This window comes from Undibacterium sp. GrIS 1.2, from assembly GCF_040544435.1.
Classification (GTDB): domain Bacteria; phylum Pseudomonadota; class Gammaproteobacteria; order Burkholderiales; family Burkholderiaceae_D; genus Undibacterium.
This window is the reverse complement of sequence record NZ_JBEONP010000030.1, coordinates 1-57,671: the sequence shown is the minus strand read 5'-3', so window position 1 is coordinate 57,671 and position 57,671 is coordinate 1. Positions and strand designations below refer to the sequence as shown.

Annotated in this window: 48 protein-coding genes (1 of these 48 running past the window's edge); 29 read left to right on the top strand and 19 right to left on the bottom strand. The window is 47.2% G+C overall.

What is annotated here, in order from left to right; genetic code table 11:
- The 5 genes from trmD to AAKU61_RS13975 form a co-directional block, all read left to right on the top strand.
- A protein-coding gene (trmD, locus tag AAKU61_RS13995) for a tRNA (guanosine(37)-N1)-methyltransferase TrmD (RefSeq protein ID WP_354333153.1) crosses the window boundary here: on the top strand, positions 1–491 show its 3' portion. It extends 268 nt beyond the left edge of the window; the window shows 491 of its 759 coding nt (coding positions 269–759); its start codon lies beyond the left edge, outside the window; the stop codon is at positions 489–491.
- Positions 492–616: 125 nt separating this feature from the next.
- Positions 617–997, top strand: a complete 381-nt coding sequence (gene rplS / locus AAKU61_RS13990) for a 50S ribosomal protein L19 (RefSeq protein ID WP_322119574.1) — start codon at positions 617–619, stop codon at positions 995–997.
- 127 nt (positions 998–1,124) lie between these two features.
- Positions 1,125–1,790: a CoA pyrophosphatase gene (locus tag AAKU61_RS13985; RefSeq protein ID WP_354333151.1), complete on the top strand. Its 666-nt coding sequence runs from the start codon at positions 1,125–1,127 to the stop codon at positions 1,788–1,790.
- Between the two features lie 167 nt (positions 1,791–1,957).
- The gene (locus AAKU61_RS13980; RefSeq protein ID WP_354333149.1) at positions 1,958–2,908 is read left to right on the top strand and encodes a CobD/CbiB family protein; all 951 of its coding nucleotides are present in this window, start codon (positions 1,958–1,960) and stop codon (positions 2,906–2,908) included.
- 251 nt (positions 2,909–3,159) lie between these two features.
- A complete protein-coding gene (locus AAKU61_RS13975) occupies positions 3,160–3,489 on the top strand; it encodes a DUF3579 domain-containing protein (protein ID WP_354333147.1) in 330 nt (109 codons plus the stop codon).
- 19 nt (positions 3,490–3,508) lie between these two features.
- Here the strand turns inward: AAKU61_RS13975 and AAKU61_RS13970 are convergent, their stop codons facing one another.
- Positions 3,509–4,423: a LysR family transcriptional regulator gene (locus tag AAKU61_RS13970; RefSeq protein ID WP_322119570.1), complete on the bottom strand. Its 915-nt coding sequence runs from the start codon at positions 4,421–4,423 to the stop codon at positions 3,509–3,511.
- A gap of 231 nt (positions 4,424–4,654) precedes the next feature.
- Here AAKU61_RS13970 and AAKU61_RS13965 point away from each other — a divergent pair, with 231 nt between their 5' ends.
- The 5 genes from AAKU61_RS13965 (at position 4,655) to AAKU61_RS13945 (ending at position 10,598) form a co-directional block, all read left to right on the top strand.
- On the top strand, positions 4,655–5,389 hold the full coding sequence (locus tag AAKU61_RS13965; RefSeq protein ID WP_354333145.1) for a histidine phosphatase family protein: 735 nt from the start codon (positions 4,655–4,657) through the stop codon (positions 5,387–5,389).
- A gap of 9 nt (positions 5,390–5,398) precedes the next feature.
- Positions 5,399–6,163: an SDR family oxidoreductase gene (locus tag AAKU61_RS13960; RefSeq protein WP_354333143.1), complete on the top strand. Its 765-nt coding sequence runs from the start codon at positions 5,399–5,401 to the stop codon at positions 6,161–6,163.
- A gap of 78 nt (positions 6,164–6,241) precedes the next feature.
- Positions 6,242–7,471, top strand: a complete 1,230-nt coding sequence (locus tag AAKU61_RS13955; RefSeq protein WP_354333141.1) for an acyl-CoA dehydrogenase — start codon at positions 6,242–6,244, stop codon at positions 7,469–7,471.
- A gap of 264 nt (positions 7,472–7,735) precedes the next feature.
- A complete protein-coding gene (locus tag AAKU61_RS13950; protein WP_354333139.1) occupies positions 7,736–8,500 on the top strand; it encodes an SDR family oxidoreductase in 765 nt (254 codons plus the stop codon).
- Positions 8,501–8,900: 400 nt separating this feature from the next.
- The gene (locus AAKU61_RS13945; RefSeq protein ID WP_354333137.1) at positions 8,901–10,598 is read left to right on the top strand and encodes a long-chain-fatty-acid--CoA ligase; all 1,698 of its coding nucleotides are present in this window, start codon (positions 8,901–8,903) and stop codon (positions 10,596–10,598) included.
- Positions 10,599–10,925: 327 nt separating this feature from the next.
- On the opposite strand, the gene msrC is transcribed toward AAKU61_RS13945, so the two are convergent.
- The 4 genes from msrC to AAKU61_RS13925 all read right to left on the bottom strand — a co-directional run bounded on the left by msrC (position 10,926) and on the right by AAKU61_RS13925 (position 15,679).
- On the bottom strand, positions 10,926–11,444 hold the full coding sequence (gene msrC / locus AAKU61_RS13940; protein WP_354333135.1) for a free L-methionine (R)-S-oxide reductase MsrC: 519 nt from the start codon (positions 11,442–11,444) through the stop codon (positions 10,926–10,928).
- Between the two features lie 272 nt (positions 11,445–11,716).
- Complete coding sequence (gene sppA / locus AAKU61_RS13935; RefSeq protein WP_354333134.1) at positions 11,717–13,585, bottom strand: signal peptide peptidase SppA; 1,869 nt, start codon at positions 13,583–13,585, stop codon at positions 11,717–11,719.
- 164 nt (positions 13,586–13,749) lie between these two features.
- Complete coding sequence (locus tag AAKU61_RS13930; protein ID WP_354333132.1) at positions 13,750–14,775, bottom strand: S1/P1 nuclease; 1,026 nt, start codon at positions 14,773–14,775, stop codon at positions 13,750–13,752.
- A 184-nt stretch (positions 14,776–14,959) separates the two neighbouring features.
- Entirely contained in the window at positions 14,960–15,679 is a 720-nt protein-coding gene (locus tag AAKU61_RS13925; RefSeq protein ID WP_354333130.1) for a PEP-CTERM/exosortase system-associated acyltransferase, read from the bottom strand.
- 434 nt (positions 15,680–16,113) lie between these two features.
- Between AAKU61_RS13925 and AAKU61_RS13920 the strand changes: the two genes are divergently transcribed.
- Together AAKU61_RS13920 and AAKU61_RS13915 are read left to right on the top strand one after the other, a co-directional pair.
- Complete coding sequence (locus AAKU61_RS13920) at positions 16,114–16,557, top strand: hypothetical protein (RefSeq protein WP_354333128.1); 444 nt, start codon at positions 16,114–16,116, stop codon at positions 16,555–16,557.
- A 276-nt stretch (positions 16,558–16,833) separates the two neighbouring features.
- On the top strand, positions 16,834–18,456 hold the full coding sequence (locus tag AAKU61_RS13915; protein ID WP_322121615.1) for a peptide chain release factor 3: 1,623 nt from the start codon (positions 16,834–16,836) through the stop codon (positions 18,454–18,456).
- Positions 18,457–18,508: 52 nt separating this feature from the next.
- Here the strand turns inward: AAKU61_RS13915 and AAKU61_RS13910 are convergent, their stop codons facing one another.
- On the bottom strand, positions 18,509–19,243 hold the full coding sequence (locus AAKU61_RS13910) for a YoaK family protein (RefSeq protein ID WP_354333163.1): 735 nt from the start codon (positions 19,241–19,243) through the stop codon (positions 18,509–18,511).
- Between the two features lie 583 nt (positions 19,244–19,826).
- Here AAKU61_RS13910 and AAKU61_RS13905 point away from each other — a divergent pair.
- From AAKU61_RS13905 to AAKU61_RS13895, 3 genes are all read left to right on the top strand, one after another.
- Positions 19,827–20,348 (top strand): hypothetical protein, encoded by a 522-nt coding sequence (locus AAKU61_RS13905; RefSeq protein WP_354333127.1) that lies wholly within the window; start codon positions 19,827–19,829, stop codon positions 20,346–20,348.
- 57 nt (positions 20,349–20,405) lie between these two features.
- Positions 20,406–20,783, top strand: a complete 378-nt coding sequence (locus tag AAKU61_RS13900) for a DUF6404 family protein (RefSeq protein WP_354333125.1) — start codon at positions 20,406–20,408, stop codon at positions 20,781–20,783.
- Between the two features lie 315 nt (positions 20,784–21,098).
- Entirely contained in the window at positions 21,099–21,980 is an 882-nt protein-coding gene (locus AAKU61_RS13895) for a pirin family protein (protein WP_354333123.1), read from the top strand.
- 463 nt (positions 21,981–22,443) lie between these two features.
- Here AAKU61_RS13895 and AAKU61_RS13890 read toward each other — a convergent pair whose 3' ends face one another.
- The 3 genes from AAKU61_RS13890 to AAKU61_RS13880 form a co-directional block, all read right to left on the bottom strand.
- Complete coding sequence (locus tag AAKU61_RS13890) at positions 22,444–23,853, bottom strand: MATE family efflux transporter (RefSeq protein ID WP_503012616.1); 1,410 nt, start codon at positions 23,851–23,853, stop codon at positions 22,444–22,446.
- Positions 23,854–24,037: 184 nt separating this feature from the next.
- Positions 24,038–24,637: a TetR/AcrR family transcriptional regulator gene (locus AAKU61_RS13885; RefSeq protein WP_354333119.1), complete on the bottom strand. Its 600-nt coding sequence runs from the start codon at positions 24,635–24,637 to the stop codon at positions 24,038–24,040.
- A gap of 317 nt (positions 24,638–24,954) precedes the next feature.
- Complete coding sequence (locus AAKU61_RS13880) at positions 24,955–25,557, bottom strand: LysE/ArgO family amino acid transporter (protein ID WP_354333117.1); 603 nt, start codon at positions 25,555–25,557, stop codon at positions 24,955–24,957.
- A gap of 100 nt (positions 25,558–25,657) precedes the next feature.
- On the opposite strand from AAKU61_RS13880, the gene AAKU61_RS13875 reads away from it, so the two are divergent.
- Positions 25,658–26,557, top strand: coding sequence for a LysR family transcriptional regulator ArgP (locus AAKU61_RS13875; RefSeq protein WP_354333116.1), 900 nt, complete (start codon positions 25,658–25,660; stop codon positions 26,555–26,557).
- Positions 26,558–26,620: 63 nt separating this feature from the next.
- Here AAKU61_RS13875 and AAKU61_RS13870 read toward each other — a convergent pair whose 3' ends face one another.
- Entirely contained in the window at positions 26,621–27,589 is a 969-nt protein-coding gene (locus tag AAKU61_RS13870) for a cupin-like domain-containing protein (RefSeq protein WP_354333114.1), read from the bottom strand.
- A 912-nt stretch (positions 27,590–28,501) separates the two neighbouring features.
- Here AAKU61_RS13870 and AAKU61_RS13865 point away from each other — a divergent pair.
- From AAKU61_RS13865 to AAKU61_RS13820, 10 genes are all read left to right on the top strand, one after another.
- Positions 28,502–31,243, top strand: a complete 2,742-nt coding sequence (locus AAKU61_RS13865) for a TonB-dependent receptor (protein WP_354333112.1) — start codon at positions 28,502–28,504, stop codon at positions 31,241–31,243.
- A 327-nt stretch (positions 31,244–31,570) separates the two neighbouring features.
- A complete protein-coding gene (locus AAKU61_RS13860) occupies positions 31,571–32,545 on the top strand; it encodes a glucosamine kinase nucleotide-binding domain-containing protein (protein WP_354333110.1) in 975 nt (324 codons plus the stop codon).
- A gap of 73 nt (positions 32,546–32,618) precedes the next feature.
- Positions 32,619–33,353, top strand: coding sequence for a GntR family transcriptional regulator (locus AAKU61_RS13855; RefSeq protein ID WP_322119549.1), 735 nt, complete (start codon positions 32,619–32,621; stop codon positions 33,351–33,353).
- A complete protein-coding gene (nagA, locus tag AAKU61_RS13850) occupies positions 33,350–34,462 on the top strand; it encodes an N-acetylglucosamine-6-phosphate deacetylase (protein ID WP_354333108.1) in 1,113 nt (370 codons plus the stop codon). Before AAKU61_RS13855 ends, nagA begins: the two co-directional genes overlap by 4 nt.
- Positions 34,455–35,465, top strand: coding sequence for an SIS domain-containing protein (locus tag AAKU61_RS13845; RefSeq protein WP_354333161.1), 1,011 nt, complete (start codon positions 34,455–34,457; stop codon positions 35,463–35,465). Before nagA ends, AAKU61_RS13845 begins: the two co-directional genes overlap by 8 nt.
- 286 nt (positions 35,466–35,751) lie before the next feature.
- On the top strand, positions 35,752–36,996 hold the full coding sequence (locus tag AAKU61_RS13840; RefSeq protein ID WP_354333106.1) for an ABC transporter substrate-binding protein: 1,245 nt from the start codon (positions 35,752–35,754) through the stop codon (positions 36,994–36,996).
- 2 nt (positions 36,997–36,998) lie between these two features.
- Positions 36,999–37,868, top strand: a complete 870-nt coding sequence (locus AAKU61_RS13835; RefSeq protein WP_354333104.1) for a carbohydrate ABC transporter permease — start codon at positions 36,999–37,001, stop codon at positions 37,866–37,868.
- On the top strand, positions 37,868–38,695 hold the full coding sequence (locus AAKU61_RS13830; RefSeq protein ID WP_354333103.1) for a carbohydrate ABC transporter permease: 828 nt from the start codon (positions 37,868–37,870) through the stop codon (positions 38,693–38,695). Before AAKU61_RS13835 ends, AAKU61_RS13830 begins: the two co-directional genes overlap by 1 nt.
- Complete coding sequence (locus AAKU61_RS13825; RefSeq protein WP_354333101.1) at positions 38,692–40,206, top strand: glycoside hydrolase family 3 protein; 1,515 nt, start codon at positions 38,692–38,694, stop codon at positions 40,204–40,206. Before AAKU61_RS13830 ends, AAKU61_RS13825 begins: the two co-directional genes overlap by 4 nt.
- A 183-nt stretch (positions 40,207–40,389) precedes the next feature.
- Complete coding sequence (locus tag AAKU61_RS13820; protein ID WP_354333099.1) at positions 40,390–41,517, top strand: ABC transporter ATP-binding protein; 1,128 nt, start codon at positions 40,390–40,392, stop codon at positions 41,515–41,517.
- 130 nt (positions 41,518–41,647) lie between these two features.
- Here AAKU61_RS13820 and AAKU61_RS13815 read toward each other — a convergent pair whose 3' ends face one another.
- From AAKU61_RS13815 to AAKU61_RS13805, 3 genes are all read right to left on the bottom strand, one after another.
- On the bottom strand, positions 41,648–42,928 hold the full coding sequence (locus AAKU61_RS13815) for an MFS transporter (protein ID WP_354333097.1): 1,281 nt from the start codon (positions 42,926–42,928) through the stop codon (positions 41,648–41,650).
- A gap of 534 nt (positions 42,929–43,462) precedes the next feature.
- Entirely contained in the window at positions 43,463–44,332 is an 870-nt protein-coding gene (locus AAKU61_RS13810) for a DMT family transporter (RefSeq protein ID WP_322119542.1), read from the bottom strand.
- A 259-nt stretch (positions 44,333–44,591) separates the two neighbouring features.
- Positions 44,592–44,789: a hypothetical protein gene (locus AAKU61_RS13805; RefSeq protein ID WP_354333095.1), complete on the bottom strand. Its 198-nt coding sequence runs from the start codon at positions 44,787–44,789 to the stop codon at positions 44,592–44,594.
- Between AAKU61_RS13805 and AAKU61_RS13800 the strand changes: the two genes are divergently transcribed.
- Positions 44,788–46,473 (top strand): sensor domain-containing diguanylate cyclase, encoded by a 1,686-nt coding sequence (locus AAKU61_RS13800; protein WP_354333094.1) that lies wholly within the window; start codon positions 44,788–44,790, stop codon positions 46,471–46,473. The genes AAKU61_RS13805 and AAKU61_RS13800 overlap by 2 nt on opposite strands.
- Before the next feature lie 200 nt (positions 46,474–46,673).
- Here the strand turns inward: AAKU61_RS13800 and AAKU61_RS13795 are convergent, their stop codons facing one another.
- The 4 genes from AAKU61_RS13795 to AAKU61_RS13780 all read right to left on the bottom strand — a co-directional run bounded on the left by AAKU61_RS13795 (position 46,674) and on the right by AAKU61_RS13780 (position 53,088).
- On the bottom strand, positions 46,674–48,461 hold the full coding sequence (locus AAKU61_RS13795; protein WP_354333092.1) for a glycoside hydrolase family 15 protein: 1,788 nt from the start codon (positions 48,459–48,461) through the stop codon (positions 46,674–46,676).
- A 371-nt stretch (positions 48,462–48,832) separates the two neighbouring features.
- Positions 48,833–49,636, bottom strand: coding sequence for a trehalose-phosphatase (gene otsB, locus AAKU61_RS13790; protein ID WP_354333091.1), 804 nt, complete (start codon positions 49,634–49,636; stop codon positions 48,833–48,835).
- 8 nt (positions 49,637–49,644) lie between these two features.
- Positions 49,645–51,912 (bottom strand): alpha,alpha-trehalose-phosphate synthase (UDP-forming), encoded by a 2,268-nt coding sequence (locus AAKU61_RS13785; protein ID WP_354333089.1) that lies wholly within the window; start codon positions 51,910–51,912, stop codon positions 49,645–49,647.
- Between the two features lie 48 nt (positions 51,913–51,960).
- Positions 51,961–53,088, bottom strand: a complete 1,128-nt coding sequence (locus tag AAKU61_RS13780) for a mechanosensitive ion channel family protein (RefSeq protein WP_354333087.1) — start codon at positions 53,086–53,088, stop codon at positions 51,961–51,963.
- Positions 53,089–53,212: 124 nt separating this feature from the next.
- Here AAKU61_RS13780 and AAKU61_RS13775 point away from each other — a divergent pair, with 124 nt between their 5' ends.
- The gene (locus tag AAKU61_RS13775; protein WP_354333085.1) at positions 53,213–53,365 is read left to right on the top strand and encodes a hypothetical protein; all 153 of its coding nucleotides are present in this window, start codon (positions 53,213–53,215) and stop codon (positions 53,363–53,365) included.
- 283 nt (positions 53,366–53,648) lie between these two features.
- Here AAKU61_RS13775 and sodB read toward each other — a convergent pair whose 3' ends face one another.
- Complete coding sequence (gene sodB / locus AAKU61_RS13770) at positions 53,649–54,227, bottom strand: superoxide dismutase [Fe] (protein ID WP_354333083.1); 579 nt, start codon at positions 54,225–54,227, stop codon at positions 53,649–53,651.
- A 348-nt stretch (positions 54,228–54,575) separates the two neighbouring features.
- Here sodB and AAKU61_RS13765 point away from each other — a divergent pair, with 348 nt between their 5' ends.
- Positions 54,576–55,115: a DUF3455 domain-containing protein gene (locus AAKU61_RS13765; RefSeq protein ID WP_354333081.1), complete on the top strand. Its 540-nt coding sequence runs from the start codon at positions 54,576–54,578 to the stop codon at positions 55,113–55,115.
- 170 nt (positions 55,116–55,285) lie between these two features.
- Here AAKU61_RS13765 and xseA read toward each other — a convergent pair whose 3' ends face one another.
- Entirely contained in the window at positions 55,286–56,647 is a 1,362-nt protein-coding gene (gene xseA, locus AAKU61_RS13760; RefSeq protein ID WP_354333079.1) for an exodeoxyribonuclease VII large subunit, read from the bottom strand.
- Positions 56,648–57,671: the final 1,024 nt, after the last annotated feature.

The window sequence follows — 57,671 nt, the reverse complement described above, 5'->3', positions numbered from 1 at the left end:
AGGTGATTTATTTGTCGCCACAGGGACATCCGCTAACGCACCGGAGAGTGATGGATTTGTCGCAATTGTCTGGCGTTGTATTGCTATGTGGTCGCTATGAGGCAGTTGATCAACGTTTGTTGGATAGCTATGTGGATGAAGAAATTAGCCTTGGCGATTTTGTTCTATCCGGTGGTGAAATTCCAGCCATGGCGTTGATGGATTCTGTTATCAGACAATTGCCAGGTGTTTTGCACGATGATGCCTCAGCGATACAGGATAGCTTTGTCAATGGTTTGCTCGATTGTCCGCATTACACTAGGCCAGAAATCTTCGAAAATGCGGTTGTGCCGGCTGTTTTGATGGGGGGTAATCACGCTGAAATTGAAAAATGGCGACGTGAAAGATCTCTTGAAGCTAGCCAGCTTAAGCGACCAGATTTGATACTGCAAGCACGTGAAGCAGGTTTGCTCAGTCGTGCTGATGAAAAGTTTTTAAGTAATTTGTTGTAAAACCGAATCGTAAGATTTGGTACTAAGCGTGAGGCTAGATAATTTTTAGTCTTACATGTTAAACCCCATCCTCTACTGAGCATTGTTGTATTTAGCGTCAGCAAGATGGTATCCGGAGTAAAAAAATGGATCTGATCCAAAAATTAGAGGCAGAAGAAATTGCGCGCCTCGGTAAAAGTATTCCAGACTTCGCACCTGGTGACACAGTCGTTGTCAGCGTTAACGTAGTTGAAGGCACACGCAAGCGTGCTCAGGCTTACGAAGGCGTTGTTATTTCTCGTCGTAACCGTGGTTTGAATTCTAACTTCATCGTTCGTAAGATTTCATCTGGTGAAGGCGTTGAGCGTACATTCCAATTGTATTCTCCGCTGATCGCTTCGATCGAAGTTAAACGTCGTGGTGACGTACGTCGCGCTAAGTTGTACTACCTGCGTGAACGTTCAGGTAAATCTGCTCGTATTAAAGAAAAATTGCCTGCTCGCAAGGTCGTCGCTGCTAAAGCATAGTAATATTTGCTTAGATGCGTTGAAAGAAAGGGATGCCTTCGGCGTCCCTTTTTTGTTTTATAGAGATGAAAGACATGCAGCAAAGCTTGTGATTTGTTGGTGTTTCATGCCATCAGAGGATATTTGTGTGAAGCTTAAGTTTAATCCTGAGGATTTACCCGTCCAATCGCTAGCGACGGAGGCGGCGGTTCCTGCATCCCGCTTATCTGCAGACTGGCTGCGACAACATTTTTTGCAACCTCCAACTTGGACTCCAGAGTTGGCTGATGAGCATTTACTTTCTACGATCACCTCTTTTAAACCCGCATCAGTATTGATCCCCTTAGTCATGCGAGATCAAGGTTTGACATTGCTGCTGACGCATCGGGCCGCTCATTTAAATGATCATGCAGGGCAAATCAGTTTTCCTGGCGGACGATGTGAGGATAGTGATGGCTCGGTTGTAGAAACTGCTCTGCGCGAAGCTGAGGAGGAGGTTGGTTTGCATCGCAAGCACATTGATGTAATTGGTATTTTGCCGGAATATCGTACTGGAACTGGTTATCAGGTAACGCCTGTAGTGGCATTAATACAGCCCCCGTTTGAGTTGAAAATTGATGCATCTGAGGTTGCTTCTTTGTTTGAAGTGCCATTATCATTTTTGATGGATGGTCAAAATTATCAGCGTCGTGCGTTTGATTTGCCAAATGGGCAGGGGCAACGCGTTTTTTATGCGATACCATACCAACAGCATTTTATCTGGGGTGCAACTGCTGGTATGTTGCGCAACTTGTTTCATCTGCTGCGCGCTTGATTTTGTTTTTCAATAAGTTTCTCAATGAAACTGAATATGGCAAAGCATGAACAACAGTCGGCTTATTAGAAAAATAATCAGGAACTTCATAATCTGAGTAAATCAGTTTACACTTGTTGCATTTGCAAATCCGTTTCTAGCTGGAAACGCTATAAACTTACCCAACCATGACATTCATTTCCATACTTTGTGCCTTACTGATCGAGCAATTGAAACCTCTGCGGGTGGATAATCCGATTTATTTGCAAGTACAAAATTTAGCAGTAAAGATAGAAGCTTGGTGTAATGCGGGTAAGGCTAAGCACGGTCGTTTGGGCTGGTGGATTTTAGTCGTTGCGCTTACGCTGCCGACGGCTTTGATCTATTGGCTATGCTTACGTCTCAGCCCTTTTGCTGCTTTGGCATGGAATATTGTTATCGTTTATCTGACGCTCGGCTTTCGTCGCTATAGCCACTACTTTACGTCTATTCAGCTCGCGTTAAGCTCGGGCGATGAAGCTGCCGCGCGTGCCTACCTCGCTGAGTGGACGCACTTAGATACCTCCGATATGGACATCTCCGAAATCTCCAGACTCGCTGTAGAGCGCTCGTTAATCGCTACTCATCGCAATGTTTTTGGCGTGTTCTTTTGGTTTTTAATGCCAGTTGGCCCTGCCTGTGCGGTCATGTATCGTGTTGCTGAATATCTGGCTCGTGCCTGGAACGAGCCAGAACACATGCGTAAAGAAGAGTTTGGTCTATATGCGACTAAAATTTTTTATTGGATTGATTGGGTACCAGCTCATTTAACTGCAGTTGCTTTTGCCGTCGTCGGTAATTTTGAGGACGCTGTGTATTCCTGGCGTAATTATGCTGATCGATGGTCAGATGAGTTGGTCGGCATCATTTTATCTGCCGGCGGTGGCGCATTAGGTGTTCGATTAGGGGATCCGGAAGCAAAAGCGATGGTATTGAGCGCAGACGCTAGTGCGGTCGATATTGATAGCCTGGATATTGAAAGTCAGCCCGGTGCAGAGGCATCGCCAAGATCGCTACAAAGCGCTGTTGGTCTGGTTTGGCGCGCTTTATTATTATGGATGCTGCTCTTGCTGCTGTTATCGTTTGCAGTTTGGTTGTGATCTGGATATTTAAATCAGGTTAAATTGAAAATTAAAAAACCCACATGATGTTGATGTGGGTTTTTTACTCTTTACTCGCGATAAAAATGCACTATAGTAAGGAGAATAATTGAGGTGTAACAGATGTCCCGATTTTTATCTTTAGGCGGTTTTTAAATCAAGTCTTCTATAAGATATAATATTGATGTATTTTAAAAGCTAGGCACATCAAAAGCGTGCCCAAGTTAACCCTCTAGCAACGAGCCGCCCACATGGCCGATTCCGACAAAAACAATTCAACTCCGGTACGCGAGTTTTTTATCCAGGGTCTTACCAGCGACGGCAAGCAGTTTCGGCCAAGCGACTGGGCAGAACGCCTGTGCGGTGCCATGTCCTGTTTTCGTCCTGACGCTGGCAGAAATGCACATTTGCAATACTCACCTTATGTTCGCCCGATTTTGCTTAATGGTGTGCGTTCGGTCGTCGTGAATGAGGCGATTCGTGAGATAGAGCCGCTGGCATATCATTTTGTGGTGAGCTTTGCCAAAGACAATGATTTGCAAATCATTGATGCTTGTTTGTTGCCTGATCCTATCAAATAATCCCCGATTTTTAAAAATCTCACGCCATCATCGACGCTTGAAAAGCTAAGGTGATCTGTTCCCGTAACCAGCGATTTGCAGCATCATTTTCTACATTCTGATGCCAGTATAAATACACGTCCCAAGATGGCATCGGCAGCGGTAAAGGAAAAATCTGATTTCCGAACTGTTCGTTCGCAATCCGGGCATAAGCCTCTGGCATTGTCAGCAATAAATCGGTCTGACTGGTGACCCTGCATGCAGCGAAATAATGCTGGCAGCGCAAGCGAATACGCCGTTGTAAGCCAAGCCGGCTTAATTCAAAATCCTCCAGCCCAGGCCCTTTGCGGCGCGAACTTGCCAGAATATGTTCTGCTTGTAAATAGGTCTCTAAATCGAGTTTGCCTTGTACCAGCGGATGATCTTTGCGCGCCATCACCACTGTCGTGTCTTGCGATATTTTTTGACGACGAATCTCGTTTGGCAGCGGTAATAACACATCAATAGCAGCATCTACTGTGCCTGCCGCTAGTTCGCTGACTAGTTCCCTGCGTTCAACTTGTATTGCCGCCAGATCAATCGTTGGTGCTTGCTGGGTGATGCTGGTGAGTAGTGGTGGTAGCACGGTCGATTCCAGCACATCGCGCAACGCCAGCGTAAATTGTTTGCTCGCAATAGCGGGATCAAATCGACCAGCGTCCGACAAAGTGACCTCCAGTCCGCGCAGAGCCAATCGCACTGGTTCTATGATGCTACGCGCCAATGGCGTTGAAACCATTGCATGTCCTTGCCTTACAAATAGCGGATCATCGAACAGATTGCGCAAGCGATTCAGTGCATGACTAATCGCTGGCTGCGTCAGATATAGTTTTTGACTGGCACGCGTTACGCTGCCTTCTGTGTAGATCGCTTCAAATACAGAAAACAAATTCAAATCAACTTTAGATATATGCATAAAATTAATGTAATTTAATTATAACTATTCATTTGATAGATTGTAGCGCAAGCTTTACCATGATTCACAAAGTTAATTCGGCAGGTTGATCGACTGAGTTGATTGAATAAATACGTTGAATAAGTTCATTCAATAAGTTCATCTACCTAGGCGAACATTTCAGTCAGTCATGAAATCAATCAACTCAGCCAGGCACTTAAATTCAAGTTGGACAATTAAACGGGACAAGCAATGGGACAGATTTATCTGGTACGTCACGGACAAGCTTCTTTCGGTAGTCAAAATTACGATCAATTATCCGAGCTAGGCGTAGCGCAAGCCGTGCAGCTTGGTCAATGGTGGCGCGCTCGCGATCTGGAGGTGTCACGCGTCGTCACTGGCAAGTTGCTACGTCATCAACAGACTGCCAAAGCCTGCATAGCTGCTGTGCAGAACGTGGCTGCTGATGCACTCAATACAGATGCATGGCAAGAGGATGCTGGCTTCAACGAATATAACCATCACGAGGTTTTGGCGCGGCATGTTCCCGCGTTTGATGACCCTTCCGCAGTCAAGCGTTTTTTGATGACGCCAAACGCCAAACAAGCGTTTCAAACTATTTTTCACGAGGCGATTGCGCGTTGGATGACGGGCCTATATGACGCTGAATATACCGAATCATGGGCAGAGTTTCGTCAACGCTGTATCGCAGCGCTGGAGCGTCAATTAACGTATCCCGATCCCGCAAAAAATATTGTGATCTTTACCTCCGGGGGCACTATTTCCACTTTGTGCCAGCACGTGCTGGGTTTCCCCGATCCGCGTTTTGCCGAGCTGAACTGGTCGCTGGTTAACAGCGGCGTGACACGTTTCCATGTCCAGCCGGCCTTAGCGCAAGGCCAATCGCCACGTTTGGCATTGGCTTACTTAAATAATTTTTCTCATCTGGAGTTATCCAATAACCCCGGTCATATCACTTACGTTTAGGAGTTGGAGATGACAGATCTGTTTGATTTAACTGGCAAGGTCGCACTGGTCACAGGTGCCAGCCGTGGCATCGGTGAAGAAGTCGCCAAAATGCTGGCGGCCCATGGCGCAACGGTGATTGTCTCCAGCCGCAAAGCAGAGGCTTGCGAAGCGGTGGTTGCTGCGATCCAGGCTGCAGGTGGCAAAGCCGAGGCACGCGCCTGCCACATTGGTGAAATGGCGCAGATTGATGCGCTGTTTACTGACATCGCAGCCGCACACGGCAGACTCGATATTCTCGTGAATAATGCTGCGACCAATCCACATTTTGGACACATTACTGAGACTGATCTGGGGGCCTTTCAAAAGACCGTTGATGTCAATATTCGCGGCTACTTTTTCATGTCTTCTGCGGGTGTCAAATTGATGGCGAAAAATGGTGGTGGCAGCATCATCAACGTCGCCTCGGTTAATGGTGTCGTCCCTGGCGGCATGCAAGGTATCTATTCGATTACCAAAGCAGCAGTGATTGCGATGACGAAATCCTTCGCGCTGGAGTGCGCCGCAATGGGTGTACGCGTGAATGCCTTACTGCCAGGTGCCACAGATACCAAGTTTGCCTCCGCCTTATTCCATAACCCTGTCATTTTAGAAAAAGCATTGAACCGCATCCCCATGAAAAGGATTGCAGAGCCAAGTGAAATGGCAGGTACCGTTTTATATCTCGCCTCGGCCGCATCTAGCTACACAACGGGCGCTTGCATCAATGTCGATGGCGGTTATTTAGTCAATTAATAGCGATATAAAACTCATCAGATTGAATCGAAAAGTCAATCAAATCGGGTCGATCAAATTTTTCCTTAAAGGTAGAACATGGATTTTCAATACAGCCCCAAAGTTAAAGCATTACAAGCGCGTTTAATCGCGTTTATGGATGCTCATATTTATCCCAACGAAGCTAATTTCTATGGCGAGATTGCGGCCAACCGCAAGGCCGGTGATCCGTGGATTCCGACCAAGATTGTAGAAGAATTAAAAGTCAAAGCACGCGCAGCCGATTTGTGGAATTTGTTCTTGCCCGAATCCAGTCATGGCGCAGGTTTGAGCAACCTGGAATACGCACCGCTGTGCGAAATTATGGGGCGTTCTTTATGGTCAGCGGAAGTGTTTAATTGCGCGGCGCCGGACACCGGCAATATGGAAGTATTTGCCCGCTACGGCACGCCAGAGCACCAAGAAAAATGGCTGAAGCCTTTGTTAAATGGCGAGATCCGTTCTTGCTTTGCGATGACAGAGCCAGCTGTTGCCTCATCAGACGCCACTAACATCGAAGCGTCGATCGTGCGGGATGGTGATGAGTACGTGATTAATGGTCGCAAATGGTGGTCCTCTGGTGCTAATGATCCGCGCTGCAAAGTATTTATTTTTATGGGTAAGAGCGATCCTGATAATGCTGACCGGCATAAACAGCAATCCATGATCATTGTGCCGCGTGACACCAAAGGTGTAACGATCCTGCGTGCCTTGCCTGTATTTGGTTATGACGATGCGCCCCATGGTCATGGCGAAGTGTTATTTGAGAACGTTCGTGTGCCAGCATCGAATATTTTGTTAGGCGAAGGTCGTGGTTTTGAAATTGCCCAAGGTCGTCTTGGCCCTGGTCGTATCCACCACTGTATGCGCCTGATCGGTCTGGCTGAACGTGCGCTGGAAGATATGTGCAAACGCTCGTTGACACGGGTTGCTTTTGGCAAGCCAGTGGCAGAGCAGGGTGTGACATTAGAGCGCATCGCCAATAGCCGTATCCTGATTGATCAAGCTCGTCTGCTGGTATTAAATGCCGCACAAATGATGGACACCGTTGGCAATAAAGCCGCAGCGAAAGAAATCGCCATGATCAAAGTCGCAGCGCCTAACATGGCTTGCACCGTGATTGACTGGGCAATACAAGCGCATGGCGGTGGCGGTGTCTCTAACGATTTTGGCCTCGCTTATTCTTATGCACAAGCGCGTACTTTACGTCTAGCCGATGGTCCGGATGAAGTACATCGCAATCAGATTGGTAAGATGGAATTGAAAAAATATAAGACCAATGCGAACTAATAAGCACTAAAACACATTAAATTGAATCTTAGAATTGAATCCTAGTTTCGGTTTCTAAAATCAACCCTGAAGTCTCTCAAATTCTTGTTGAGGCTATCAGGGATTTTTGCATCATAGAACGTGTTATTTATCTCAATCAAGACTTACGCAAAAATGTCACGACTAGGTGTAGCGACGACAACAGTATTTCGAAGCGGGTAGGCGCTGCAATGCTTTGAGGAGTTTTGCGTAAGTCCATCAAAAAAATTAATGAATGGAGACAATATGCCCGAGATCACATTTAAAGATAAATCAGTACTGGTCACAGGTGCCGCCAGTGGCATAGGACGAGCTGCCGCCTTGGCGTTTGCTAAAGCTGGTGCCAAACTAACGATTGCCGATATTGACGTGGTCGGCGCGGAGGAGACGCAGGCCATGATCTCGTTTGCTGGCGGTACCGTGCGATTTGTAAAAACCGATATTTCTAAAGCGGCCGAAGTCGAGTCTTTGATCGCCGGGATTGTGAGCGTCTATGGCCGCCTGGACTGCGCTTTTAATAATGCAGGTATAGAGATTGAACATCACGCATTGGCTGACTCCGACGAGGCCAGTTTTGACAAGATCATGAACGTCAATGTGAAAGGCGTCTGGCTTTGTATGAAGTATGAAATCAAACAGATGCTGCAACAAGGCGGTGGCACTATCGTCAACACCGCCTCGGTCGCCGGTTTGGTCGGTGCGCCTATGCAGCCGATTTATGCCGCCAGCAAACATGCCGTGGTTGGATTGACCAAAACCGCCGCTGCCGAATATGGCCGCGCAGGCATCCGTGTCAATGCGGTGTGCCCGGGTGTGATCCGTACACCGATGATGGATAACGCGATCGCCCGCGAACCAAGACGCGAAAAAATGATCCAAAAATTGCACCCGATCGGTAGGATTGGCGAGGCATCAGAAATCGCTAATGCGGCGCTATGGTTATGTTCAGATTTGTCTTCGTTTGTAACAGGACATCAACTAGCAGTTGACGGCGGACTGACGGCGATCTAAGTTATAGCTGCATAGAATGGATTTAAAATGAGTTTGACTTAAATCCTTTTTTTACATCAGCTATTCAATAAAATAGGGGAGTATGTCTATAAATTGGCTTATTGATTAAGTTTTATATGGACAATAAAAAATACAGGTAGTGAGTATATTTTATTTAAACTCTTGCTGTTCGCGTAAATATCGATAGTTGTATCGTCTAAGCAAGGGACTAAATAATTGAAACGGTGGTAGAAAAACAGTCGGAAAGCAGCAAAAAAATAGTAGAGCCAGCGACAGCGCAATAAGCCGTAATAAGCAGTAACGAGCCGTAATGAGCCGCAAAGAGTTAAACCGTAAGCAAAAAATAAGTACAAATAATTATAAATAAACAGATTTCATTTCCAACAAAGTGAGAGAGACAATGACAGATTTTCCTTGGATCGCATCCTACCCAGCCGGTGTCCGCTGGGACGCAGAGTTACCAGTTATGCCAGTGCCACAATTGCTTGATCATGCCTTGGAAAAATGGCCTGATCATCCGGCTCTCGACTTTATGGGTAAAAAGACCAGCTACCGTGAGTTGCATGCCTTGGTCGAAAAAGCTGCCGCAGGATTTCAGCAATTGGGTGTCAAGCCTGGTGTGCATGTTGGTTTGTTTTTGCCGAATACGCCGCACTACGTGATCAGTTTTTTTGCCGTATTAAAAGCGGGCGGTACGGTTGTCAATTACTCACCGCTGGATGCGGAAAAAGTCTTGGAGCATAAAATCGCCGACAGTGAGACTGACTTGCTGGTCACGCTCGACATGGTCATGCTATATCCGCAGATGGCAAAAATGCTCGGTCATACGCGCCTGAAAAAACTGATTATCGGCAATATCGCCGAGATGTCGCCTTACCCCGGCGCCGTACATGCCAATCTGGAGAAAGCGCAACAACTGTGTGCAATTCCCGATGATGCGCAGCATGTGCAATTTGCCCAATTGTTAGCAGGCGAAGCAAAGTTCAATGCGATTGTAGCGACCGATCCCAAAGATACGATCGCCGTTTTACAGTACACCGGCGGCACGACAGGTTTGCCTAAAGGTGCCATGCTGACGCATGCAAACTTAACGACAGCATGCAGCCAGATCAAAGAGACGCTGAATGTTAGCCCGCCGATTCTGACCGAAGGTGCAGAGCGGGTTCTGGCGGTGCTGCCGCTGTTCCATATTTATGCTTTAACCGTCGATATGTTGTTTGGCGTCTCTATGGGTGCAGAGATATTTTTGCATACCCGATTTGATGTGGAAGCCGTAGTGAAAGATCTGGCCAGTAAAAAAATCACCATCTTCCCAGGTGTGCCGACAATGTATACCGCCATCATCAATTATCCCGATATCAAACAATACGATCTGAGTTCGTTGAAGTTTTGCAACTCCGGCGGCGCACCTTTGCCAGCGGAAGTGTTGCAGCAATTTCAGAGCATTACCGGTTGTAGTTTGCTTGAAGGCTGGGGTATGACAGAGACCTCACCAACGGGTACGTTTACCTCGCTATTTAGTAAGCGCAAAGCAGGGTCTTGCGGCTTGCCAGCACCGGGGATTAATTTTAAATTTGCCAGCGTGGACGATGCTCGCAAGTATGTGGGCATAGGCGAGCGTGGCGAGATTTGTGTTGCGGGTGCCAATATCATGAAGGGTTATTGGAAGAAGCCAGAAGCGACCGCAGAGTCCTTTACCTCTGATGGATTTTTCCGTACAGGTGATGTCGGCTACATGGATGAAGATGGCTTTATCTATATCGTGGATCGCACTAAAGACATGATCTTATGCGGTGGTTACAACGTCTATCCACGCAATATTGAAGAAGCGATTTACGAGCATCCATCGGTCGCTGAGGTCAGCGTGATAGGCATACCGGACGCCTATCGTGGTCAGTCGCCAAAAGCATTTATCAAACTCAAAACCGGTGCAGCCACATTTACTTTAGACGAGTTGAAACACTTTTTGAAAGACAAACTAGGCAAACACGAGATGCTGCAAACCATGGAAATTCGGGCTGACTTGCCGAAAACGCCAGTAGGTAAGTTATCGAAGAAAGAGTTGTACGAAGAAGAGGCGAGAAAGCTGAAGGCTTGATATGGAAGTTTGACGTTTTGAGATGACAGTTTTAAAGTTGAATTTTAAAGCCGAATTTCAAAACATTCTGCAAGCTTGATCTGGATATCTATAAAGTAAATTGTGGGGAGTATGTGCTAATTTTTATGAATCGTCCAAATAATGATTGGACGATACGGTATCTAATTATGATACATCTACCCAGTATATTGTTTTTCTATTTTAAGATAAATCTGAAATAACGCAGAACGGTTCAGATAGTTCCAGAAAAATAAACCCAGATTTCCATTAGCTCAAATCCTAATGGAAAATCTGGGTTTAGATCTTATACAGACAGCTATCTCAGCCTTAGCTAAAATCCGTCGCATCGACAAACGCCGCGACCATCGCCTCTAATCCTTGCTGATCTTCTGCGCTAAATCGGTTCAGGCTTGGGCTGTCGATATCGAACACGCCAAACAATTCACCATTCTTGATCACGGGAATAACGATCTCCGCATTCGATGCCGAGTCACAGGCGATATGGCCAGGGAATGCATGCACGTCGGGTACCAGTATTGTTTTACGTTCTGCTGCTGATGTACCGCAAACACCTTTGCCAAATGCGATCCGGGCGCAAGCAACTTTGCCTTGGAAAGGGCCGACTAATAATTCTTGCTTGTTTGTGTTGGCACTATGCGCCGATGTTTTAGCCGGTTTTACCAGATAAAAACCTGCCCAATTTAAATCAGCGATGGTGTCATAGACCAGCGCAGAAAATTGTGCCGCGTTGGCGGTGAGATCGGTTTCGCCTTCCAAAATGCTGATCACTTGGCGAACAAGTAATTGGTAATCGGGCTTGGTGCTGGCGCTAGGTGGTGTGAACATAGTGTGGATGCTTGAGTAAGAAGACAGGATAAGAAATGAAGTATCTTAATGAAGACCATGCATTATCCCAGAATTTCTATCCGAGTCACCAAACGTATTCCCACTTAAACTTCGCCGATAAAAATTCGGCACGTAGATTTTGGACGAAAAAAAGGGCAAGCATCTTATTGCTTACCCTTTTTAGTTTTTATCCTTACTCGTTCTGGCAGAGCTACATCAAATCAAGTCATACAGAATCAAATCGAGCCAGAACATCGTGCTACATCCGGTTATTAAGGGACGCTGCACAGACAATGTGTCATCGCCGCATAGCCTTTATTACCTTTATTGATGTCAGATAACCAGCTCAATTCTTTTGCCATCTGCATGGCGGATTCTGGTGGTAAACCAGTCGGGACAATCGCTACTTTGAATTGGTCGTTTAATACAGTCGCAAATGCTTTGGCGACAGATGTACCAAACATGCTGAAGACGCGATCAAATTTGGAAGGCTCGCGCTCAATATACACAGTACGGTAATCCGCACCGAGTTTAGCGCGCTTGGCTGCCGATACCAGAGCATCGCCGTAGGTGCCAACCGTGTCGACCAAACCGCGATCTTTGGCTTGTTGACCTGTCCAGACACGGCCTTGTGCTACTGCATCAATTTTCTCTGGCGTAGTTTTGCGCGCCTTGGCTGCTTTGGTAGTGAAATCATCATAGATGTGGTTAATGCTGGCTTGTATTACTTCGCCAAATTTAGGGTCCAGCGGACGTAGCGGATTGAAGCCGTCCGCCAGCCAGGTTGTGGTTGTGCCGCCAGTGTGTACGCCGATTTTATCCAAGGCTTTGTCAGCAGTTGGCAAGATAGCGAATACACCGATTGATCCAGTGACTGTGGTCGCGTCGGCGATCACTTCGTCAGATGCCATCGATATCCAATAGCCGCCAGATGCTGCTACGTTACCCATAGAGACGACTACCGGTTTGCCTGCACTACGGGTCAACTCCAGTTCGCGACGGATTAGTTCCGAACCAAAGGCGCTGCCGCCAGGGGAATCAACACGCAGAACGATTGCTTTGATCTGGTCATCCTCACGCGCTTTGCGGATCAGGTTGGCAGTAGAGAGACCGCCAATCGCTCCGGGTGGCGCCATCCCTTCGCTGATCTCGCCAGAAGCGATGACAACACCGATGGCATCGCCCAGAATTTTTGGTCTTAGTGAGGCCAGATAATCGTCAAACGCTACTTGCTTAAAACTCTTGTTCTGATCATCACGCGCACCTTTAGAAATCATTAACTGGCGAATTTCATCACGGGTTTTCAGTCCATCCAACAGCTTGGCATTGACCGCCATTTTTGCTGCGTCACCGTTAGTCGCTTTTAGCAAATCGGGTAATTGATTGATGCCTTGCATGATGCTACCAGCGGGTAATTTACGGGCTTTTTCTACATCGCCGGTATAGCTTGCCCACATCGCGTTATACAAATAACTTTCAGCTTCAGTTGCTGCGGCCGACGGTTCGTTGGCGATGTAAGGCTCGGCAAAACTTTTATAAGTACCGACCTTAATCAGGTTGACTGTGATGCCGAGTTTGTCGAGTGCATCGCGGTAGTAATTGCGATAGCGACCAAAGCCAGTCAGCATCACATTACCCATCGGGTGCATATACACTTCAGTCGCATGCGAGGCTAGAAAATATTGGCGCTGATCATAACTGGAGCCCCAGGCTACTACGGTTTTGCCACTAGCTTTAAAGCGATCAATCGCGGCAGCTACCTCACGCAACATTGGCAAGCCTGCGCCTTGCATCTCATCTGTCATGAGGACCAGGCTAGTAATCTTTGGGTCTTTGGATGCGCTGTCTAGCACCGCCAAAATATCGCGTAGCTGCATCGTTTTTTGTGCCGTACCTTGGGCTTCTGCCAGCAAAGTATCGCGTGCGCTACCAGCATTTTGTTCAACCAGGCTGCCTTTTAACGTCAGCATCAGCGCAGTTTTATCATCCAATTTTTTGCCTGGACCAGAGAAAATGCCAACGGCAATTACGATAATCAGAGTCAGCAAGATTAAATTAAGAATAAGGCGGCGGCCAAAATCCAGAGCATTCCAGACAAAAACAATGCTGTTTTTTATCCAGCGGATTGGGGTGAAAGACATGCGTGCTCCTGAAAGTAGGAAAGTATAGAAAAAATCAAAGTAAATGCCGGACGAGAACTATTTGTGACTACTGATGACAATTGACGATAACTGGTAACAGTTGTTGAAACTAAAAGCGCTATAGCATAGAGCTAAAAAGCGCCTTATTGTGATTCAGGCGAAAATTATTCTGGCCAGATGGCTTGTAAAACTTGCGCCAGATGAGCGCCAGCTTTCGTCAACGCATCTTCTTTGACGTTATACATGGTTTTTTCATAAGCTAACGGTAAGGCGATAGACCAGTTATTGCCTTTGACATTGGGTGTACGCTGACTAAATTGCGCGCCGCCAAAAACCAGACGGGCGTTGCGGATCGATTCGTCTGCCCACAGCACTGGCCATTCTTGGATCGGGGCAGCATCCGCAGCGACAGTTTTAGCTTTTTTCGCCAATGATTCGTTCATCCTGCCGCGCTTAAAATTCAGCGGCACATCGTCCCACAGCGAATGTAAATTACCACAAGGGCAATTTAACGCATTGCCACCAATGGTATTAGATGTTTTGTCATATTGCGTGTCGTCGGGATTAATGATTTTGCCGTCTGCACCAAGATAAATTGAGCCTACATGCAAAGGTTGGTGGATATCGCCAACATAATGTGTCAGCAACTCCAAGGCTTCGCGCTGATCTTTAATGCTAAATGGTGCTGGTGCCGGTTTGCCGCTCAGCACATCGATACTTGCCTGAATCGCGTGCACCACATCATGATCGCTCGTCCCTGTATAGCCCGTTTTGTAGTGGTCGTGCTGCAAGCTCACATCGGAGTAGTGATATTGTTTGTGACAGCTTTCTTCATCCGCGCCCGGGTTACAGTTGCTTTGATTGCGACGGACAAAATCAGCCAGGGCCTTGATGTCTTCCGGGTTTTCAAACGGCTGGCACTCTGGATAGCGCCCTGGCACGGTGTAAGCGTAGTCTTTTTCAGGGCTGATACCTTTTGCACAATCAGCCCAGACGGAGACTAGCTCCAGACTGCGATTGCCCAAAATAGATTTAACTTTTTCACCCGCCTTAGTCCCGACCAGCATCGTATCGGCAATCGCGCCTACTGTTTGGTGCCCGTCAGCGCCCCAGGCAAAAGCCAGTTGAGGCAAATAAACCAGGCTAGCTAGCAGGCCAGCGACTAATTTTTTGTTGATATGTTTATTCATACAATTTCAAAGAGTCCAAGTGATTGGTAATGGCAATATGAGTAAATTCAATGTCCGGTGCTTTGTAGAATGCTGCGGATGGCCGTTATGTTGGTAATAGCCGCAATAGCGGTATTTCTGATTTCTTTTCTGCGCGAAAGATTAAACCATTTTTTTGCTAAGGCTGCCATCACCACTTGGTTTTTCAATAGGGCGAAAAATCTTTTGGAGGCCACATAGTCTCCTCGATAAACGTACTACTCGGATCCGTCAGGTGTTTTGCGAATTGCAGATAAAAATCCCGATTTTTCTCTGCTACTTGTCGTTCAATTTCTGCAATCGATGCGATACATGGAATGACTTGTCCATAATAATCAGTTGCCGGGCCAATTTGCCGAAAATTAAAATGATAACGTTGTAGCAGCCGCATCAGACTCGGCTCCATCGCGGCCAGCAAATATTTAATGTCACGCTGTTTCGCATAAGAAAACATCACCCGGAACAATTCCATCAGCAAGTCAGAAATACCGAAATCGGTGAAGTCATTGCGTTGCTCGCCGATGCCTGTAGGCACGGTTAATCTGTCGGGGCGCATGGTAGAGCGTTTTTTTTTGCTGATTAAAAGGCGTGAGATTTCCGCAAACTCTAGCGGCGATGCATCTTTTGGCAAATCTTTGACCGCACAATGATCAAAAATAGGGAAATGCATATTTGTCGATCGTACTAAACGCAGGCTACCAACAATGTTTTCGCCGTGTGCAAAGGCGCCCAGATGAATTGCAGAGTCATCATATTCGTCTTGTTCTGTTTCAGAAGGATAATCTTTCGGATCAAGAAACAATTTTTCGATGCAATACACCTGGTAGCGCAAGGCAAATATTTTTTGCAGTTCGTCTCGTTTTTGTACTCGTTTTACATAAAACATCAAAAGCCTTTATCTACTGGTTTATGCGATCGTCTGTATTTAAATATTGTTATGTGGAAAATCGCTTTTTTTAAACGTTTTTTGCACCAAGATATGTGCAAGAAGTTTAACTATCATTGACAGTTTTTTAGAATGAACCAACGTAAGATACATTCTAGATATTAGTAATTATTTGATTATCTGAGTCAACATTGTCTTGTACTAGGAATTGCTTCCATTTTTTCGCTGATTCTTTTATTGAATCTCCCACTCTAGCAAGCTTCTTATTTATGTTTGATGCTTGATAGTTATTCCTTATAATTATTGCTTAATAACATCAATAAACCATTAAGCGGATAACGAGCTTCATTTCAGATGTGCCTGCCACACGTAATACTACGAATAGTAGTATGCATTGCTGAAATTTTATTCTTCTATCCGCAAAAAAAGACTGTATGCGACCACACGGAAACTTTACCACTTATATTGATGACCAAGTATTGGTGTCAGAGGTGCGTGGCCAATGGAATATTGAACTACTGGACGCGTGGTTTAACGCGATGATGCCCCATATTGAAGAAATTTCTGCAAAAGGGCTCTGGGGCACGGTAGGGATTATGCATGATTCTTTGCTGTGTTCTCGCGAAGCCTTAGAAACACTAGCATACAGAGCACAAATTGCAGTAGATAAGCGTCATTTGGTTTGCAGTGCGTTTGTGGCAAAACAAGATGTTGAAGGACGTAACTTTATCGAACCAGTGTATGAAAAATTCTACAAAGGCGTTTGCCCTATTCAATTTTTTGATAATTATGGGGATGCCAAGGCCTGGGTAGTTCAGCAATGTGCGGATGCTGCAAAGAAAGGTTTGCCCAGCTTGAAGATTGATGAAAAGATGTAATTTACTTAAGTAAGTCTGCTGCTTGCTGATGCATTGCAAGTTAGTAATAAAGACATGATTGATCAGGCACTACCAGTATTCGTTAGCACGCCGGAATAGCTCATTGAAAAATATGTCACCGCGTATTCATAAAATATTAGAATAAAAACATTCTGCAATTTATTCTAACTATCCTCCTTATTCGACACAAACCCTAAACCCCGTTAAACTTGTCAGCTTTTGTTTAATTTGGCCAATACCGTGTCCGACCTCAATTCTCCCGCCGATTCTGAAGCAATTCAGCCCTCTGTCACCGTTTCCAGTGATTTGATTAACCGCGAGGTTGAGCGTCGCCGTACTTTTGGCATTATTTCTCACCCAGACGCGGGTAAAACCACGCTGACCGAAAAACTTTTAATGTTTTCCGGCGCGATTCAGTTAGCGGGCACGGTCAAAGCACGTAAGAGTGGTCGCCATGCCACCTCGGACTGGATGGAGATTGAAAAACAGCGCGGAATTTCTGTTGCCTCCTCTGTGATGCAGTTTGAATATCGTGATCATGTCGTCAACTTGCTCGATACACCAGGTCACCAGGATTTTTCTGAAGATACTTATCGTGTATTAACGGCAGTTGATTCTGCCTTGATGGTGATTGACGCTGCTAAGGGTGTGGAGGAGCAAACGCTCAAGTTGCTGAATGTGTGTCGCATGCGGAACACGCCGATCATCACCTTCGTCAACAAGATGGATCGTGAGACCCGAGATCCTCTGGAATTGCTCGATGAGTTGGAATCGGTATTAAAAATCAAGTGTGCGCCGGTCACATGGCCAATCGGCATGGGTAAAACTTTCCGCGGTGTGTATCATATTTTGCGTGATGAAATTTTGCTCTTCACACCAGGTAGCGAGCGTGCCGATCAAGAATTTGAAGTCGTCAGCGGAATCAACAATCCTCGTCTGGCAGAAATGTTCCCACTAGAAATTGAACAGTTAAAAATGGAAGTGGAACTGGTGCACGGCGCCTCCCATCCGTTTAGTCTGGATGATTTTTTGGCAGGTGTTCAGACGCCGGTCTTCTTTGGTTCTGCAATCAACAACTTTGGTGTGCGCGAGATTCTCAATGCCTTGCTGGACTGGGCGCCAGCACCGCGTGAGCGTGATGCCAGCGTGCGTTCGGTAGCACCAAAAGAGGTGCCGTTCACTGGATTTATTTTTAAAATTCAAGCGAATATGGACCCCGCTCACCGTGACCGTATCGCCTTCTTGCGGGTCTGTTCTGGCCGCTTTGAGCGCGGCATGAAACTCAAGCATTTACGCTTGAACCGCGAGATCAAAGTGTCTTCGGTAGTAACCTTTATGGCGTCTTCCCGCGAGCAGGTGGAAGAAGCTTATGCAGGCGATATTATCGGTTTGCCGAATCACGGCAATATGCAAATTGGCGATAGTTTCTCTGAGGGCGAGTTGTTGCAATTCACGGGAATACCTTACTTTGCACCTGATTTTTTCCGCACAGCACGGATTCTGAATCCACTGAAAATCAAGCAATTGCAAAAGGGTTTGCAGCAGTTGGGTGAAGAGGGAGCAGTACAAGTATTTAAGCCCGTGGTCAGCAGCGATTTGGTATTGGGCGCGGTTGGAGTATTGCAGTTTGAAGTTGTAGCAAGCAGGCTTAAAAATGAATACGGTGTCGATGCCGTATTTGAAGGCACCAGCATCAGCAGTGCCCGGTGGATTACTTGCGATGATAAAAAAATGCTGGCTGATTTTGAACGCTCCAGCGCTGGCGGCAATATCGCTTTTGATGCAGCTGGCAATATGGCTTATCTGGCTACCTCCGGTGTGAATTTAAAGTTGACACAAGAACGTTGGCCTGGTGTGGTGTTCCATGCGACCCGTGAGCATGCCGCTAAGCTGGATTAAAATCCGAGGAAAATCAAACAAAACCGCTATTGAGAAATCACCGGCGGTTTTTTTATGAGGATTTAAATCGTGGCGCCAAAGATAAAGTCACCAGCGCAATCGCCAGCGGCAAAGTAGAAATAAATCCCAGATATTTGAATCCTGCTGCGCCGACTAATCCACCAATAAAAAATGCCGAGATCAGCATCGATTGTATTTTTAATTTTACGCGATTGGCGACGACTTCCGATTGACTGGGAATGGTTTTATTGCGGTTCCAGTAAATTAATTTACCCAATTCAATCCCTATATCTGTGACTAAACCTGTGACATGCGTGGTACGGATTTCTGCGTTAGAAATTTTAGTGATCAGCGCATTTTGTAATCCCATCACATAGCACAACAATACCGCGGTGAACGATACCGTGATCACTTCATGCTGGCGCAATGTCGTACCGACTAGACCAAATAGTAAAAGCAAACTGGCTTCTAAAAGTAATACCGGTGTGTAGATATAGTCCGGCGTATTGCGTTTGGCATAGTTGACGATGATTGCAGTGCTGGCCGATCCTGAGATAAACGCAGCAAGCATCAGCAATGCCGCAAATGCGGGTATCAGCCGGCCTAAAATAATGTCATCTGCAGCTGAGGAGACGATCCCCGTCATGTGCGAGGTATATTGCCCCACCGCCAAAAATCCACCGGCATTAAGCGCGCCAGCATTACATGCTAAAGCAACACCCAGATGCAAATTGGCTTGCGCCGTGCGTTGGGGTGAGGTTAGTTGAGCGAGATAACTAAGTGGCATAGCGGCAATCGATGCAGATGTGAGCAAGTCCCTGAGATATTTAGGAAGATGATTCAGTGTAGCGGACGAAACGGAATACCAGCAAGCTGATACGCTGATACCGTCGCAAATCAAAGTAATTTCAGGACTTATGCAAAACCGCATCCGCTGTGTTGTAGCGCTGATCCGTACAAGTTGTCACTCGATCTGACAGGATGTATCAGATCGTGAATGTCACGGTTGTGCCCTTAGGCGCTGGTCAAATGATTTTCTTGAGCGTTTGCATAGGTACGAACGCTGACATACGAACAGATCCAGTAGACATAAGCTTACTCAATGCGTAAGCTATTGCACTTATCACGAATGCAATTTTTAACGTGGATAAGCTACTTTGGTTGTTTGAAACTGAGTTCGGAAGTGGGACGTTAGGTGTCCATGGAAGCTGCCTGCCTTTCCTGGTTATTTAGTGCTGTATATATGTACCGCATATAGCGGAAAGCGTTACAGAGCAGGAGTTACGGACGGGTTGGCTTGCAAGGATGCCCGGACAAGCCGCCAGGTTAGGCGGAATTTTTTTCACTCTATTTGAAGTTAGGCGTCAAAAATGCGCTTTCACACTTTCCTCGTCACTGGGGTAGAAGTCTTGCAGCTCGGCGGTCAGCATTGGGAAAGCAATGCATGGCCTCTAGAGCATTGGCACCAACACAAGGGTCGATTTCGTCTCTTTACCATTGCAATCGATGAGCAAGTCTCCAAAGCGCTAGAGTCCAAGAATTACGGAGGCTCGGTCGAGGGCATTGTTGTCGCTCTTGAGGTCGCCGCCTTCGGTCAGTGGCCAGAGATGACGTTTACAAAAAACGACACGCCCCCTTCGTTCAAGCCTAAACATCGCGACCTCTGGTGTTATGCCAAGCTCGACTGGACGACAATTCAGAACCTAACGCTCAAGCAGCAGTTCAAGGCATATACCAATGCTGTGCTTGAAGCAATCGATCGAATGAGCGATGCCAAGCGCAAGCCTAAAGGCTTCCTCGTGCACGAGTGCACAAGCGATCTGCGCGGTATTCTGGGTAGCATGAAGGCATCAACACTCACAAGGGCGGCGCATGCAGCCAGCAACGCCTAACCCTGCATCAAGCGGACTGGCCTTCGGCCAGCCAGTTAATTCAAACGTTAGGTGCTTATGAACCATCGAGAACGTGTAAAGCAGTACGAGGAATACATGGTGGCGCAAGGAGTGGCAAGAAACAATGCCGTGCCTAAGCTGTGGCGTTGGATGTGGTCCATTGGGATTGAGTGTCCGCCACCACCATTTATTAGTTTCATTGTCTTGGGGCTTATCAGCGGTACATGTCTCGCCATAATCCCGCCGATGTTGTGGCTCTATTCCACACTTCGTCATCCGGCTAGGCATCACTTGTCAGCGGTAGAGGTTTTTTGGTTCATGGCGGGTTGCTTTGCGGTCGGCTCGTTGGTCGGTCCGTTTTACTATCGACACATCGCACGCAAATATGGTCTCGTTTGCTGGTCAAGCTTTCGCGGCAAGCGTCAAGATTCGTAGGGACATCTATGAGGCTTCAAGTACTTAACGATTCAATCGAGAGGACAGCGCCCTGCAAGCGGGGCGCCGCCTCTCATCTCAAACCTTAAAACATTATCGCCAGTGTCTCCTTTCAGTGGCGGATTCAACCAGACGTACGTTCGATGATCGCTAGCGACCGTAATGTAGCGATTTCAGACGCTCATTATCTGACACGCTATGTTCGGTTGGATTGCAACTACGACAGCTTATCCGTATAAAGTAATCTCATCGTCACGATGCCTTGCAGAGATAATTTTAATAAATCCTAAATTTAATCGTTTTCAGGAGATTGTTATGACCATCAAATTAATTCGCGGCCAGACCCGCGATATTGGCTTCCCAGTGAAGCGTTTGCTGCCGGATGCAACGATAAGACGCATCGGACCGTTTGTATTTTTTGATCATATGGGGCCGGCGTTCTTCACTCCAGGTGGGCACGCTGGTGACGTCAGACCCCATCCGCACATTGGTCTGGCAACGGTGACCTACCTGTTTAGCGGCGCAATGATGCACAGAGATAGTCTGGGTAGTGTGCAGCGGATTGTGCCTGGAGATATTAACTGGATGACTGCGGGACGTGGGATAGTGCATTCAGAACGTATGCCTGAGGATATCCGTGAACAAGGCATCGCAGTACAGGGTTTGCAGATGTGGGTGGCTTTGCCGGAAAAAGATGAAGAGATTGCGCCAGCCTTCCATCATTATCCGGCGGATGAATTGCCAAGGATTGAATTGACTGGGGTGCGGCTGCATGTCTTGGCAGGTCGGGTGTTTGACCAGACTTCGCCAGTGGTTTGTCATAGCCCCACTTTATATGTGGCCGCATGGCTGGAGCTGGGCGCTATGCTGGATATTCCGGCGACAGCAGCGGCTTACGCGGAGCGTGGCCTATACGTGATCAGTGGCGGCGTGGTTGTGAATGGGCAGCCTATAGAGGCGGGCACACTGCTTGTGCTAGAAGCTAGCGAGGACATTGTGATCAAGGCCGGTGCCGATAGTATTTTGATGCTGTTGGGCGGTGACGCCTTGGAGAAAGCGCCCAGCTTGTGGTGGAATTTTGTGTCCACTTCTAAGGAGCGTTTAGAGGCCGCGAAACTAGCATGGGCTAATCAGGACGCAAGCCTGTTCCCGCCGGTGCCGGGTGAGTCGGAATGGATACCCTTGCCTGATCATTAGCGCTATAACAGCGTGCCTGACATTGCGATAACGGCTATGCGATGGCGATATGAATGTGGTTAAAAGGGTAGTGAGGCGATGATTAAACACATCTATTTAGCGTGAGAATGGATCTTTTTGTTATCGTCAATTTAATATACTCCCATTAGGTATATATGGAGTGTCCATTTATTAATTGGACGATACGGCATATTTAGTAAAATAAATGGGGAGTATATTAAATTTGCCAAATTTTTACGTAGATAACTGCTTATTCACAATCTCTCGCCATGTTGTTTATTCAGGCCGATGATAAAGGGAGCACCTGATTGTTTTTTCAATTGTCAGCTAACTGAATTACTCAACAAAGCTCACCGGTACGCATGTCGTTTCTGCGTGCCTTTAGCAGTAATCTTGCTGTTGCTCTAACAACCGCAGCCCTCAGAGCAACAGCTTTAAGAACCATCGCTTGCAGGCGAGCCGCCTAAGCTGACGCGGCTCTTTCATGGTTCAATCGTCGCAGCAAACCATTGGTGGTACGCGGCCATCCGATTGGGCCAAACCAAGCGCCGCCAGCAATCGCAGTCGCATTGACTACCCCATAAATCACCAGCGCAACAGCTTGCGCCAAAAATACACCAGCCAAGCCGCCGCTATGATGCATTGCCATCCAGCCACCGATACCAGCAACTGACAGGCGGACAATATTACCTAGCAACGGCCACATCAAACGCCCAGCTCCTTGCGAGCAAAAATACAGCGTCAGACCCAGTCCGAAGAAGCCATACATTGGACCGACAATATGCAGATATTGAGAGCCAGCCTCCAGCATCGCCGGGTCGCTGTTAAAAATACTCAGCCACGCGTGCGGGAAAAATGCGGCCCATAAACCAATCAGTTCTGTGACCACAAACGCCATGCCAGCGCCAATCCAGCTTGCCCGCAAAGCTCGCTCATGCTGACCTGCGCCTATGCAGGTGCCGACCATGGTGACTAGCGGGCCGCCCAAGCCAAATACCAGCGGTACCAATAAATATTCTAGCCTTGATGCAGTGCCATAACCGGCAATCGCTGCAGTACCAAAGCTGCCCACAAATGCCGTCGCAATACCAATGGTGACATTGGTCGCAACCGTAGATACCGCGCCGATCAATCCCACTTTTAAAATGTCGCCAAACAATTTTTTCTGGAATGTGAAGTTGACCAGAGTTGGGCGTAATAAGCTTTTGCTGGATCGCAAGTAAATAAAAAATACGATACAACCGATAAAATAATATGCCACCAAGGCCATCGCACCGCCGGCAATACCCATAGGCGGGATAGGTCCCCAGCCAAAAATCAGCAAGGGTGACAAAGGAATCAATACCACTGTTCCCACGCAAGTCACCATCGCCGGAAAAGCCATATTGCCGGTACCCCGGATAATCGCCGCGAAGCAGTTAAATAACCAGATCAGCACCGCACCTGAGAACACCCAGCTGGAATAAGTGAGTGCAGCATCTAGCGAGCCGCCATTGCCGCCCATCTGGCTATACAGCCAATGTCCGCCAGTCAGCACAATCAGCGTAAACGTCAATCCAAATCCAAGCGCAATCAGCATTGCATGCAACACCAATGCATCGGCATCAGCACGCCGCCGAGCGCCCAGTGCCCGCGCAATCGCAGATGCAATCCCGCCTCCTACTGCGCCGCCCGACATCATTTGCATCAACATCACAACAGGGAAGGTCAGCGCCATACCTGCCAGCGCATCGGTGCCTAATTTGCCGACGAAATAAGTTTCGATCAAGCCCACTGCGGCTTGTGCTGCCATCACCAAAACATTCGGTGCGCCTAGCCCCAATAAGGTCGATAAAATCGGTGCTTCCAGCAACAGCTTGGTGCGTGCATCCATTGATGTATCAGGTATGGCGGTTGTCGCTACTAGCTTTATCGTATCTGGAGTAGCGCTCATTTGAGCGCTTATGTTAGTGCTGGGAGCGGTTTGCATACGATCTTTCAATATGGGTTTGCAGCATGGTTTTACTAATTAACTCGGATTAACTTCTTGATCAATTCAGTAATCAGTTTCAAGATTATTAATCTGCATTTTGATGTGCAAAAAATCCGCGTACTGCCGCCAGCAATTCATCTGACAAAGGATCGCCCTTGGTCGCTCTTGCCAGCGTCATTGCGCCGACCACGGCTGCCATTGCCACCAGTGCTTGCTCACGCTGAGTCTGCGCGCCTGCACCCGCCATGGTTTCAAGCGCTTTTGCCATATTTTTAATGCCGCTCAGATAGGCGTCGCGCACTGGTTTATCCGGCGTTTCGCGCATCACATCCGTCGCAAATGCCAATGCCGGGCAACCTTGGCCGGCATTATCTCTATGGCGCGAGGTCAGATAATGGTCGGCATAGTTTTTTAAACTGGCGGCACCGTCCACGCCTGAGCCTGCTTGTTTTGTGCGTTTTTCCCGGCTCTGTGCTGCTTTTGTAAAGGCGTGTTCACAGGCGACAGCGGCGAGTTCGTCCTTTGAGGCGAAGTGGCCATAAAACCCGCCATGCGTCAGCCCTGCTGCCGACATCAAATCCGCCACGCTGACACCAGCAATACCTTGCTCGCGGAATAAACGAGCCGAAACATCTTCAATCGTCGCACGATTGGATTCCATTTGTTCGCGTGATACCCGTGGCATTACCTACTCCCGATTTGGTCAATAAATACATCATAGATGATAATCGTCATAAATAAAATAGATTATTATTATCATCTATAAAAATTTAAAAATAACTTATTTCTAGGCGTGTTAGACGGTTGGCGGTGTTTATCTTGCTCAGGAACAGCAAGGGTATTTCAATACTGAGAGAGAATTGGGTACAGTTGTTGCAGGACTGTTTTATTAGCTGTAAATCACTCACTAGTTTTTAATGAGCAAACATGGTCGAAACTAGAGTGAATAAATAACTGCTAGCGAACGACCTGTATGGATGAGGTTTCCCGGCGTCAGTATTCTCAACCTATGAATAGCATCACGCTGAGTCCGATCATAGAAATTGCGATCGCCGTATCCAGTAAGCGCCATGCAATTGCTTTGCTGAAGAGTGGAGCTAGTTTGCGTGCGCCGAACCCCAGCGCAAAGAACCAGGCGAAACTGGCCATTGAGCCGCCAAGTCCAAAAATCCATCGACCCGTGCCTTGGCGCTGATTGGCTAGCGAGCCTAGAAGAATCACTGTATCCAGATAAACATGTGGATTGAGAAAAGTGAAGCTTAGACAAGTCGCTATGGCGGTGCCCAGGGATGCGCCAATCTCGGCGTTAACCACTAGGTGATTTGACTGGAGTGCTCGCTTTCCCGCAGCGATACCATATGCTGCTAAAAATATCGCTCCGCCATATCGTGCGAAAGTTAGTACAGCAGGATTCGATTGAATCAGTAGTCCCAGACCTGCAACCCCAGCTATGATCAGCAATGCGTCGGCGCAGGAGCACACCAGAACGACCGGAACAATATGCTCATTCCGTATACCTTGTCGTAAGACAAAAGAATTCTGAGCCCCGATGGCGAGGATGAGGGTTGCTCCCGATAGAAATCCAGAGAGAAAATCAGAGATCATATAAACCTAGCGCAATCAATAGAGTAATAAAGGGATAGCGCAGATTATTCAGCTAGAATCATTAAGTAAAGCTAAATATTTTTAATCTACATTAGAAAAAATGAATATCAAAGTCGATAATGCCCAGCTGTCTGCATTTGCTGCCGTACTGAATGAGGGAACCTTTGAGCTTGCTGCCCGGAAGTTAAACCTGACACCTTCAGCAATTAGTCAGCGAATCAAGTTGCTTGAGGATCGTTTGGGGCAAATCCTGATCCAGCGCACAACGCCCTGCCAGCCTACGGCAGCAGGGCGTATATTTTTGCGATATGCAGAGCAGGTGGCTTTGCTGGAATCAGAAATGTTTTCTGGTTTATCTGTGCAAACAGAAGATGCTTCTGTTGCCGTAAGAATTCCGATTGTCTTAAATGCCGATTCGTTGGATAGCTGGTTTAGTTCAGTATTTCAGGCGGTCGCACTTGATGGTTCGATGATGTTGGATGTCAGAACCGAGGACCAAGACTACTCAATGGCTCTTTTGCGCGAAGGTAGCGTAATGGCTGGAGTGAGTGCCAGCGCAGATGCAATCCAAGGATGTAAAGTTGAACCGTTGGGCATCATGCGTTATCTGGCAGTTGCTACACCGGAGTTCAAGACACGCTATTTCCCAAAGGGCGTTAATGCAAAAGCGCTTGAGCTTGCCCCTATGTTGAAGTTCAATCAAAAGGATGCCTTGCAAGATGTTTTTATATCACGGTTCACGACAAATTTAATCCGACCTCGCATACACATGATTCCATCTACCCGCTCATTTTTTCAGGCGGCGTGCGCAGGTCTTGGCTGGGGCATGATGCCAGAGCACATTGTTGAGTCAGCTTTGCAGCGAGGGGAGCTGATCCATATCGCGAAGAGGTATCCGCTAGATATTTCTTTGTATTGGCATCGCTGGAGAATTAGTTCAACTTATCTGGATTGTATTTCCTCGATGGTTCACGAGGCAGCGCAAAAGACCTTGCGCTAATCATTCAAAAGTAATTTCTTTTTAGTCGCGCGTGAAAAATACGTGTTCGCCAGCTAAGAAAAATCATTCAGTTCTGCCATCCATAACGCCGCGTCTATGTGACGGAATATGCGCCGCAGGATCGTCTTTGGAAAATACATAATGTTGAAACAAGGCACCCCAGGCGGCTCTTTGATCTGGCGGTAGTTGTTTTAAATTCGTCAGACAATGCACCAGACATTCAAAGGGCGTACTTGGCGTTTGTTCAGTGCGGATCGGGCCACCCCACCAATAGTTGATCAAGACATTGAGCTTGCTCAGCGACTCCACATGATGCCACCACAAAGTTGGGATATAGATTGCATCACCAGGCTCCAGTTCTGCAACGAAAGCATGTTCCAGTGCTTGTTTGAACCGGGGGAATTGCTGAAAATCCGGCTGTTTGAACGACACCAGACTAATCGGTGAGTTGGTTGGTGCAAAGTCTAAAGGGCCAATATACAAGTTGGCCACCTGATCTGGTGGGAAGATCGTAAAGCGTCGCTTACCACTGACAACACAGGCAATATTGTAGGAAGTGTCAATATGAGCAGGTGTCGTCACCTTGTTACCAAGCCAGATTCGGGGAGCGATTTGCTCACTCATGAATGGCAAAACATTGTCCACCAAAAAGCCGGGCAGACATTCAGCGATCAATGCACTTTGTATCGCTACGGAAGGTGCCTGATCAAACTGGCTGTAGCGCATTATTTGATCTAACACCGCCGAGATTGATAATTTATTCCGTAAAAAATTAAAACCATCCAACGCCTCATTATAAAAAATACGGCCGTCCTCTTGGGGCGGTGTCAGTATTACATCGACGGCCGTACCGTTATCCAGATTTTTTAAATAACGATAAGTAGCCTCTACCGACGCTTGCTGTGCTGAGGGCCAATGTTTAACAAATCCGCGTAAGACGCAGGGCTGGCGCGTACCAATCACATCGCGCAAAAAAGTCGTTTCATCCAGTTGATGAAATTCTCTCAGTGGCTTCAATTCAAGGTTTGACATGAGTTGTATTCTTTAAAAGTAGCGATGTACTTTGATTTGGCTTCTCAAATTCATACTGGCGAAGCGGGTGGTGGTGGTGGTCGGGTTGCTACCTTGTTTTGATTCAAAAAATCACGAATGAGACTGAGTGTACTTCATCGTTAGATAAGACATTAATACCAATTATATATCCAGTCCTGAATATTATTTTATGCCTCATTCGCTAATTTGATTGCGATGGGTTTGATTTCCTTTATTGATTGCTCAAAAAAATAGATGGTTCCTGTCTATGACAATGGACAAATTTTGTATCGATTTTTAAGCCTGGTGTTCAAGCGAAAACGCCCAAGAAAAGCCCCCGTCAGAAAAAATTTCTCTGCAATATCGTTTATCTGATAAATGATTAAGCTTATTTGTTTGTTGTAAAAACTAATCAGTCCACTTTTATAAAAAACATATTTGAATTAAATAATTATTGATTTAAATCAATGGCTTGTAATGTTTGTTTAATTCTTCTTATTAGTACCAATATGAGTATCGGTAATACCACGTAGATACCGCTTGACAGCCACTTTTACGCTAACTACAGTGAGCCCACTGCTTCCTATTTCAGGCGAAAATCAAAGTATCAGTCGCCCCAAAGATAAAAAGCATGAGAGTGATCTTGCTAGAGATTTTTTATCTTACTCAATCAGATTCAGTTTTTATTTAACCACGGTCTGCGCATTTGAAACGCCATGGCCTGATTGAGTAAGTAAAGACCTTGTGTCGTTTTATAGAGTTAGTTTTAAATTGTGGCATTTAAGTGGTTTTGTATGTTTGACTTGGTAAGTTGCAGTATCGCGGGTGGTATCGAAACGCTCTTCTGTATAGAAAAAAATATCTCGCAGCAGGGCATCAAATTGTTTTGATTGATAAATCTTGGGGGAGTAAATGAAAAGTAATCTGACACTTAAGTTAGCACCTAAATCAACGCCTAAACTGACGCCAATCGCGTCCGGTGTTGCAGTGCTAATCATGACAGTCGCAATGTCAGCACAAGCGCAGCAAGCCGATCCGGCAGCACAAGAAGTGGTGGTTACGGGTATTCGCGCTGCTGCACAACAGTCTTTAAATCAAAAACGTAATGCGGATTCACATCTGGATGTGATCACTGCCGAAGATATCGGCAAAATGCCAGATAAAAACGTCGCTGACTCATTGCAGCGTTTGCCTGGTGTTACAACAAGTTCTGCTAGTGGTAACGAAGGTGGCTTTGATGAAAACGATCGCGTCAGTATGCGCGGCACCAACCCAAGTTTGACTCAGACCTTAATCAACGGCCACAACATGGCGGCAGGTGACTGGTTTGTCCTGAACCAAAGTGGTCCTGGTGTCGGACGTAGTGTCAGCTATACCTTGTTGCCATCTGAGTTGGTTAGCCGTGTTGAAGTCCATAAGTCATCTGAGGCCAGTTTAGTTGAGGGGGGTGTTGCTGGCTCCGTCGATATCATTACCCGTAAGCCGCTGGATTTTAAAAAGCAATTTACTGCTGAAGCGACTATCGGTGCGGTGTATGCCGATCTGCCTAAGAAGACCGATCCACAAATCAGCGCGTTGCTGAACTGGAAGAATGATGCCAATACGTTTGGTGTCATGATCCAAGCCTTCTCTGAAAAGCGTAGCCTGCGCCGTGATGGCCAAGAGATTTTGGGTTACGAAAAAATTGCACCTAACAGCAAAGTTGCCCTGTCTAATCCTGATTTGGCTGGAGTGTATTACCCAGGATTAATGGGTTCTGCATTATTTGAACAAGTACGTAAGCGTCAGGGTGGTTTGATTGATTTGCAATTCAAACCAAGCAATGATTTTACGATCGATGTTAATGCCTTCAGTTCGACGATGGATGCTGCTAACTATAATCGTAACTATATGATGTGGGGCACCCACTTCATCAATGGCGGTGCAGGACAAGCGCCTGATCCTGGTTATGTTGTGAGCACGACCAACGGCGTAAAAACTCTGACCAATGCTAACTTCACTGGTGTCGCTGGTACGCAATACGGCATCTACGATCAGATTTCCCGTCCTGATGCTGGTTCTGATACTAATTTTGTCAGCGTTGAAGCAAGCTGGCGTGTCAATTCGTCCTTCAAGTTAAATGGTCAGTTGGGAACTTCCAGCGGTACAGGAAAAACCTTGACACAAGACGTGGCTGAGTGGGATACCGGCAAAGGTAGTGGTGCTTCCTGGGGCTTGAACGGCATTGGCAGCGCCGCCAACTGGAATCTGGGTACGACTAATAATTCCAGCAATGCCAATACTGGTTTGGATTGGATTTTCGGCGATCAGCAAGTCAGCGTTAAAGATAAAGAAACTTGGGCTAAGCTAGACGGTGAGTATGCGATTAATCAAGGTGTATTTACCAACCTGAAATTCGGTGTACGTGCTACTGAACATAAGCGCAACAATGATTTTGTGAATAATCAACGTCCGGTTTTGGATGGCTCTGCATTCAACAATTTACCTGCTGGCGGAACAGTTTCATATCCAGGTAATTTTGGTAGTGGTCTTGGTGGTAGTTTTCCAACAAACGTCTGGTCCTATACCGCTGGTCAGTTAGCGGCTTATGACGCGCAATACGCCTTGCGTCCGACCGATGGCTCTCGTGAAAATTGGGCATCTGAGTTCGCGCTTAAAGAAAACACCAGTGCCGCGTATATCCAAAGCAATCTGGAAGGTCAAGGCTGGAGCGGTAACTTTGGTATCCGTTTTGTACAAACTAAAGAAAGCGTGACCTTACCATTTGCTGCCACTGCTACGACGCCTGGTGCGATCACAACATCCCTGTTTGGTCCATTCATCCGTCAGCAATTCGATAATACCTATAACGATATTTTACCAAGTGGGAATTTACGTCTTGATGTCACCAAAGATCTGGTTGCCCGTTTTGCTGTATCGAAGACGATGACTCGCCCAGACTACGGCGCACTGGCAAGTGCGATCAGCCTGAGTCCGCCAGCAGTTGCCGGTGGTGTAGGTAGCGGTAGTGGCGCTAATCCTGATCTGAAACCGATTCGCTCGAATAACTTTGACGCGTCCTTAGAATGGTATTTTGCACCGCGTTCTTTGTTATCCGCAGGGTTGTTCTATATGGATTTGACTAGCTATGTCGGGATAGGACAAGTCTCTAAGAGCTATATGACGTACAGCGCTCAGACACCACAAGGTGCGATGGTGCCGTATATTTTATCAGTTCCAACCAATACCAGCGCCAAGGTGAAAGGTATCGAGTTAGCGTATGAGCAGCCAGTCGGTAAGAACTTTGGTTTCTCCACTAACTACACTTATGCTGATGCCAAAGATGCTGATTCAAAAGACGTCGTGGGTGCCTCCAAAAATACTTACAATCTGAGTGGTTACTACGAAGATGATAAGTTTAATGCGCGTCTGTCCTATAGTTATCGGTCTAGTTTCTACAGTGGCTTAGATCGTCAGACTGCATTCTCGCAGGCGGCAACTGGAGCAGTGTCAGCATCCTTTGGTTATAAGATTAATGAGAATTTTGGTATCACTTTAGATGCACAAAATCTGAATAATCCAACGCTAAAATATTATGCCTTAAATGAAGATCAGCCACGTTCTGTGTACCAAAGTGGTCGTCAGTTCTACCTGACTTTGCACGCAAAAATGTAATATGAGTGACTGAGATGTTTGATATCGATGCTAATGTTGGTGCTGATTTCAAACCCCTCAAATTATCGGTGACGGGGCATATGCTCCGTCACCTTTTTCTTAGCGAAAGTAATCTGGTCGAAGCTGTCATCCGATCACTTGATTGAGATAGATATGATCAATATCGGTGCCATTAGTGACCCCATCGTTCTGCACAATAAAAGAAATAATGATTCGCTAGTACAAAAGATTTTTAAATACCACTTAAATACCTATTGACAACCACTATATAAAAGCTCTAGGATGTCTTATTGCACTGCAAAAAGCAGAATTAACAGTAAGAACTTAGTGAAAACCAATAAAAATTCTATGGGCGAGAAAGTGATTGATCAATACCAATACCTGATAGGCGTCGATGGCGGCGGCACCGGAACCCGAGTGCGTCTGGTGCAGGTTGGCGGTACTGAAGTCGGTCAGGGCAGTGCGGGACCATCTGGTTTGATGCATGGTATTGAGTCAGCCTGGCAATCGATTCTTGCTGCTACCAGAAAAGCGTTTTTTGATGCAGGGTTGGCGATGCCACCCTTACGAGAAATTGCCGCAGGTTGTGGCTTGGCGGGTATTCATAACAAGCAATGGGCAACAGAATTCTATGTAAAAAATCCGGGCTTTGGTTCCTTGGCGATCGGAACTGATGCCGAGACAACTTTGTTAGGCGCACATCAAGGCGCGGCTGGTGCGATTATTGCATTAGGCACAGGCAGTGCAGGCGAGGTGATGTTAGTGGATGGCATCCGTCGTGAAGTTGGAGGGTGGGGGTTTCCATCCAGCGATGAAGCCAGCGGCGCTTGGTTGGGTTTAAGAGCCATCAATCATATTCAGCATGTACTGGATGGACGCAGTCCAGAGGATGCGTTTTCTGCAGCATTGTTGCAAGCGTGTGCGGGCCCTGATGCTCTTACTGAAGCTGAAAATGAGACTGAACATAAAGCGAACAGAAGTAACACTGAGAGTCGTGATCTCATATTCAACTGGTTAGCCAAGGCAAATCAAACAAACTATGCCCAACTGGCACCGGTCGTGATTGCGCATGCACCCACGACGACCAGTGCTGGTAGCATTATGCTGGCTGCGGGTAGCGAAGTCGCTAAAATGGCGTCCGCATTAGATCCGTCGGGATTGTTGCCGATTGCTTTGTGCGGTGGCTTGGCAGAACCGATGCTGCCTTACTTGCCTTTAGATTTATTGCCTCGCATCGTAAAGCCAAAATCGGACTCAGCAGCGGGTGCATTGATTTTGATTCAACGTCAGATCAATTTTTAATACAGAACATGCAGTAAAAATTTAATCGCAAATTCATGAGTAATTTGTAAAAACGCTTCACTAGGAAAAAACTATGCAAGCGCAATTAAGTGATTTCAAACCAGATAGCGAAAGCTCTACGCCCTTGTATCTGCAACTGGCGAACAAATTAGCAACAGGCATCCATAGCGGCATCTGGCAGCCAGACGAGGCATTGCCATCAGAGCGCTTATTGTCCGAGGTATTAGAGATTTCTCGCGTCACTGCGCGCAAAGCCATTGATATGTTGTGCGAGCGTGGGCTGCTCACCCGCAAGCATGGCTCTGGCACGTATATCACCCCAAAATTAGAGCAACCTTTATCCCGTCTGACTAACTTTAGTGAAGAGCTGCGCCAACGTGGTTTTGCACCAGGTTCGCAATGGATTTCACGCGAAACCGGTATCGCCGCACCGGAAGAGATTTTGTCATTAGGTTTGTCGCCCAACACTGTGGTATCGCGGCTAAAGCGCTTGCGCACTGCTGATAATGTAGTGATGGCGATAGAGAGCACGACCATACCGGCGATCTATTTACCCAATCCTAAATTAGTCACCGACAGTTTGTATGGTTATCTGGAGTCGCATAACGTCACGCCGACCCGCGCCTTGCAACATATCCGTGCTGTCAACGCGACGGCCGAGCAAGCCAAGCTGGCAGGCATTAAACAAGGTGCGGCAATGCTCTACATTACCCGCGTTGGTTACTTGCCGACCGGTGCTGCGGTAGAACTGACGCACTCGTTTTGTCGCAGTGATTATTATGATTTTGTTGCGGAGCTGTTCAGATGAGTGGAACTTTGCAAGGCAATGTCCTGACTTCTTCCGGTTGGGTTAGCGGCTCTATCGATTTTGCAGAACGCGTGACGGCAATCCTTGGTGCGACCATTGATCCAGCACAAAATCAGCAAGTATATATTTTGCCCGGCTTTGTCGATCTGCATGTGCATGGCGCTGGCGGTAAAGACACGATGGAAGCAGGTGATGCTGCCGAGGTCATTGCACGCATGCACGCACAGCACGGCACGACCAGTTTGCTGGCAACTACCATGACCGCGCCCATGGCTGATCTGGAGGCAGCTCTGCACGCTTTAAAGCCAGTATGCGAAACCAGAACCAAAGGCGCAGCACGCGTACTTGGCGTCCATCTGGAAGGCCCGTATATCAATCCGGGCAAGCTCGGTGCTCAACCAGATTTTGCAAGGATTGCCTCGCTGGAACAGGTTAAGCATTTACACGATATTGCACCGATCAAACTGATCACAGTTGCACCAGAAATGGAAGGTCATTTACAACTGGTACGTGAGCTGACCGATATGGGTATGGTGGTGCAGCTCGGTCATACACTGGGCACGTATGAAGAGGGTGTCGCCGCTTTAGAAAATGGTGCCAAGGGTTTTACGCACTTGTATAACGCGATGTCGCGCCTTGATCATCGCGCGCCTGGCATGGTCGGCGCAGCACTCGCGCATGCACAATTTTCTGAAATTATTCCCGATCTGATGCATGTTCATCCCGGTGCGATCAAGGCGGCAATGCGGGCGATTCCGCATCTGTATTGTGTGACCGATTCTACCGCTGCGTCTGGTATGCCAGATGGTCAGTACATGCTCGGCCGTCAGGTGGTACATAAATGTCTGGGCGGTGTGCGGCTAGAAGACGGCACGCTAGCAGGTAGCACCTTGACGATGGATCAAGCCTTGCGCAATCTGGTCAGCATCGGTCTCGATATTGCGGACGCGTCTAAGCGTGTTTCCACTTATGCCGCCGATTATCTCGGCTTATCTGATCGTGGTCGTTTGCAAGTGGATAGTTATGCCGACATCGTCGTGCTTGACCGCAAGCTCAACCTGATTGCTGTGTATGTAGAAGGAGAAAAGATTGACCTCGCAAATGCTTAAGGAAGCCTGCTCGTCCGCCGAGTTTGTGGCGCATCAACTGACGCAGGACAAAGGCCGTTATATCGCGCTGGGAAAACATCTCAGAGATCATCCGCCGTCATCGGTATTGACGGTGGCACGTGGTAGTTCTGACCATGCCGCTAATTACGCAGCCTACCTGATCATGTCGCGCCTGGGTCGCATCGTTGCCTCTTTGCCGATGTCATTAGTGACATTGAATAAGTCACCGTTGCATGCCCGCGATGCGCTGGCGATTGCAATCTCGCAGTCGGGACAAAGCCCGGATGTAATTGAGCCGATTCGTTATTTTCGTGAGGGCGGCGCCTCCACGGTGGCATTAGTCAACGATGCGACATCGCCATTAGCGCAGAGCGCCGAATGGACTTTGCCTTTGCATGCAGGGCCAGAATTGAGTGTCGCAGCAACCAAGAGTTTTATTACCTCACTGGTTGCCGGTGCGCGTGTTGCAGGCAATTGGCAAAACGATGCGGAATTTTTGAGCGCGATTGAGTCTCTGCCAGAAGCCTTAGAGGCGGCTACCCGTTGCGACTGGTCTAATGCTTTAGACGTGTTAACCCCAGCGTCGCGCATCATGACCGTCGGGCGCGGTATCAGCTTCCCAGTCGCATTAGAATCGGCGCTTAAGTTTAAAGAAACCTCAGTCATACAGGCAGAAGCATTTAGTGGTGCAGAGATCAAACATGGCCCGATGGCCTTGATTGATGATGGCTATCCTCTGCTGATTTTTGCAACCCGCGGTCCTACCCAAGCAGGCTTAATTGCGCTGGCAGAAGAGATGCGTGGCCGTGGCGCTAATGTGTTGCTGGCAGCACCAATCGACGTAAAAGAACGTAACCTGACATTGCCTACCGCAGCCACACCAGACCTTGATCCCATCGTGGCGATTCAGGCGTTTTATGTCATGGCAGCGCACTTGTCGATCGCCCGCGGATTAGATCCTGACAAGCCACGGCATTTAAGTAAAGTGACCAAGACGAATTGAAATCGCACGAGGAAAAACACTAGTGCGCATTTGGTAACGAAAGAGCATAGCGCTTTTTTTAAAACTGTTTATAAATATACTCCTAGTTAGTATATTTACATTGTCCATAGAAAACCTGGACAATCAGCGATATTTTACAAAAAAATAGGGGAGTATTTCTTTGTCAGGCAGAATGTGGCGTTTAGTGATGGGGCAGCGAGCTAGCAAAATCCTTGCAAGGCTAGCGGTATCCATGCGGCGCGCCATATTCCTATTCTCGTTCGCGGTAACGGTCTCTGTGCTTGCTATGACTAGCGTAAACGCTACAGAAAAAATCGAATTCTGGACCATGAGCTTAAAGCCGAAGTTCATTCCGTATTTTCAAACGCTGGTTAAAACGTATGAAGCGCAACATCCCGGTGTCAAGGTCGAGTGGGTAGATTTCCCCTGGGATATTTTGCAACTGAAACTCATCACCTCGATTGCAGCAGGCACACCGCCTTCACTAGTCAATCTCAGCGTGCCGTGGGCAGAAGAATTTGCGCGTGATGGTTTTATCGAACCGGTTGACGGTCTGATGAAGAACAAAACGGTCTACACCAAAGGCGCGCTCGATGATCTGACCTTTCGCGGCAAGCTCTACGGTTTTCCACATTACAGCAACGTCAATGTGATTGCCTACAACCGTAAAATTCTGAGTGCTGCTGGGATCACGCAAGCACCGAAAAATATGGACGAGCTGCTCGCCTATGCACGCCAGATTGCAGCCAAAACTGGTAAGGCTGGCTATGCGCCTGCGCTAGGCAAGATCGATGGTTTTTTAATGCAGCAAGGTCTGCCGCTGATCAAAGATGGCAAGGCTGTTTTTAATTCGCCCGCCCATATCGCCTTGATCAAAAAGCTCGCTGACACCTATAAGGTGAACGGTTTTTTGAAGGATAAATTGTTTGCCGAAGACAATTTCCCCGCCGTGGTGGATGCTTATCTGGGCGGTCGCTTAGGCATGATGGTCAGCGCGCCAACTGCCTTAAAACGTATTCAGGCCGACTCTGCCGAAATCTATGCGAATACCGCGATTTTCCCTGCGCCTGTTGGTCCTACGGGTATTGCCGACGGTGGTTGGATGTTTAACTTTGCTGTACCAAAAGGCGTCAATCCCCGATCGCTTCCCGCGATTGCTGAGTTTGCCCAATTTCTGACGAACGACGAGAATCAATTAGCCTTTGCTAAGATTGCCAAAGTCATGCCGACCACAGTCAAAGCACTTGCTAATCCTTACTTTGCACAGATGCCGGATCATGCGGGCGCAGCAGAAGTTGCGCAGACCGTTGCTGCTGGTTCTATGCAGTATTCACGCAGTTTGTATGTGGATGGCATTACTGATTACGATGAGTTGCGGCGGTTTCTGGTGCAGGCAGTAGAGGCGGGAATGACGGGCAAAAAAGAGATCAAGCTGGCACTTGATGAGGCAGTGGCGATCTGGAATAAAAAGCTGGCTGCTGACGTTAATGCACAAATCCATGCCGGGATGATGGCGAAGGAGGATCACTGATTATGTCCGCCTTTCGACGACATAATGTGATTGCCTATGTATTCCTCGCACCGGCTTTATTGTTGCTCGCGTTGTTCTCGTTCTGGCCAGTGTTATATGGCTCCTATCTGAGCTTTACCGATTTCAGTTTAGTCCGCGCTACGCATTGGGTGGGTTGGGATAATTATCGCTATATTTTTGGAAATGCGATGTTTGTCAACGGTCTTAAAAATTCCCTGCTATTTTTATTGATCGTCCCGTTTATTCAGGTCGGTGCGATCTTACTGGCGTCGCTGGTCAATACCCAATTGCCAGCGATACGCTGGTTCCGTGCGGCTTATTATGTGCCGGTGGTGACCACGGTTGCGGTAGTCGGGATTATGTGGGGATTTATGTTCCATGATCAGGGCGCCTTGAATTATGCACTCCTGAAACTGCATGCCATTAATCAACCACTGGGCTGGTTATCGGATGATAGTCTGGCGATTTTCTCGATTATGTTTGTCTCGCTCTGGCGCGGACTGGGCTGGTATATGGTGATGTATCTGGCGGCGCTGCAATCCATCCCGGCCGAGATGCAAGAAGCCGCCATGTTAGACGGTGCAAATCTATGGCAACGGTTTTGGAAGATCACCGTACCTATGCTATTTCCAACCATCATGGTCTGTACCATCATGTCCGTTTTAGCTGCGCTGAAGGCATATCAGGAGGTCGATGTTCTGACTCAGGGCGGCCCGATGAATTCAACTTTCACCGCGCTCTACTATGCCTACGATCAGGGTTTAAAACATCTGAAATTGCCACGCGGTCTTGCCGCCAGTTTTGTGATGTCATTATCTTGTATTGCCATTGCACTGGCTTGTCTGCGCTATCTGAAGCCGAGGCACAGGTGATGTCCTATTCCGTTGAGCGTCTGTTTAAAATTGTTGTGCAATATACGGTGCTAATCGCATTGGCGGTGTTATGCGTATTCCCGTTCTGGTGGACGCTGGTAGTGGCGGTATCGACTGAGGGCAATATTTTTGAATTCCCGCCCAGCTTTATGCCACAAGCGGTATCAATCGACAATTTTATTGAAGTATTCCGCGTCATCCCGATGAACGCGTTTTATAAAAATTCCTTGCTGATTACCGTAGCAACCGTATGCTGGAAACTACTACTGTGCTCGCTGGCAGCCTATCCTTTGTCACGCATGCGCTTCAGCGGTAGCAAGCTGGTGTTTGGGCTGATATTGGCAACCATGATTTTGCCGTCAGAAGTGAATTTTTTGGTGAACTTTATCACTCTGACCAAGATAGGCTTGGTCAATACTTATACCGGTGTGATCTTGCCGAATGTGGTGACCGCGGTATCGATACTGCTGTTGAAACAAGCCTTCGATGAAGTACCACAAGACCTGATTGATGCCGCACGGGTTGATGGTGCACCGGAGTGGATTATTTTCTGGAAAATCGTGTTGCCATTGATCTCGCCATGGTTAGCAACGGTCGGTATTTTGACTGCGGTGGAAGCCTGGAATGACTATATCTGGCCTTCTATCGTAATTAGTAAGCCCGATGATTTTCCTTTGTCGGCAGGTGTGCTGTATCTGCGTGGTACTTACGGCAGCAGTACACGGGTGATTGCTGCGGGCACTATTTTGACGATCGCGCCGATACTCGTCGCCTTTTTATTTACCCAGCGCTTTTTTATGCGCGGCATGGATGGAGCAGTGAAATGACAAACATAATGACAAACGCAGCGGCAAAAAAAATCGCAGGTCAATTGATCATGATACGCATGCCCGGTACCTCGCTTGATGCAGAGATGGCGCAATTTTTACGTGACAATCATATCCGCGCAGTTTGCCTGTTTCGCCAAAATATGGTGGATGCGCAGCAGCTGTCTAAGTTCACGTCGGATTTACGAGACGTCATGGGGCCGGATGCCTTGATCGGCATTGATCAAGAGGGCGGAGCGGTCGTGCGAGCGACCTGGGTGCCGCAGCCGCCCGCTGCGATGTCTTTGGGAGCTAGCGATGACCCAGCGCTATGTCGCGCGGTAGGTGCGGCGGTTGCGCGTGGCGTGAAGTCTCTCGGTTTTAACTGGAATTTCGCTCCGGTGCTCGACCTCAATAATAACGTTGATAATCCCGTCATCTCTGAACGCTCATTTGGCTCTGATCCGCAGAAGGCTAGTCGTTTAGCAATGGCATGGATGGAAGGCAGTTTGTCCGAGGGCGTCGCGTGCTGCGTTAAACATTTCCCCGGGCATGGTGACACCAATGTCGATTCGCACCGTGATTTGCCGACGGTCGATAAGTCTCGTGCAGAACTGGATGCACTGGAGTTTGCACCTTTTCGTGTGGCTAAAGACGCCGCGCCAGCCATGATGACGGCACACATTGTTTACCCTGCATTAGATGCCGATTATCCCGCCACGATGTCGAAAAAAATCCTGACTGGCATTTTGCGAGATGAATGGAATTATCAGGGCGTCGTTATCACCGATGGCATGGACATGCACGCAATTGCCGGTCGCTATGGCGCGGGCAAAGCCGCCGTCCTTGCTTTGGATGCGGGGGCTGATCTGGTGATGGCATTAGGCACCAGAGAAACTCAGATCGAGACACTGGCAGCCTTGACCGACGCCATACAAAGCGAGCAGATCGACGCAGCTGGGTTGCAGCAACGGCTGGCGCGCATCACCAAACTGACGCAACAGTATCCATGTCAGCAAACGGGGTTTCAAATCGCCTATCAAACCGAAGCACACGATTTGCAATTAATGGCAGAGGGATGGAAGCGTGGATTGACGCCTTACCACAGCCCCAAAGCTCCTTCACCCGGCAATAAAGTCCGTTTAGTGATCAGCGCTAATGTGGTCAGCGACGGCGTCTCGGAAGCGGGTATCCGCTCCGAAAAAGTCAGCGCGATGCTGAGTGAAATTTATGATGTTGAAACCGTAGAATTTGATCGGGCGAACGAATTTGACTGGAGCGCATTGCCCGATGATGGTCGCTTTACGATACTCGCCTCCACAATCCGTTTGCGTTACAGCGAAAAAATTCGCCGGGAATGGAAGCCGGATTTACATCTGGTGTTATGGAACCCGTTTCAATCGTTGGACATCCAATCGCCTGCGCTGATTACCTATGGTTTTGCTACGCCAGCGATAGCCGCTGTTGCGGCTTGGTTACGTGGAGATATTGTTGCTGAAGGTAAGTTGCCTGTAGCTGGTTTTGATGTTTGAGAAATTTGGTGGCGGGAGTGGTGCGCATGGCGCACTCTACTTATCTCATCAGAGCTTCTAGAGACTCTTTAGGCTTTTGATGTATTTGTTGGTTGGAGGTATTTCGGACGCCGCGGGGTCGTCACTCCCGGCCTGTCGCTACGAAGTATAAAAATATTAGTTCGAGAGAATACCAGAACAAAAATGGCTCAAGTTCAACTACGCAATATCACCAAACACTACGGCGACACCAAAGTCATCCAAGGTATCAATCTCGATATCAACGACGGTGAATTCATTGTTTTTGTCGGGCCCTCAGGCTGTGGTAAATCAACTTTGCTACGTATGATCGCTGGATTAGAAGACATCACCGATGGCGAGCTATTCATCGATGGAGAAATGGCCAACGATATCCCGCCAGCCAAGCGCGGTCTTGCGATGGTGTTCCAGTCCTATGCTCTGTATCCGCATATGACTGTCTATGAAAATATGGCATTCAGCTTGAAAATGGCGGGGCAAAAAAAGCAGCAAGTTGACGATGCCGTGCAGCAGGCCGCTCAGATATTGCAAATTACACATCTGCTACAACGTAAGCCAAAAGATCTGTCTGGCGGTCAACGCCAGCGGGTCGCGATTGGTCGCGCGATTGTGCGTCAGCCCAAGCTATTTTTATTTGATGAGCCACTTTCCAACCTCGATGCCAGTCTGCGCGTGCAGATGCGGATTGAGTTGAGTCGGCTGCATCAGGATTTAAAAACGACAATGATTTATGTGACCCATGATCAGGTGGAGGCAATGACCTTGGGTCAACGTATTGTTGTATTCAATGCTGGAAAAATAGAGCAGCTTGGTACGCCTTTGGAGTTATACGAACGTCCTGCCAATCTGTTCGTTGCAGGATTTTTAGGCGCGCCGAAAATGAATTTTCTGAATGCAGAAGTGACCGCACTCAATGGCACGGATGCACAGTTAAGGTTAAAAGATGGAACTAGCTTGACCTTGCCTGTGATTGCATCACAAGTCGCTATCGGTGATGTTGTTACGTTGGGCGTGCGTGCAGAGCAACTAGCTTTACCGCATACAATAAGTGGCTCAACGGAAGCGCCCGTATTACAGATTTCCATCGATTTCATTGAACATCTTGGTGACGCCTCTGTAATTTACGGACACCTTGCAAATGCTAAAAACGATCAGCAAAGCCTCTCTATTAAATTGAGTGCGGATCTGTGCGCGACCTCGCCCGCGTTAAAGGCAGGTAGCCAGATCGATGTGGTGATGCCTTTATCCCGTTGCCATTTGTTTGATGCCACAGGGCAGGCTTGTCGTACTTAAACATGGTCAAGCTGAGGTGATTTGTGTAGCAGGCTCGGCAGAAGTAAAAAAAGCGCATTCTGTTTTTTCAGAGTGAGCTTTAGTTTAGTTGATGCTTGCTAGTTTTTAGTTATGCTTTGCGATGGCATAATCAGACTATTACAGGTACTTTCTGTTCGGCCTCGAATTTTAAAAATCGCGATAAGATCAAGACCGGTACCGCAGAAATCAGCGCCCAGACAAAGAAATTTTTGTACCCTAAGGCGAGCTGGATATCGCCACTGATCATTTTAAAAATGATGAAGCCCAATTGCATGACACCTGATCCCAATGCGTAATGTGCGGTCTGATATTTACCAACCGCCACCACCTGCATGATGAATAAAATAATGCCGACAAAACCAAAGCCATAACCAAACATTTCTATGCACAGTGCAGCAGTAATGATGCCTAGATTGCCAGGCAAATTGCTGCTCAGGAAAACAAATACCAAAATAGGCAGGTTCATCGCAATAATGAGATAAGGTAATGCGCGCTTTAGTCCCAGCCATGAGGTGAAGTAACCACCGAGCACGCTACCTGTTAAAAATGCGATGGTTCCCGCTGTGCCATATACGATACCGACTTCATCGGTAGTCAAACCTAAGCCGCCAAGCTCCTTTGCTTCACGCAAAAATAGCGGTCCTATGGTTTGTACCTGGCCTTCTCCGGCACGGAACAAAATGATGAAAATGATGGCGATCCAGATGCCTGGCTTTTGAAAAAAATCAATGATGACGTCTTTCAAAATCCAGAATGCACCTTTGAGTGAGGTTTCCATCGGCGCATTTTTTGTCCCTGGTAAGGCCCACAAATTGTAGAGCGCAAGCACGATCAGCATCACGCTGAGAATCCCAAAGATGATCATCCATGCATGGGCTGGGTCCATATGTTTTTCGAGATAGCCGGCCAAATAAACTAAGCCGCCTAAAGAAAAAAATCGGGCAGCGTTAAAAAATGCGCCTTGCCATCCTGCATAGGCGGCCTGCTGTTTATTGCTTAGACTCGCCATATACAAACCGTCACAGGCAATATCGTGAGTCGCAGAGGCAAACGCCACTACCGCGAGCAAGGCAATACTGATTGCGAAATACATGGGTAGTTGCAGCGACAGTGCGACCAGACCTAAGCTTGCGCCACCGATGATCTGAAAAATAACCACGACGGATTTTTTACTACTGGCCAATTCCAGAAATGGACTCCATAAGGATTTGAAGACCCAGGCAGCGCCGATCAGTCCAGTCCATCGCGCGATCTGGTCGTTTGGCATCCCCATACTTTTGTACATCAGACCCGCGACCAATGCGACGGCATAAAATGGCAAGCCTTGCGCAAAATACAGCGTAGGAATCCAGCGCATAGGATGTCGGTGAGTGGTCTGTTCAGTGCTCATCTTGATGATCTCTCAGGGTTTTCGGCTAGATTATTGTTCTGCTCGCTGCGGTTCGGTTCGGCATGTAGGCAGTGGAAGAATGCTATCCATCTGTCTCAGCGGACAACATACAAGGCGAGAAATCTCAGGTCAACTGGTTTTGTTTAAATAATGCCACTTTAACTCCACTGAGATGCTTGATTTAAAAAAATCAGATAAATTCTTTTAATCAATCATAAAAAGTTCTCAATGACGATTAACTCCCCATTTGCGGATAAGGTGATTTGTGGTGTTAATGACGCAAAATCGCCAGATTGGCGAACTGGTATGGTGGTTATTTGATGGGTGCGCTTGATCTGGCTTAATCTGAATTTGATGCTGAAGTTGCTTGCGCAGAGTTTTGTTCTGACCTCGGTGTAATTTCTTAAGTTGAATATACTCCCCATTTTTTATTTTAAAAATGGCGTATTGTCCAGTATTCTTATGGACACTTAAAATATACGTAGTGGGAGTATATTAATTCTATGTGTCTTATGTGGTGTTCTTTGTCTTTAGTCAACGCCCGGGTTTAACCACCAAAGCCACGCCCAGCAACGCGATTGCCATGCCCACAGCGGCGGTGACGGTAAAACGCTCACCAAACATCAGCCACGCCATGACCGCAGTGACTGCAGGAACCAGATACATATAACTGGTGACTTTAGTCGCCTCTCCATTGCGTATCAGGATAAACAGTACCGAGATACCGACGCCGGACAAGACAAAAATAGACCATGCCATTGCGCCAAAGAATTCTGGTGTCCAGAGTATCGTCTGGGTTTCCAGCATCAATGCAAACGGCAGCGTTAAGATCAGCGATGCCAAAAACTGGATTACCTGACCGGTGCGTACATCAAAGGAGGGGCAGGTTTTCTTTTGATACAAGGTGCCGATGGTCATCGATAACAGTGCCATGACTGCCAGCGCAATGCTGGCTGCGGATAAATGCACGACAGAGATTTTGTTCGCTACGACCAGACCGACACCGATGATCCCGAAGCCCAGACCTATCCATTGTCTGCCTTGCGTTTTTTCTCCAATTGCTGGCCCCAATACGGCGGTCAAGATGGGCTGAGTGTTGACGATCAAGGCTGCCAGACCGGCGGGCATGCCAAGTTTGACTGCGCACCAGACTCCGCCAAGATAACCCGCTTGCATCAATACGCCTGCTACCGCGATATGCGGCCAGGCTGATCTGGCAGGCCAGGGCGCCCGCATGGTCACTGCCAACACTCCCATAAACAGGATGACACCTAAATACCGTAAGCATAAGAAAGTTAGCGGTTCGGCGTAAGGCAGACCGTATTTAGCGACTACGTAGCCAGAGGCCCAGATAAAAATAAAAATGGCGGGGAGGAAGCGGAGTCGTGAAGATGAATTGATCATACGTGGGGTGGGCTAACAAAGCGCTCTGTAGCAAATTGCCTTAAATAAAGTGACCGCCATAATCTCACAGGAGTGCGCTGATTTTATTTTTTCTATGCATGAAATGAATAGGTTTAATTCTGCACGACACGATGTTTAGACGAAATTATTTCATCGCATTTGATGTGATGCGGCTAAGGCAAAAACGGGCTTAACATTTATTTGCATTATTGTCTTGCCTATTTAACCAAAGTGGGGGAGAAGGCGTACAATAATTACATCAATTTTTCGGCATGCCGTGATTTTCATCAGGCTTGATTCTATGTCTCGCACCTGTATTTGCACCTGCATTCAAGCTTATATTCAAGCTTATATTCAAGCTTACATCAGCACTGATTTTTTGCAGTGTCGACAGCGGTGCTTTGGTCTGACTGATGATGCACGCGGAACCCTTGAAAAACTTGATGGCAGCTCTCATGAATCTCTTACCCAATAGTTTTAAAAGTCGCCTGGTCGGTTTGTTTGGCGGTCTAGCATTGCTAATCGGCGTCCCTGTTTATTACCATGTCAACCACGTGTTTTCTGAGCGATTGATTATCGAACGTGGGAATGCAGTCAGGGATCTGGCAGTTGCGGTATCTGCAGTGCTGACTGCCAATCTGCAAGAGCGGCAAAGAGAGATTGAGTTAATGGCAGGCAGTCCGGTCTTCCGTCGATTGCCATTGTCTAGCAGCGATACAAAAGATGCCGTCAATCGTTTGCGGCGTTCTTACCCTTACTACAGCTGGCTTGGTGTCGCAGACACTGTTGGCATAGTCCAATCTGCCGCTGCTGGTTTGCTAGAAGGTAACAGCGTCGCAGAGCGCCCTTGGTTTAAGCGTGGCAAAGAAGGGGCTTACGTCGGCGATCTGCATGAGGCAAAATTATTGGCCAAGCTTTTACCGCAGAGCGAGGGTCAAGGGCCAGTGCGGTTTATCGATTTTGCAGCGCCCGTATTCGATGATAACGGTGTACTGCGCGGGGTACTAGCTGCGCATGCCCATTGGCGTTGGGCGGGTGATGTAATTCGTGTCTTGGAACCCAAAAATGCCCGCATGAATAAACAAGAAATCTTTATCGTGAACGCAGATCAGGAAATCATTTATCCAGACCGGCCTGAATTGCATGCGCAAAAAATCCCACCATCGGTACTATCTGGAAAAGAATTTGTGCTGGATAACTGGGGTGGTAACACAGCGTATCTGAGTAGCTCCATCCTCGTCGCAGAAGTGATTGCGACACGCCCACTCAACTGGCGCATCGTAGTCAGGCAACCAGCAGCGACAGCGCTAGCGCCAGTGACTGAATTGCGGCGCACTTTATTATTATTTGGGATCGTCGCAGCGATTCTTTTTATCAGCAGTATTTATTGGGTCGCTTCCAAAGTTAGCAGTCCGCTGGAGCGGCTGGCAATCACTGCCAGACTAATTGAGCACGGTGATGAAAACGCCGTATTGGAATCGAACGCGGGTTCCAACGAACTTCGCGATCTGGTTGACGCATTAAGTGGTATGACGGATCAGCTTTTGTATCGCAAGAGAGCCTTACTAGAGGCAAATTTGTCGCTTGAACGCAAAGTCACCGAGCGCACTGCAGAGTTGGCTGCCGCCAATCAGGCTTTGCATCATATGGCACGACGTGACTTGCTGACCGGACTCGCAAATCGTTTGTCTATCAATGAAACCTTATTCTCTGAGTTTGCCCGTATGCAGCGCACAGGTGTGCCTTATGCCGTATTGATGATGGACATTGATCATTTAAAAAATATCAATGAGCGTTTTGGAGGCGGGGTTGGAGATAAAGTATTAATTGAGGTCTCGGCTATCATCAGGCATACCGTGCGCTCCACCGATGTGGTTGGCCGTTTGGGCGGCGAGCGATTTTTCGCTTTATTGCCTGCGGTCGATTTGCCTGCCGCAGTCGCCATGGCACAAAAAATTGTCAATGCTGTCAATCAAACTACATTGCCGATCGTTGAGCAAGTCACCGTCAGTATTGGTGTCGCAATCGCCTTGACTGAGCATGATAATGACAGCGTCGCCTTATCGGAAGCAGATCAGCATTTGAATGCCGCTAAGCGACGGGGATACAATCAAGTTGCCTACGAATTGCACGATACATGATTAGGCATGATTCCCATGCTCATGATTTGAGCACTCGTGTATGTTCACGGATATTCACGTACATTCACGCATCTTCTCGTATAGATTAGATTTTTTGCTGTCCGGCCAAAGCTGATAATGCAATTACTCGCGCGTACAAAATGGCGACATAGGAATATGTTTGTCGCCTTCGTCATGATGACATGATGAGCGCTATTTTTTTAATAGGCTTCATCCCAAGGCATACTTAAGCGCGAGGCGCACTGGATCAGGCCAACCATACTGTAAGTTTGTGGGAAGTTACCCCAAAGCTCGCCCGTTTCTGGCGCAACATCTTCTGCCAGCAGACCAAGCGGATTACGATGTGTCAGTACTTTCTCAAATAATTCTCTGGCTTGCACTTTTTCACCAATTTGCGCCAGCGCCAAAATCCACCACAGAGTACAAACCAGGAAGGCTGTTTCTGGTTTACCGAAGTCGTCTTCTTCATCATATCGCAGCAAAAAATCACCCCGACGTAATACGGTGCCGATCTTATTTACTGTGCTGATAAAGCGTGGGTCAGTCGCCGGTAAGAATTGAAACTCCGCCATCAGCAATAAGCTGGCATCTAAGTGTTCGCCGCCGAAGGTTGAGACAAAGCTTTGCATTGCCGGATTCCACGCAGCTTCGCAAATATTGTGATGCATTTTGCTCGCATTACTTGACCAGTAATGCGCACGATCGGCTAGCTTGAGTTGGCCTGCAATACTCGCCAAACGATCGCATGCAGCCCAGCACATGATGCTGGAAAATGTGTGTACACGTTTAGAACCACGTAGCTCCCAGATGCCAGCGTCGGGTGTGTTGTAACTGAGGATCGCCTGATCGCCCAGACGTTCCAGATCATCAAATATTTTCCGGTCGGCAGGACGTGCCAGACGCATGTCAAAAAACGCGTGGGTACTCGCCATAATCGCAGCACCAAAGACATCGTTTTGAATTTGGTTATACGCAAGATTACCGACCCGGACTGGCCCCATTCCTCGATAGCCAGCCAATGCCGGTGCGATATTTTCTGTCAGCGTTGCTTCTCTGCGAATGCCATACACTGGTTGCATCGGCGTGTCGCGGGTATCGGCAATGATGTTGAGTATGTAGCCTAAATAGCGCTCCATCGTCGCGGTCGCACCCAACCGGTTTAGGGCGTTGATCACAAAGTAGGCATCTCGTAGCCAGCAGTAACGGTAATCCCAATTACGTCCACTATTTGCTGCTTCCGGTATTGAGGTAGTTACGGCAGCAATGATCGCACCGGTATCGTCAAAGGCATTTAGTTTTAAGGTAATGGCAGCGCGGATGACGACATCTTGCCATTCAAATGGGATGGCAAGATTGCGTACCCAGTTCTGCCAATAATCCAATGTCTGTTCATAAAACGAGCGCCCGACATCATGCGGTGATCCGTTCACCGTTTCGTCGGGTCCCATCATGAGTGTGAGGCTATCTTGCAGGAAGAAGGGGCGCTCGGTCAGGATCGCAGAAATTGATGCATCCGTTGTCAGACGCATCGGTGCTTCGCCACCTAGATAGGAAATATGATGGGTGCCGCTGCGGACTTCGGCACGTTCCTGACCATAATTGATGGTGGGTCTGATACGTAATGCAATCCGTGGACGACCAGATACAACCCGAATAATTCTGACCAGCATAGAAGGTGAGAACAGGCGGCCATGCATGCGAAAGCGTGGCGCAAAATCAATTACTTCAAAACTATTTCCGGCTGGATCGGCAAAAAGGCTGCTTAAGATGGCGGAGTTTCTTTCATATTCTTGTTTGACTAATATCGCATCGCCTAATTGGATATCGATCAGGCCTGAGGCATTTTCAGGATCTTGTTTTTGCAGCAGGGTGCAGCAGATAGGGTCACTATCAAATACCGGAAAACACCACCAGACGATGGACGCTTTTTGGTCAATCAATGCGCTGGTGCGTGAGTTGCCTATTAATCCAAGATTGAGTGTTGACATGCTGAAATTCCTTTACAAAAATCGTTGATCGGGAAAGCTTATTTACTGCTTAAACATTCTGCCGTCTTCCTGAAAATTCGATGGAGAATTAATAAATAAGCTGATCCAATTAGCTAGCAGTTTACCTACTTAAATGCCCATCCTTATTCGTACATAAAAAAGGTTTTATTTAATATACTCCCCATTAATTTAGTGAAATATGCTCTATCGTCCAATAATTATATGGACAATTAAATATACTAATTGGGAGTATATTCAATTAGTGAATCAATCGATCAAGTATTTTGATCGGATTGGTGTCTGCGTTTATGTTTGCCTTTATGTTTGTTTTTATGTTTTTCTTTGCGTCCCAATTTATTCCACTAACTGACTCAGCCGCTCATGGCGCGGGTCACATTTTTCCACTTCGGCATCGCTGCTAAACGGGCGATTAATTCGTCCAGCAATCTGACAATATCCAGACGGTGATTCAGATAAAATTCTGCGGCAGTGTCGTCCGAACGTTCTATCCGCAAGCTTAGCCAGTCTTTTCTGTGCATGTTAAAAACATCTTCATCAGTGATATCGTCACCGACATAAATTGCGGTAGGTGCTTGGCAGGATTCACACAAGCGCTGCAAGGCGATACCTTTGTTCGGCGCGCCTGGCGGCAAGAGATTAAAGACACATTTTCCGGTGCCGATATCTGCTTCGGGAGTGACGCGTGCAAATAAAGCGAGCAAGTGTTTTTCGGCCAGCGTGCGATTCGTGGCAAGTCGATAATGTACTGAGAGCGAGTAAGTTTTATTTTCTATCCAGATCCCCGGGTCTATGCTGGGATGCGCTTGCAATGCCAGGTTTAATCGGGCCTCCCACTCATTGCAAAGTGCTTTGTAATGTTCAGCATCTATCGTCTCACCGGGCAGTCCTTCTATCCCATGATTGCCGATCACATAGTCCGGCACAAATGAGAGCCGGGTACAAATATCCGCAATCGAGCGGCCCGTGATGATCGCAATCGGTGCGTACTCCGATAGGATGGTTAGTCGCCGCAATACAGGAGCCGGCAAACTGGCCTTGTCTGGTTGCGTCACGATAGGCGCTAAGGTGCCATCAAAATCAAACGCGCATAGCATGCCTGGTCTGACGATGTCGTTGAGCCTGTGCATACCTTGATCAAAGAATGAAGTTAACATTATTCCCTTTACTGAACGCGGCGCAATGATGCGCGGCTATGTGAGTGGATTTTAGACATTACCCGTTCGCGCTGACGCAGGCGGGCGGCGTCCAGCAGCATGTGGCCCGCCCAGCGATACACATTAAAATCTTTAACCAGAGCACGCATGCTGCGCATCCGCTCTCTCTGCTCAATTTTTGGCATGCGTAACGCCCGGTAGAGTGCATCTGCGCCTTGCTCAATATGATACGGATTGATGATCAGAGCTTCATGTAGTTCTCTGGCAGCACCGGTAAATTGGCTGAGTATTAAGACGCCTTGTTCATCCGTTCTGGCAGCGACAAACTCCTTGGCGACGAGGTTCATCCCATCATGCAAACTCGTGACCATGCAGACATCGGCAGCCCGGTAATATGTGGTTAGTTCGTCCTGCTCGTGATGCTCCGCTTTAAGGATAATCGGTGTGTAATCAGCACTAGAAAACCGTTGATTAATCTTATCCATCAAGGCTCTTACCCTCGTTTCAAAATTTTGGTATTCCTCCAATGAAGACCGGCTTGGTGCCGCGATTTGTACGAAGGTAAATTTGCCCACGAGGTCCGGATGCATTTCCAGCATTTTTTCTACCGCTGCAAAGCGTTCAACAATACCCTTGGTATAGTCGAGCCGGTCAACGCCGATGCCGAGCAACTGATCGGGTGCTAACGATAGTCGTTTTCTGATTTCAGCACGAGATTCTTCGACCGTCAGAATATCGGCGGTATCGTCTTCTGGCCATGCAATCGAAATCGGATAGTTCTCAACTTGTGTGAGTTCGCCCCGGCATGTGATGGTAGAGGCTTCGGTTTCTATTCGTGTTTCTAAATATCGATCGACGGTTTCCAGAAAATTTTTGCGATGGAAGGGGGTATGAAATCCCAGAATCGTACTGCCCAATAATCCATCAAGGATCTCTTCACGCCAAGGGCAAATGCCGAACGATTCTGAGTTGGGCCAAGGTATATGCCAGAAGGTAATAATGGTCGCCTTAGGAAGAACATCTCGCACCATACGTGGCAATAAGGCGAGGTGATAATCTTGTACCAGCACAACAGGGTCGTCCCTGCTGGCCTCCTGAATGACTGCATCGGCAAAGCGCTGATTGACTGCAACATACTGATCCCAATCAGATGAGCGAAACACCGGTCGCACGTGTGCGATGTGGCATAGCGGCCATAAACCTTCGTTTGAAAAGCCGTAGTAATACCCTTTTTCTTCCTGCTCTGTTAACCAGACTCGCCGCAAGGTGTAGCTAGGGTTTTTGGGCGGCACTTTGACATGATCTTTACTATCAACTGTTTGCCTGTCACCAGATCCGCTACCATGCGCAATCCAGGTACCCGAGCAGGCTCGCATTACCGCCTCTACCGCAGTTACCAGACCACTGGCCGGACGTTTAACGACGATGCCGTTGGGCGTCTCCGTATGGATATATGGTTCTCGGTTAGACACCACTAGCACTTGATCGCCCGCCAAATCAACTTGTAGTAGCGACTTCAGTTTGTCCGGTGTCCATAATTGAGAAGGCGATTCTTGCCCGCGACGTTCCTGGCGATATTCATGTAGTAAGGATTGCAGGTCGCCCATCAAGGGTTGCATTTCTGACGGTGTTTTTTCTTTTTTGCTTGACTCTGTTTTTGGTAGTAATTCACCGCGCAAAATACTTTTTACACTGTTCATCCAACCTAAAAAGCTGATGTGAGCAACCAGTACGGTGATGAATGAAATCACAATCGCTAACAAGACAAAAATAATGATGGCATATTTTTTTGTATCTGCGCTACGCCGCTCAATAAAGCTCATATCGTGTACTAAGATGAGCTTGCCAAGGAGGGTACCGTCTTGCATTAATTCGCGCTCAGAGATGTGTACCGTCCCTTGAGGTAAGCGCAAGAGTGAGCGATTCGGACCTTGCGGCTTTAGTCCATCTCTGCATCCGATAGAGTCTGGATAAGTTCTGGTCTTGTATAGCAATTTGCCATTGTCATCGCAGAAGCCCAGTGCATATAAACGCTCATCGTCAATGGCACGATCAAACAATTGATCGATCCGTTTTTTAGCGCCTGCCGGTACGTATTCGAGTAAAGGATCTTGTAAGGCATTGGCTAATGATTGCGAGCGAATTTCCAGATCACGGACAAACCAACGTACGGTCAAATCATCCATCAATGGAACGACAATATAGGCAAACATCGCCAACACCAACGCCAGCGGAACGACGAAGCGAAAAGATAGTTTTAGTGAACGTAATTTCATCAAATGACCTTTATGTCGATCTTTATGTGGAATTTTCTATGAGGTTTTCTATACCGTAGAAGGAATTGGATTTAAAACGCCGTGGTCTATGTCACGAATCGGGTCACGATTCACGTCGCGATTCGGGTCGTGATTCATGCCGGGTGATACGACATGCAATGTCCTGGTTGGGTAGGCAAAACTGATACCGAGAGAGCGGAGCTGTTTCAACAGCGCCAGATTGATGGCTTGCTGAATATCCATATAGGCGTTGTAGTCTGGATCGAGCACGTAATACACCACCTCAAATTGTAGTGCTCCGTCTGCATAAGATTTGAAGTGCGCGCGGTCAAACCGGATATTGAACTGATGACCCGTGACGATTTTTTTTGCGATTTCTGGAATTCGTTCTATTTGCTCAATTGGGGTTTCGTAAACAATCCCAAATTCAAATACGACGCGTCGTTCTTGCATGCGCTTGTAATTACGAATTCTGTTTTTTAGCAACTCGGTGTTCGAGAATATAATTTGTTCGCCGCTCAGGCTGCGCAAGCGTGTCGTTTTCATGCCTACATATTCGACCGTTCCCATGTAGCTATCGACCACAATAAAGTCGCCGATCACAAACGGTTTGTCGAGCGCAATAGAAACAGAAGAAAAGATGTCGCCCAGAATATTCTGGACTGCCAGAGCCACGGCAATACCGCCTATACCGAGACTGGCGACTAAAGTGGACACGTTGAATCCAAGATTGTCCAAGATAATTAAGGTGGCGATCATCCACAAGATGATCCGACCGACCATTCCTGCCAAGACTAAATGGGTGGCACCATCGGGATTGTTTTCTCTTTGTCGTAAAAATGCGTTATCGGCAATCAGACTAATGATGCGTGTTCCCCATAAGGCAATTTGGGTGACAAGAATGATGATCCAGGCGAAATGCAAACCGCGATCAATGCGGGTCGGAAAATCGAGCTGACTAATACCTGCAAGTAAGGAGATTCCGATTAAAAACGGTAAGCGGGTCGCTTTTACTATGTGTTCGACATAGCCTAAAAAATGTAATCGCTCTTTCAGTTTTAAGCGTTTAAGCTGGTGTGTTGCAAACGCTTTAAGTAGCAGCAGGGCGACCAACGTGAGCAAAAATACAGTAACAGCGAGCGTCAAATCATAAGATGTATATTCAAATGAAAACATAGCGATCCTTTGTGTAAAGGCAGGATGTCGTTGATTTGCAAACGATATGCATAAGCAATACCTGCAATGCCAGCGATTGGTGCTTAGTTATTCGTGACGCGTCATCAATAGAAGAGACGCAGCGGTGTTGGTCGTTAGCGGCGTAGAGCAAGCTCAAGATCAACGTCATTTGCCGTGTGTGTTTGCCAGGTTGCGCAGATCAATATTGGGTGCTGATGCAGTCCTGCAGTGGCGGCGTAAAGTATTGTTATTCCAAGAAGAGTTGTATTTCATTTAAGAAAGTAGATAGGTCTTTTTGACCTTTTGCTACGTTAATTGAAAACGATTATAGCAAAATATATTTGGACAAATGTAATTTGCCGAGGCGCAACAGTTGAGACGGAGTAGGATTGATATAAAAAGCACATGGGTACACTCATCATTACGCCGAGTAGAGACGAAAAAAATGGCTACCCGCCGAAGCGAGTAGCCATTTTGTTTTGGAGCCGAGAGTTAAACTGAATTTGCTACATTGCTGGATTAATCAGCAATGCATTTCTCAGAAAACTGACGCTAGCTTTTTAAGCCAGATTAGCCGCCGCAAAATCCCAGTTCACCAAAGCCCAGAATGCTTCCAGATATTTAGGACGTGCATTGCGGTAGTCGATGTAATAAGCGTGTTCCCACAGATCACAAGTGACTAATGGTGTGTCTGTCGTAGTCAATGGCGTAGCCGCGTTAGATGTGTTGACGATATCTAATGTGCCATCAGCTTTTTTGACCAGCCAAGTCCAGCTAGAACCAAAATTACCGATACAGGATTTAGTGAAGGCTTCTTTGAAGGCATCAAAGGAGCCCCATTTTGCATTGATTGCATCAGCTAATGCACCGGTTGGAGCGCCGCCGCCGTTTGGCTTCAGGCCGTTCCAGTAGAAAGTGTGGTTCCAGATTTGGGCGGAATTATTGAAGATACCAGCAGAAGATTTTTTGACGATTTCTTCCAGGCTAGCATTTTCAAATTCAGTACCTTTGATCAAATTATTTAAATTCGTGACATACGTCTGATGATGCTTACCGTAGTGGTATTCCAGAGTCTCTTTAGAGATATGCGGTGCGAGTGCATCCAGTGCATAGGGCAGTGCCGGTAGGGTATGTTCCATTTTGCATCCTTTGTTGTTCGTGGTTCGGGGGAAAACCCCCATTGTAATAGCTTCGCGTCAAGCTTGCATCTTCCTATTTTATTGTTAACAAATCAGATGGTGAGAGGGCAAATTGTGCCCAATATGGTGTTCAATAAGGTAGCCAATAGTGCATCAAAGAATGCGCATAAAAAATTGCCAAGGAGAACATTAAAACTTGATTTGTAAGTATATGTAAAGAATTTGTAAGAATTTGAAACCGATTGGTATCTGGCTGCGTATCTCTATCTGACTGCCAAAATCACGAGCAGATCAACAGAAAACGTATCCTTATTTACTATTTTGCATACAAACCATTAGGAAAATGTTATGAAAACTTCTTTACGCTTATTATCCGGCGCGGCACTCATCTCCTCTTTGACGGCTTGCAGTTCTATGAGCTCTATGATGAAAGCACCGGATGCGCCTGCAGCAGTTGCTGTGCCAGCAGGCAATAAACTAGTCATGATGGCAGTAGGTGCTGGCGACCTGACATACGAATGCCGCGTAAAAGCAGCGATGCCAGGTGCTTATGAGTGGGTGTTTGCTGGACCGACTGCCGTGTTGTCAGATCAAAGCGGTAAAGCGGTGGGCAAATATTATGCTGGCCCGACTTGGGAAGCCAATGACGGTAGCAAAGTCACTGGTAAGCAATTGGCGGTGACTCCGGGCGCAGCCAATGCGATTCCTTTGCAATTGGTTAAAGCTAATCCATCTATGGGTAATGGCGCGATGACTGATATCAGCTATATCCAACGTCTAAATACGATGGGTGGCATTGCGCCATCAGATAGCTGTGCTGCTGCTAATGTTGGCGCTAAAAAGTTGGTCAAGTATCAAGCAGATTATTACTTTTACAAAGCGATGTAATCGAGAGATATTGCGACCAATCATGGTCGCAATAAAAGTGCGATTTGATGATCATGTAGTGGCGGCATTTGAAAAGTGCATTTGCCGCTGTACTTTGGGGATGCCGCTGGCATCCCTTTTTTTGTCGATATGGTTTGCTGGAGATGTATAAATAAATCAGCTCAATAAAATTAATCCAGACTAGGTTGCACACCATTCACGCTGATCTCAGTCGTCCCGTCAGCCAATCGCACTGCGATCTGGCTATTCGGCTGCAAGTCCTTACCAGAGCGTATTAGTTTGCCTTTACGGTCACTCAAAATAGCGTAGCCACGCTCCAGTGTTCTTTGTGGATTTAGCATTTCAAGCTGCGCTTTTAAGCCCGCCAGCGCTACTCTTTGAGTATCCGTCTGATGTTTAAAAGTAGTGCTCAACCTTCGTTGTGATTCTTGCAAATTGGTACGATATGCCTGCATGTCTGGCCGATTTCCTTGAAGCCGGGTTCGTAATTGATGCAAGTTGGCATGCGCCTGTTGGCGTGGGATTGCGCTGGCAAATTTGAGACGTTGCACAGCACTTTCGAGAGCTAATTTTTTTGCTTTGATGGCGTTGATCGGACTCAGTAAACGCCGTGTCAGCCAATCGACATTCTGGTTTTGATTCGCCAGTTGTCTTTGCATTCCCCTATGCAGATGGATGCGGTATTGCAGCAGCGTTTCTAGCCAGTCTTCACGCGGTGCTGCCGCTAATTCAGCCGCTGCCGTAGGAGTAGCCGCACGTACATCGGCGGCAAAATCGGCAATGGTGAAGTCAGTTTCATGGCCCACGCCGCTGATTACAGGCATCGCGCAATGGCTGATTGTTCGCGCCACGATTTCTTCATTAAATGCCCATAAGTCCTCAATACTTCCGCCGCCGCGGCAGACCAGCAGCACATCACATTCTTCACGCGCCGAGGCGGTAGCAATTGCTTGCGCAATTTTATTTGCAGCACCTTCGCCTTGCACTGGTGTAGGGTAAAGGATGACGTTGACATGCGGCGCGCGTCGTTGCAGCGTGGTCAACACATCGCGCAATGCCGCCGCTTGCGGACTACTGACAATCCCTATCGTTTTAACAAAATGCGGAATAGGGCGCTTACGCTCTGGATCAAACAGACCTTCTTTTGCCAGTTGTGCTTTTAACTGCAAAAAAGCTTCGTATAGATTACCCACGCCGGCGCGACGGATTGCTTCTACATTTATTTGATAATCGCCGCGCGGGGCATACAACCCGACCAATGCGCGGACTTCAACTTTATCGCCTTCGCGCGGCATAAAGTCTGCGTATTGCGAGCGGCCACGGAACATGACTGCCCGCACTTGTGCCTGCGCGTCTTTTAGCGTGAAGTACCAATGTCCAGAGGTGGCGCGGGTGAAATTAGATATTTCGCCGGAAACCCACGTCAATGGGATGTTTCGTTCTAATAATTGCGCAACTGCTTGGTTTAGCGCCGATACTGTGATTACAGATGGCGTCAATATTGGAGTTTCAGTACGGGATTCTGGATTCATAAAGCCGAGCAAGTCAAAAGCTGTCCACAGAGGGAAGGGTTGGTCATCAGAATGTCATTAAGTGTTAATGATGTCAAAAATATTTCCCGAGTCTTTCTTAAGTCATTGATTTTAAAAAGGATATTATTCTTAGTAAATTGCGGTGAAAAAAAGAAAATCCTTATAAATCAAGGACTTTAGCGAAGCTTCTTGATCTTGTTCACAAACTTATCCACAGTATCAGCAGGCACTTATATCTTGTTATACAAAAATAGTATGACGATTTGATTGGACATCAATTAGCTTGATCTGCTGCCTATTTTATTTGCACTAAGCTAATATTTAATGAAAACAATGACTTAGCGACAATCACCGGGTTTGTGCACAATCTTATCCACAAAATGTGTGCAGAAATAGCCGCTGCTTGTGAATAAGTAGATGTCTAAATTCAGTTTTGCTTAAAATTTAAGCAAAAAAGGTCTTATTCTTCTATTTGCTCAATTTAAAGGCATGTTCTGAATTGCTATAAAAATCATGGGCTTGGCATTATTCACAAAGCTTCTTCACAGTCTTATCCACAAAATATGTGTAGAACCTAGGCACGATCTCTGAATTTGCGGCTTACCAACGATAACCGGGCATTAGTAAGTGGTTTACCCACAAAAATACCAATTTGCCCGTTAATTAAGCAACAAGTTAATTAGCTTATAAATCAGCCACTTAGAGCGATCTGCTTGCCTTGTTCACAATGTTATCCACATTAACTGTGCAGAACTTATCTTGTTTTGAGATTGCTTGTGCTATCAAAATTGTGGATAAGCCGCTGCTTAATTCTGTAGCAGCAAGATAAAACTGATTAAAATCAAAAGCTTAACAAGCTACCCCAGAGTTATCCACAATCTTGCACACAGAATTTGTGCAAAACTTCACCACTTTTATTATTTTGCTGTTTGAGGTTCTTGCAAAACGAAACACCGGAGAGTAATTTTATTGCGAGAAGCGCAAAATAGATGAGAAAGGAGCGGCCATTTCTGGCAAGATGAAA

What these genes read in the sequence shown, in the direction of transcription:
- AAKU61_RS13945 (WP_354333137.1), top strand. Translation starts at nt 8,901, where the DNA reads ATGACAGATTTTCCTTGGATCGCATCCTACCCAGCCGGTGTCCGCTGG.
- msrC (WP_354333135.1), bottom strand. Translation starts at nt 11,444, where the DNA reads ATGTTCACACCACCTAGCGCCAGCACCAAGCCCGATTACCAATTACTT.
- AAKU61_RS13795 (WP_354333092.1), bottom strand. Translation starts at nt 48,461, where the DNA reads ATGTCAACACTCAATCTTGGATTAATAGGCAACTCACGCACCAGCGCA.
- xseA (WP_354333079.1), bottom strand. Translation starts at nt 56,647, where the DNA reads ATGAATCCAGAATCCCGTACTGAAACTCCAATATTGACGCCATCTGTA.
- sppA (WP_354333134.1), bottom strand. Translation starts at nt 13,585, where the DNA reads ATGTCTTTCACCCCAATCCGCTGGATAAAAAACAGCATTGTTTTTGTC.
- AAKU61_RS13950 (WP_354333139.1), top strand. Translation starts at nt 7,736, where the DNA reads ATGCCCGAGATCACATTTAAAGATAAATCAGTACTGGTCACAGGTGCC.
- AAKU61_RS13835 (WP_354333104.1), top strand. Translation starts at nt 36,999, where the DNA reads ATGTCCGCCTTTCGACGACATAATGTGATTGCCTATGTATTCCTCGCA.
- AAKU61_RS13800 (WP_354333094.1), top strand. Translation starts at nt 44,788, where the DNA reads ATGAATCTCTTACCCAATAGTTTTAAAAGTCGCCTGGTCGGTTTGTTT.
- rplS (WP_322119574.1), top strand. Translation starts at nt 617, where the DNA reads ATGGATCTGATCCAAAAATTAGAGGCAGAAGAAATTGCGCGCCTCGGT.
- AAKU61_RS13845 (WP_354333161.1), top strand. Translation starts at nt 34,455, where the DNA reads ATGCTTAAGGAAGCCTGCTCGTCCGCCGAGTTTGTGGCGCATCAACTG.
- AAKU61_RS13855 (WP_322119549.1), top strand. Translation starts at nt 32,619, where the DNA reads ATGCAAGCGCAATTAAGTGATTTCAAACCAGATAGCGAAAGCTCTACG.
- AAKU61_RS13960 (WP_354333143.1), top strand. Translation starts at nt 5,399, where the DNA reads ATGACAGATCTGTTTGATTTAACTGGCAAGGTCGCACTGGTCACAGGT.
- AAKU61_RS13870 (WP_354333114.1), bottom strand. Translation starts at nt 27,589, where the DNA reads ATGTCAAACCTTGAATTGAAGCCACTGAGAGAATTTCATCAACTGGAT.
- nagA (WP_354333108.1), top strand. Translation starts at nt 33,350, where the DNA reads ATGAGTGGAACTTTGCAAGGCAATGTCCTGACTTCTTCCGGTTGGGTT.
- AAKU61_RS13785 (WP_354333089.1), bottom strand. Translation starts at nt 51,912, where the DNA reads ATGAAATTACGTTCACTAAAACTATCTTTTCGCTTCGTCGTTCCGCTG.
- AAKU61_RS13980 (WP_354333149.1), top strand. Translation starts at nt 1,958, where the DNA reads ATGACATTCATTTCCATACTTTGTGCCTTACTGATCGAGCAATTGAAA.
- AAKU61_RS13875 (WP_354333116.1), top strand. Translation starts at nt 25,658, where the DNA reads ATGAATATCAAAGTCGATAATGCCCAGCTGTCTGCATTTGCTGCCGTA.
- AAKU61_RS13920 (WP_354333128.1), top strand. Translation starts at nt 16,114, where the DNA reads ATGCGACCACACGGAAACTTTACCACTTATATTGATGACCAAGTATTG.
- AAKU61_RS13880 (WP_354333117.1), bottom strand. Translation starts at nt 25,557, where the DNA reads ATGATCTCTGATTTTCTCTCTGGATTTCTATCGGGAGCAACCCTCATC.
- AAKU61_RS13930 (WP_354333132.1), bottom strand. Translation starts at nt 14,775, where the DNA reads ATGAATAAACATATCAACAAAAAATTAGTCGCTGGCCTGCTAGCTAGC.
- AAKU61_RS13810 (WP_322119542.1), bottom strand. Translation starts at nt 44,332, where the DNA reads ATGATCAATTCATCTTCACGACTCCGCTTCCTCCCCGCCATTTTTATT.
- AAKU61_RS13865 (WP_354333112.1), top strand. Translation starts at nt 28,502, where the DNA reads ATGAAAAGTAATCTGACACTTAAGTTAGCACCTAAATCAACGCCTAAA.
- AAKU61_RS13885 (WP_354333119.1), bottom strand. Translation starts at nt 24,637, where the DNA reads ATGCCACGGGTATCACGCGAACAAATGGAATCCAATCGTGCGACGATT.
- AAKU61_RS13925 (WP_354333130.1), bottom strand. Translation starts at nt 15,679, where the DNA reads ATGTTTTATGTAAAACGAGTACAAAAACGAGACGAACTGCAAAAAATA.
- AAKU61_RS13830 (WP_354333103.1), top strand. Translation starts at nt 37,868, where the DNA reads ATGTCCTATTCCGTTGAGCGTCTGTTTAAAATTGTTGTGCAATATACG.
- AAKU61_RS13840 (WP_354333106.1), top strand. Translation starts at nt 35,752, where the DNA reads ATGACTAGCGTAAACGCTACAGAAAAAATCGAATTCTGGACCATGAGC.
- AAKU61_RS13975 (WP_354333147.1), top strand. Translation starts at nt 3,160, where the DNA reads ATGGCCGATTCCGACAAAAACAATTCAACTCCGGTACGCGAGTTTTTT.
- AAKU61_RS13900 (WP_354333125.1), top strand. Translation starts at nt 20,406, where the DNA reads ATGAACCATCGAGAACGTGTAAAGCAGTACGAGGAATACATGGTGGCG.
- AAKU61_RS13910 (WP_354333163.1), bottom strand. Translation starts at nt 19,243, where the DNA reads ATGCCACTTAGTTATCTCGCTCAACTAACCTCACCCCAACGCACGGCG.
- AAKU61_RS13815 (WP_354333097.1), bottom strand. Translation starts at nt 42,928, where the DNA reads ATGAGCACTGAACAGACCACTCACCGACATCCTATGCGCTGGATTCCT.
- AAKU61_RS13955 (WP_354333141.1), top strand. Translation starts at nt 6,242, where the DNA reads ATGGATTTTCAATACAGCCCCAAAGTTAAAGCATTACAAGCGCGTTTA.
- AAKU61_RS13780 (WP_354333087.1), bottom strand. Translation starts at nt 53,088, where the DNA reads ATGTTTTCATTTGAATATACATCTTATGATTTGACGCTCGCTGTTACT.
- AAKU61_RS13825 (WP_354333101.1), top strand. Translation starts at nt 38,692, where the DNA reads ATGACAAACATAATGACAAACGCAGCGGCAAAAAAAATCGCAGGTCAA.
- AAKU61_RS13905 (WP_354333127.1), top strand. Translation starts at nt 19,827, where the DNA reads ATGCGCTTTCACACTTTCCTCGTCACTGGGGTAGAAGTCTTGCAGCTC.
- AAKU61_RS13765 (WP_354333081.1), top strand. Translation starts at nt 54,576, where the DNA reads ATGAAAACTTCTTTACGCTTATTATCCGGCGCGGCACTCATCTCCTCT.
- AAKU61_RS13965 (WP_354333145.1), top strand. Translation starts at nt 4,655, where the DNA reads ATGGGACAGATTTATCTGGTACGTCACGGACAAGCTTCTTTCGGTAGT.
- AAKU61_RS13890 (WP_503012616.1), bottom strand. Translation starts at nt 23,853, where the DNA reads ATGGATGCACGCACCAAGCTGTTGCTGGAAGCACCGATTTTATCGACC.
- AAKU61_RS13805 (WP_354333095.1), bottom strand. Translation starts at nt 44,789, where the DNA reads ATGAGAGCTGCCATCAAGTTTTTCAAGGGTTCCGCGTGCATCATCAGT.
- AAKU61_RS13970 (WP_322119570.1), bottom strand. Translation starts at nt 4,423, where the DNA reads ATGCATATATCTAAAGTTGATTTGAATTTGTTTTCTGTATTTGAAGCG.
- AAKU61_RS13895 (WP_354333123.1), top strand. Translation starts at nt 21,099, where the DNA reads ATGACCATCAAATTAATTCGCGGCCAGACCCGCGATATTGGCTTCCCA.
- AAKU61_RS13820 (WP_354333099.1), top strand. Translation starts at nt 40,390, where the DNA reads ATGGCTCAAGTTCAACTACGCAATATCACCAAACACTACGGCGACACC.
- otsB (WP_354333091.1), bottom strand. Translation starts at nt 49,636, where the DNA reads ATGTTAACTTCATTCTTTGATCAAGGTATGCACAGGCTCAACGACATC.
- sodB (WP_354333083.1), bottom strand. Translation starts at nt 54,227, where the DNA reads ATGGAACATACCCTACCGGCACTGCCCTATGCACTGGATGCACTCGCA.